At 66.2% G+C, this 55,653-nt stretch carries 53 protein-coding genes, 2 tRNA genes and 1 pseudogene (1 of these 56 cut by a window edge); 22 read left to right on the top strand and 34 right to left on the bottom strand.

What is annotated here, in order from left to right; translation table 11 throughout:
• Positions 1-69 precede the first annotated feature (69 nt).
• From DK254_RS12100 to nirK, 3 genes are all read right to left on the bottom strand, one after another.
• Entirely contained in the window at positions 70-801 is a 732-nt protein-coding gene (locus DK254_RS12100) for a Crp/Fnr family transcriptional regulator (protein ID WP_244160984.1), read from the bottom strand.
• A 70-nt stretch (positions 802-871) separates the two neighbouring features.
• On the bottom strand, positions 872-1,684 hold the full coding sequence (locus tag DK254_RS12095; protein WP_109933896.1) for an SUMF1/EgtB/PvdO family nonheme iron enzyme: 813 nt from the start codon (positions 1,682-1,684) through the stop codon (positions 872-874).
• Positions 1,685-1,732: 48 nt separating this feature from the next.
• Positions 1,733-2,881, bottom strand: coding sequence for a copper-containing nitrite reductase (gene nirK / locus DK254_RS12090; protein WP_109933895.1), 1,149 nt, complete (start codon positions 2,879-2,881; stop codon positions 1,733-1,735).
• Positions 2,882-3,118: 237 nt separating this feature from the next.
• Here nirK and DK254_RS12085 point away from each other — a divergent pair, with 237 nt between their 5' ends.
• Positions 3,119-5,308 carry an outer membrane assembly lipoprotein YfiO gene (locus DK254_RS12085; protein ID WP_109933894.1) on the top strand — a complete coding sequence of 730 codons (2,190 nt, stop codon included), beginning with the start codon at positions 3,119-3,121 and terminating at the stop codon, positions 5,306-5,308.
• Positions 5,309-5,315: 7 nt separating this feature from the next.
• The gene (locus tag DK254_RS12080; RefSeq protein ID WP_109933893.1) at positions 5,316-6,038 is read left to right on the top strand and encodes a DUF3142 domain-containing protein; all 723 of its coding nucleotides are present in this window, start codon (positions 5,316-5,318) and stop codon (positions 6,036-6,038) included.
• A gap of 305 nt (positions 6,039-6,343) precedes the next feature.
• On the opposite strand, the gene yegQ is transcribed toward DK254_RS12080, so the two are convergent.
• Both yegQ and zwf read right to left on the bottom strand, forming a co-directional pair.
• Positions 6,344-7,702, bottom strand: coding sequence for a tRNA 5-hydroxyuridine modification protein YegQ (yegQ, locus tag DK254_RS12075; RefSeq protein ID WP_109933892.1), 1,359 nt, complete (start codon positions 7,700-7,702; stop codon positions 6,344-6,346).
• A 367-nt stretch (positions 7,703-8,069) separates the two neighbouring features.
• Entirely contained in the window at positions 8,070-9,539 is a 1,470-nt protein-coding gene (gene zwf / locus DK254_RS12070; RefSeq protein WP_177412043.1) for a glucose-6-phosphate dehydrogenase, read from the bottom strand.
• A 107-nt stretch (positions 9,540-9,646) separates the two neighbouring features.
• Between zwf and hexR the strand changes: the two genes are divergently transcribed.
• Positions 9,647-10,534 (top strand): transcriptional regulator HexR, encoded by an 888-nt coding sequence (gene hexR, locus DK254_RS12065; RefSeq protein ID WP_089393839.1) that lies wholly within the window; start codon positions 9,647-9,649, stop codon positions 10,532-10,534.
• A 10-nt stretch (positions 10,535-10,544) separates the two neighbouring features.
• Here hexR and DK254_RS12060 read toward each other — a convergent pair whose 3' ends face one another.
• Positions 10,545-11,318, bottom strand: a complete 774-nt coding sequence (locus DK254_RS12060) for an IclR family transcriptional regulator (protein ID WP_089393840.1) — start codon at positions 11,316-11,318, stop codon at positions 10,545-10,547.
• Between the two features lie 146 nt (positions 11,319-11,464).
• On the opposite strand from DK254_RS12060, the gene DK254_RS12055 reads away from it, so the two are divergent.
• From DK254_RS12055 to DK254_RS12035, 5 genes are all read left to right on the top strand, one after another.
• Positions 11,465-12,217: an ABC transporter substrate-binding protein gene (locus DK254_RS12055; protein WP_089393841.1), complete on the top strand. Its 753-nt coding sequence runs from the start codon at positions 11,465-11,467 to the stop codon at positions 12,215-12,217.
• Positions 12,218-12,272: 55 nt separating this feature from the next.
• Positions 12,273-12,929, top strand: a complete 657-nt coding sequence (locus DK254_RS12050) for an amino acid ABC transporter permease (protein ID WP_074978297.1) — start codon at positions 12,273-12,275, stop codon at positions 12,927-12,929.
• Positions 12,926-13,669 carry an amino acid ABC transporter ATP-binding protein gene (locus DK254_RS12045; protein WP_089393842.1) on the top strand — a complete coding sequence of 248 codons (744 nt, stop codon included), beginning with the start codon at positions 12,926-12,928 and terminating at the stop codon, positions 13,667-13,669. Before DK254_RS12050 ends, DK254_RS12045 begins: the two co-directional genes overlap by 4 nt.
• Positions 13,666-14,949: an FAD-binding oxidoreductase gene (locus DK254_RS12040; protein ID WP_109933890.1), complete on the top strand. Its 1,284-nt coding sequence runs from the start codon at positions 13,666-13,668 to the stop codon at positions 14,947-14,949. The genes DK254_RS12045 and DK254_RS12040 overlap by 4 nt, the downstream gene beginning before the upstream one ends.
• A 122-nt stretch (positions 14,950-15,071) precedes the next feature.
• A complete protein-coding gene (locus DK254_RS12035; protein WP_109933889.1) occupies positions 15,072-15,284 on the top strand; it encodes a PA3496 family putative envelope integrity protein in 213 nt (70 codons plus the stop codon).
• Here the strand turns inward: DK254_RS12035 and DK254_RS12030 are convergent.
• On the bottom strand, positions 15,238-16,173 hold the full coding sequence (locus tag DK254_RS12030) for a LysR family transcriptional regulator (protein WP_089393845.1): 936 nt from the start codon (positions 16,171-16,173) through the stop codon (positions 15,238-15,240). The genes DK254_RS12035 and DK254_RS12030 overlap by 47 nt on opposite strands.
• Before the next feature lie 236 nt (positions 16,174-16,409).
• On the opposite strand from DK254_RS12030, the gene DK254_RS12025 reads away from it, so the two are divergent.
• From DK254_RS12025 to DK254_RS12010, 4 genes are all read left to right on the top strand, one after another.
• On the top strand, positions 16,410-17,825 hold the full coding sequence (locus tag DK254_RS12025) for an acetyl-CoA carboxylase biotin carboxylase subunit (protein ID WP_109933888.1): 1,416 nt from the start codon (positions 16,410-16,412) through the stop codon (positions 17,823-17,825).
• Between the two features lie 55 nt (positions 17,826-17,880).
• The gene (oadA, locus tag DK254_RS12020; protein WP_109933887.1) at positions 17,881-19,689 is read left to right on the top strand and encodes a sodium-extruding oxaloacetate decarboxylase subunit alpha; all 1,809 of its coding nucleotides are present in this window, start codon (positions 17,881-17,883) and stop codon (positions 19,687-19,689) included.
• A 188-nt stretch (positions 19,690-19,877) separates the two neighbouring features.
• Positions 19,878-20,501 (top strand): c-type cytochrome, encoded by a 624-nt coding sequence (locus DK254_RS12015; RefSeq protein ID WP_109933886.1) that lies wholly within the window; start codon positions 19,878-19,880, stop codon positions 20,499-20,501.
• Between the two features lie 52 nt (positions 20,502-20,553).
• Positions 20,554-20,895: a zinc ribbon domain-containing protein YjdM gene (locus DK254_RS12010; protein ID WP_177412054.1), complete on the top strand. Its 342-nt coding sequence runs from the start codon at positions 20,554-20,556 to the stop codon at positions 20,893-20,895.
• A 268-nt stretch (positions 20,896-21,163) separates the two neighbouring features.
• On the opposite strand, the gene DK254_RS12005 is transcribed toward DK254_RS12010, so the two are convergent.
• The 6 genes from DK254_RS12005 to DK254_RS11975 form a co-directional block, all read right to left on the bottom strand.
• Positions 21,164-21,682 (bottom strand): nucleoside 2-deoxyribosyltransferase, encoded by a 519-nt coding sequence (locus DK254_RS12005; protein WP_109933885.1) that lies wholly within the window; start codon positions 21,680-21,682, stop codon positions 21,164-21,166.
• 2 nt (positions 21,683-21,684) lie between these two features.
• Positions 21,685-22,770 (bottom strand): calcium:proton antiporter, encoded by a 1,086-nt coding sequence (locus tag DK254_RS12000; protein ID WP_109933884.1) that lies wholly within the window; start codon positions 22,768-22,770, stop codon positions 21,685-21,687.
• A 234-nt stretch (positions 22,771-23,004) separates the two neighbouring features.
• Positions 23,005-23,451: an NfeD family protein gene (locus DK254_RS11995; RefSeq protein ID WP_109933883.1), complete on the bottom strand. Its 447-nt coding sequence runs from the start codon at positions 23,449-23,451 to the stop codon at positions 23,005-23,007.
• A 4-nt stretch (positions 23,452-23,455) separates the two neighbouring features.
• Positions 23,456-24,394 (bottom strand): SPFH domain-containing protein, encoded by a 939-nt coding sequence (locus DK254_RS11990; protein ID WP_089393853.1) that lies wholly within the window; start codon positions 24,392-24,394, stop codon positions 23,456-23,458.
• 124 nt (positions 24,395-24,518) lie between these two features.
• Positions 24,519-26,303, bottom strand: coding sequence for a GspE/PulE family protein (locus DK254_RS11985; protein ID WP_109933882.1), 1,785 nt, complete (start codon positions 26,301-26,303; stop codon positions 24,519-24,521).
• Positions 26,304-26,469: 166 nt separating this feature from the next.
• On the bottom strand, positions 26,470-27,831 hold the full coding sequence (locus DK254_RS11975; RefSeq protein ID WP_109933881.1) for an inorganic triphosphatase: 1,362 nt from the start codon (positions 27,829-27,831) through the stop codon (positions 26,470-26,472).
• Positions 27,832-28,027: 196 nt separating this feature from the next.
• Here DK254_RS11975 and argE point away from each other — a divergent pair, with 196 nt between their 5' ends.
• Positions 28,028-29,167, top strand: coding sequence for an acetylornithine deacetylase (gene argE, locus DK254_RS11970; RefSeq protein ID WP_109933880.1), 1,140 nt, complete (start codon positions 28,028-28,030; stop codon positions 29,165-29,167).
• 120 nt (positions 29,168-29,287) lie between these two features.
• A complete protein-coding gene (gene argA, locus DK254_RS11965; RefSeq protein WP_109933879.1) occupies positions 29,288-30,586 on the top strand; it encodes an amino-acid N-acetyltransferase in 1,299 nt (432 codons plus the stop codon).
• Between the two features lie 338 nt (positions 30,587-30,924).
• Here argA and DK254_RS11960 read toward each other — a convergent pair whose 3' ends face one another.
• Together DK254_RS11960 and gorA are read right to left on the bottom strand one after the other, a co-directional pair.
• Positions 30,925-31,983 carry an IS110 family transposase gene (locus tag DK254_RS11960; protein WP_109933972.1) on the bottom strand — a complete coding sequence of 353 codons (1,059 nt, stop codon included), beginning with the start codon at positions 31,981-31,983 and terminating at the stop codon, positions 30,925-30,927.
• A 352-nt stretch (positions 31,984-32,335) separates the two neighbouring features.
• Positions 32,336-33,691, bottom strand: a complete 1,356-nt coding sequence (gene gorA / locus DK254_RS11955) for a glutathione-disulfide reductase (protein ID WP_109933878.1) — start codon at positions 33,689-33,691, stop codon at positions 32,336-32,338.
• Positions 33,692-33,777: 86 nt separating this feature from the next.
• On the opposite strand from gorA, the gene DK254_RS11950 reads away from it, so the two are divergent.
• Complete coding sequence (locus DK254_RS11950; RefSeq protein ID WP_109933877.1) at positions 33,778-34,209, top strand: VOC family protein; 432 nt, start codon at positions 33,778-33,780, stop codon at positions 34,207-34,209.
• A gap of 190 nt (positions 34,210-34,399) precedes the next feature.
• Here DK254_RS11950 and galU read toward each other — a convergent pair whose 3' ends face one another.
• Positions 34,400-35,239: a UTP--glucose-1-phosphate uridylyltransferase GalU gene (galU, locus tag DK254_RS11945; protein ID WP_009619948.1), complete on the bottom strand. Its 840-nt coding sequence runs from the start codon at positions 35,237-35,239 to the stop codon at positions 34,400-34,402.
• A gap of 398 nt (positions 35,240-35,637) precedes the next feature.
• Between galU and imuA the strand changes: the two genes are divergently transcribed.
• From imuA to DK254_RS11930, 3 genes are read left to right on the top strand one after another with little or no spacing between them, the layout of a single operon-like run.
• On the top strand, positions 35,638-36,255 hold the full coding sequence (gene imuA, locus DK254_RS11940) for a translesion DNA synthesis-associated protein ImuA (RefSeq protein ID WP_109933876.1): 618 nt from the start codon (positions 35,638-35,640) through the stop codon (positions 36,253-36,255).
• Positions 36,256-36,262: 7 nt separating this feature from the next.
• A complete protein-coding gene (locus tag DK254_RS11935; protein WP_109933875.1) occupies positions 36,263-37,678 on the top strand; it encodes a DNA polymerase Y family protein in 1,416 nt (471 codons plus the stop codon).
• The gene (locus DK254_RS11930; protein WP_109933874.1) at positions 37,675-40,758 is read left to right on the top strand and encodes an error-prone DNA polymerase; all 3,084 of its coding nucleotides are present in this window, start codon (positions 37,675-37,677) and stop codon (positions 40,756-40,758) included. Before DK254_RS11935 ends, DK254_RS11930 begins: the two co-directional genes overlap by 4 nt.
• A 4-nt stretch (positions 40,759-40,762) precedes the next feature.
• Here the strand turns inward: DK254_RS11930 and DK254_RS11925 are convergent, their stop codons facing one another.
• Entirely contained in the window at positions 40,763-41,140 is a 378-nt protein-coding gene (locus DK254_RS11925) for a LexA family transcriptional regulator (protein WP_109933873.1), read from the bottom strand.
• A 143-nt stretch (positions 41,141-41,283) separates the two neighbouring features.
• On the opposite strand from DK254_RS11925, the gene DK254_RS11920 reads away from it, so the two are divergent.
• Entirely contained in the window at positions 41,284-41,502 is a 219-nt protein-coding gene (locus DK254_RS11920) for a hypothetical protein (RefSeq protein ID WP_109933872.1), read from the top strand.
• Between the two features lie 217 nt (positions 41,503-41,719).
• Here DK254_RS11920 and DK254_RS11915 read toward each other — a convergent pair whose 3' ends face one another.
• Positions 41,720-41,935, bottom strand: coding sequence for a hypothetical protein (locus tag DK254_RS11915; RefSeq protein WP_009619935.1), 216 nt, complete (start codon positions 41,933-41,935; stop codon positions 41,720-41,722).
• A 194-nt stretch (positions 41,936-42,129) separates the two neighbouring features.
• Positions 42,130-42,216, bottom strand: a tRNA-Leu gene (locus DK254_RS11910).
• Positions 42,217-42,643: 427 nt separating this feature from the next.
• Between DK254_RS11910 and DK254_RS11905 the strand changes: the two genes are divergently transcribed.
• On the top strand, positions 42,644-43,063 hold the full coding sequence (locus tag DK254_RS11905; protein ID WP_109933871.1) for a LytTR family DNA-binding domain-containing protein: 420 nt from the start codon (positions 42,644-42,646) through the stop codon (positions 43,061-43,063).
• A 296-nt stretch (positions 43,064-43,359) separates the two neighbouring features.
• Here the strand turns inward: DK254_RS11905 and DK254_RS11900 are convergent, their stop codons facing one another.
• Positions 43,360-43,794 (bottom strand): hydrogenase, encoded by a 435-nt coding sequence (locus tag DK254_RS11900; protein ID WP_109933870.1) that lies wholly within the window; start codon positions 43,792-43,794, stop codon positions 43,360-43,362.
• Positions 43,795-44,242: 448 nt separating this feature from the next.
• Between DK254_RS11900 and DK254_RS11895 the strand changes: the two genes are divergently transcribed.
• Positions 44,243-44,593, top strand: a complete 351-nt coding sequence (locus DK254_RS11895; protein WP_109933869.1) for a bacteriocin — start codon at positions 44,243-44,245, stop codon at positions 44,591-44,593.
• A 130-nt stretch (positions 44,594-44,723) separates the two neighbouring features.
• Here DK254_RS11895 and DK254_RS11890 read toward each other — a convergent pair whose 3' ends face one another.
• The 6 genes and pseudogenes from DK254_RS11890 to DK254_RS11870 all read right to left on the bottom strand — a co-directional run bounded on the left by DK254_RS11890 (position 44,724) and on the right by DK254_RS11870 (position 46,987).
• Positions 44,724-45,005: a type II toxin-antitoxin system RelE/ParE family toxin gene (locus DK254_RS11890; protein ID WP_109933868.1), complete on the bottom strand. Its 282-nt coding sequence runs from the start codon at positions 45,003-45,005 to the stop codon at positions 44,724-44,726.
• Positions 45,002-45,272: pseudogene (locus tag DK254_RS11885) on the bottom strand (CopG family ribbon-helix-helix protein). The gene DK254_RS11890 and the pseudogene DK254_RS11885 overlap by 4 nt, the downstream one beginning before the upstream one ends.
• 173 nt (positions 45,273-45,445) lie before the next feature.
• Positions 45,446-45,508, bottom strand: a tRNA-Ser gene (locus DK254_RS34160).
• Positions 45,509-45,656: 148 nt separating this feature from the next.
• Positions 45,657-45,917, bottom strand: a complete 261-nt coding sequence (locus DK254_RS11880) for a hypothetical protein (protein ID WP_109931530.1) — start codon at positions 45,915-45,917, stop codon at positions 45,657-45,659.
• 30 nt (positions 45,918-45,947) lie between these two features.
• The gene (locus DK254_RS11875) at positions 45,948-46,457 is read right to left on the bottom strand and encodes a DUF2514 family protein (RefSeq protein ID WP_109931528.1); all 510 of its coding nucleotides are present in this window, start codon (positions 46,455-46,457) and stop codon (positions 45,948-45,950) included.
• Entirely contained in the window at positions 46,454-46,987 is a 534-nt protein-coding gene (locus DK254_RS11870) for a glycoside hydrolase family 19 protein (protein ID WP_109931526.1), read from the bottom strand. The genes DK254_RS11875 and DK254_RS11870 overlap by 4 nt, the downstream gene beginning before the upstream one ends.
• Before the next feature lie 171 nt (positions 46,988-47,158).
• Here DK254_RS11870 and DK254_RS11865 point away from each other — a divergent pair, with 171 nt between their 5' ends.
• Positions 47,159-48,100, top strand: coding sequence for an acyltransferase (locus DK254_RS11865; protein ID WP_109931524.1), 942 nt, complete (start codon positions 47,159-47,161; stop codon positions 48,098-48,100).
• Here the strand turns inward: DK254_RS11865 and DK254_RS33795 are convergent, their stop codons facing one another.
• The 8 genes from DK254_RS33795 to DK254_RS11835 form a co-directional block, all read right to left on the bottom strand.
• Complete coding sequence (locus tag DK254_RS33795; protein WP_146219536.1) at positions 48,101-48,952, bottom strand: hypothetical protein; 852 nt, start codon at positions 48,950-48,952, stop codon at positions 48,101-48,103. It abuts the gene before it with no gap.
• Entirely contained in the window at positions 48,949-49,623 is a 675-nt protein-coding gene (locus DK254_RS11860; RefSeq protein ID WP_218281379.1) for a DUF2793 domain-containing protein, read from the bottom strand. The genes DK254_RS33795 and DK254_RS11860 overlap by 4 nt, the downstream gene beginning before the upstream one ends.
• Positions 49,620-52,688 (bottom strand): phage tail protein, encoded by a 3,069-nt coding sequence (locus tag DK254_RS11855; protein ID WP_109931522.1) that lies wholly within the window; start codon positions 52,686-52,688, stop codon positions 49,620-49,622. The genes DK254_RS11860 and DK254_RS11855 overlap by 4 nt, the downstream gene beginning before the upstream one ends.
• Positions 52,681-53,115 carry a C40 family peptidase gene (locus tag DK254_RS11850; RefSeq protein ID WP_109931520.1) on the bottom strand — a complete coding sequence of 145 codons (435 nt, stop codon included), beginning with the start codon at positions 53,113-53,115 and terminating at the stop codon, positions 52,681-52,683. The genes DK254_RS11855 and DK254_RS11850 overlap by 8 nt, the downstream gene beginning before the upstream one ends.
• Positions 53,112-53,999 (bottom strand): DUF2163 domain-containing protein, encoded by an 888-nt coding sequence (locus DK254_RS11845; protein WP_109931518.1) that lies wholly within the window; start codon positions 53,997-53,999, stop codon positions 53,112-53,114. The genes DK254_RS11850 and DK254_RS11845 overlap by 4 nt, the downstream gene beginning before the upstream one ends.
• 116 nt (positions 54,000-54,115) lie before the next feature.
• Entirely contained in the window at positions 54,116-54,247 is a 132-nt protein-coding gene (locus DK254_RS34760) for a hypothetical protein (protein ID WP_256595767.1), read from the bottom strand.
• Positions 54,248-54,493: 246 nt separating this feature from the next.
• On the bottom strand, positions 54,494-55,369 hold the full coding sequence (locus DK254_RS11840) for a DUF2460 domain-containing protein (RefSeq protein WP_109931516.1): 876 nt from the start codon (positions 55,367-55,369) through the stop codon (positions 54,494-54,496).
• Positions 55,369-55,653, bottom strand: partial view of a phage tail length tape measure family protein gene (locus tag DK254_RS11835; RefSeq protein WP_109931515.1) — the final stretch only. Its footprint extends 2,610 nt past the window's final position; the window shows 285 of its 2,895 coding nt (coding positions 2,611-2,895); the start codon falls outside the window, past its right edge; its stop codon occupies positions 55,369-55,371. The genes DK254_RS11840 and DK254_RS11835 overlap by 1 nt, the downstream gene beginning before the upstream one ends.

Below are 55,653 nucleotides of genomic sequence, written 5' to 3'. Positions count from 1 at the left end.
GCCTCGGGAGTCGGTGTGGGGGCTGGCGCCAGTCTAGGAAGGGCGCGGCCCCGGGCTCCTTGATTGCGGTCAAGCGTCGCAGTGCGCGGGTTCCCGCTCGTCGTCGCCCTCGGCGATGTGCAGCAGTTGCTGCGGGTTGCGCACCAGCAGCTTCTGCCGGCCGCCGCGCACCAGGCCGCGCCCTTCCCAGGCGCTGAGGATGCGCGAGACGGTGTGCAGGGTGGTGCCGGTCATCTCGGCGATGTCCTGGCGGCTGACGGGAAAATCGATGCGCACGCCCTCGGATTCCGCGCGGCCGCTGTTGCGCACCAGGCGCAGCACGGCGTGGGCGACGCGGCGCTCGACCTCCTCGGTGGCCAGCTCGCAGAAGCGCACGTGGGCTTCCTGCAGGCGCACGCCAATGGCCTGCACGGTGTTCAGGGCGAAGCCGGGGTGGCGCGCCAGCAGCGGCTCCCACAGCGCGGTCGGCCAGGCCAGGGCCAGGCTTTCCTGGGTGGCGCTGGCGGTGGCGGGGTAGTCCTCGCGGCCCAGGGCGCGGACGAAGCCGAACAGGTCGCCGGGGTTGACCAGGCGCACCAGCACGCGCTGGCCGTCGCAGGTCACCTGGGTGGCCTTGAGGCGGCCGTGGACCAGCAGGTAGAAGGCCTCGGCCGGTTCGCCCTGCTCGAACACAGTGGCGCCGCAGTGCAGCGGCAGCACGCTGGCCGGGCGAAGGATGTCGTCCTGTTCCTCGCGGGTGCAGTTGGCGAACGGCGGCAGGTTCGCCAGCCAGGCGCGGTTGATCGGTGGCTTGTCGCTCACGGTCAGGATTCCCTGGGGCCCGCCGCAGCATACCTGCATCGTGCTGTGGCGAAACTTGAGTGGGATCAAGTCAAGGCAGCTCTCTGACCAGGCGGAACCCCAGGTTGTCCGGCGGCTGCCCGGCGCTGCAGCCGCCGCCGCGGGCGTCGCGGACGAATTCGTTGATGGCGGCGCGGTGGCGGCCCTCGGCGATGCGGATCGAGCAGGCCTCGACGCGGGTCTTTTCCGTGCCGCCGGCATCCAGGCTGACCCGCGTGTGGCAGCTCTGCGTCCATTCCCAGACGTTGCCCGCAAGGTCCGCCACCCCCAGTTCGTTGAGGCCGTGGCTGCCGCGCGGCTGCGCCCGGGCCGGGCCTTCGCTGGCCGCCGCGGCCTCGAAGCGGTAGCGCGCCAGCCAGCGGCGCGCCGGGTTGCGGCCGTCGTCGTCGATGCGCAGGGCGTCGTCGGCCCAGCGCGAGCCGGCGAAGAATGCCCATTCGGCGTCGCTGGGCAGGCGCCAGCGCTGGCCGGTGCGCTTCGACAGCCAGTCGGCATAGCGCTGCGCATCCAGCAGGCTGGCGCCGGTGAGCGGCAGGTCTTCGCCGGGGGCGGCGACCTGGCTCTCCAGCGCCAGGCAGTCGCCGGCGTCCACGCAGCGGGCGTATTCGACCTGGCTGACCTGGTATTTCATCACCGCGAAGCGTGGCGCCAGGCGTTCGCTACGCAGCGGCGCATCCACCGGGCGGGCGTCGCGCCAGTAGTCGCCGGCGGGGCGGAAGCGGTATTCCCGTGGCGTCAGGCTGACGGTCTCCGGCGCCAGGCTCGGGTCGGTGCGCGGCAGCCATGCGCCCAGGGCGATGGCCACCAGCAGCAGCGGAAGGGCGATGGTCAGCGCCTTGCGCATGGGCGTTCCCTCGTGGCGGGGCCGGCCCTCGCGGGCCGGCCGGTGGCGTCACTTGATGGGGGAGGGCGGTTCGACCTGGCTCATCAGGTCGGAATCCCACTGCCCCTCGACCTGGAAGTGCGCGGTGGCGCCCAGGGCCACGCCTTCGATCAGGTTGTGGTTGAGGTAGGCGTACAGGCCCGGCTGGCGGAAGGTGTACAACGCAGCGCCAGCGGCGCCGCCGGGGATGAACCAGGTCTCCAGGCCTTCCTCCGGCGGGTTGCCGAACTTGCCGGTGGCCCAGACGTGGTCGCCGTGGCCGCCGATCAGGTGCGGGCGGGTGTCGCGGTTGGCCTGGGAGTGGACGATCAGCACGGTCTCGCCGACCTTGGAGGTCAGCGCGTTCTTGCCGGTCAGCGCGCCGACCCGGCCGTTGAACACCACGTGGCTGGGGATCAGCCCCTTCATGGTCTGCATCGTGTCGTTGAAGCTCTCGGTGGGGCTGGCGTAGCGCTTGAACTTGCCGTCCTTGTCGCGCGGGACGTAGAAGTCCTGCTCGCCGACGTAGAACACCTTGTCGTACTTCAGCGGCCGGCCTTCGCGGTCCTTCAGGCCGTCGCGCGGCAGCACCATGATCGCGCCGTTCATGCCGGAGACCACGTGCCAGGGGATCATCATCCCGCCGGGCGCGCAGTGGTAGACGAACACGCCGGGGCGGGTGGCCTTGAAGCGCAGCTTGACCTGCTCGCCGGGGTTGACCACGGTCAGCGAGCCGCCGCCCAGGGCGCCGGTGGCGGCGTGGAAGTCGATGTTGTGGGCCATGCTGTTGCTGGCCGGGTTGACCAGGGTGAGCTCGACGTAGTCGTCCTGGTGCACCACCATCAGCGGCCCGGGCACCGAGCCATTGAAGGTCATGGCGTGGATGTGGGTGTCGTCGTCATCGATGATCAGGTCCTTCTCCTCGATGACCATGCGGAACTCCACCACCCGCGGCTTGCTGCTGGTGCGCTGTTCGTGGGCGTGGACGAAGGGCGGGACGAGCAGCTCGACCTTGCTCCTGGCCAGCTTCGACAGGTCCGGCGCCGGCCCGGTCTGCAGCGGCGCCGACTCCTTGGCGAAGGCCAGACCGCTGCCGAGGACCGAACCGGCGACGCCGAGCGCGACGGCTCCGGCGAGCAGGCTGCGGCGCGAAAAGGGCATTTTTTCCAGGTCAGGCATGGGTACATCTCCTAATGGACGAGATTTCGTTGTCCACAGGGAACTCCCTTGGGCGAAAACCTTCTTTGCGCGGAAGCAAATAGCGGCGCAGCTGGACAATCTGCCGCAGCGCGCTGTCAGGTTTTTCCGTCGACGCCTGTGTGAATGCGGCAAGTGCCGGTGCGCCGAGGTAAGATTCCTGCCCAATGAGCGAATCTCCCGCGCCAAGGCGCGGGCTCCAACGGACAAGGACCTTGCATGCGCCCGCGTGGACTCCCCCTCCTGGCCCTCACCTTCGGCGTGCTTGCCGCGCAGCAGGCCTACGCCAGCAGCGACGATTCCTGCTACCCGAGCTGGAACCTCAAGCGCGACACCCTGGACGTGTGCAACAGCCTGCCGTTCCTGAGCCCCGGCAACGACAGCCGGGTCAACCTGCAGCTGCTGCTGGCCGACGCCGGCCGTGCCAGCCTGCCGGTCAAGGCGCTGTCCGATGACGAGCAGCAGCTGGGCTACGGCCTGGTGCCCTTCCCGCTGATGCGCCTGTTCGACGAGCCCCTGGCCCCGGAGGCCGCGACGGCCGCCGACGCCAAGCCGGCGGCGCCCCTGGCGGAGCTGGCGGTGCGCATCGGCCTGCCGGCGGACGCGGTGCCGGCCGAGGGCGAGCGCTTCGCCAGCGGCGAGGGCAGCCGCTGCCGCAGCAACAACCCGGCCACCGCCCAGGACTTCCTCGCCCAGCTGCTCGCCGCCGACCTGCCGCCGGCCGAGCGGCAGAGCCTGGCGCGGGCGCGCCTGGCCCTGCTGCAGGGCTGCCAGTGGGACGAGGCGCAGCTCGCCGGCCTGTTCCCCGGCGACGTGGACTCCCCCGGCGGGCGCGAGTTCGCCGGCTACCTGCAGGGCATCGCTGCCTTCTACAGCGGCCACTTCCCGGCCGCGCGCAAGAACTTCCAGGCCCTGCGCGACAGCCGCCTGCCCTGGCTGCGCGAGACGGCGCGCTACATGCTCGGCCGCAGCCAGCTCAACCAGGCGCAGCAGAACGCCTTCGACGACATGGGCTACCCCGACCTGCGCAAGGTCGACCAGGCCGCGCTCAAGGTCGCCGAAAGCGACTTCAAGGCCTATCTGCAGGCTTATCCACAGGGCCGCTATGCCACTTCGGCCAAGGGCCTGATGCGCCGCGTGTACTGGCTGATGAACGACCCCGGGCGCCTGGCCGCGGAATACGCCTGGCTGTTCGCCCAGCCGGAGGCGGCCCAGGGCAATGCCGACCAGGCCCAACTGATCGCCGAGGTGGACAACAAGCTGCTGGTCAGCGCGCACCCGGCGGAGGTCAAGAACCCGCGCCTGCTGGCGGTGCTCGACCTGATGCAGATGCGTCACCATGAGGCCGGCGAGGGCCGCGCCCTCGACCTGCCCGGGCTGCAGGCGCAGAAACCGTTGTTCGCCGAGCTGCCGGGGCTGCACGACTACCTGCTGGCGGCCTGGCAGCTGTACGTCGAGGAGCAGCCGGGCAAGGCGGCCGAACAACTGCCCAAGGCCCTGCCGCAGAAGCTCGACTACCTCGCCTTCAGCCAGCAGACCCTGCGCGGCTTCGCCCTGGAGGCCGGCAACGACTGGCTGGGCGCGGAGAAGCTGTGGCTGCAGCTGCTGCCGCTGGCCCACCAGCCGCTGCAGCGCGAGCAGCTGGAACTGGCGCTGGCCTTCAACTACGAGCGCAGCGACCGCCTGGTGAAGGTCTATGCCGAGAACTCGCCGGTGCGCACCCCGGCCATCCGCGAGCTGCTGCTGCGCCACATCGCCGGCCCCGAGCTGCTGCGCCAGCAGGTGAAGTCCGAGACGGCGCCGGCCGAGGAGCGCGACACCGCGCTCTTCACCCTGCTGTACAAGGACCTGCTGCACGGCCGCTACGCCAACTTCGTCAACGACCTCGCGCTGCTGCCGGCCGAGCCCTCGACCAAGCCGCTGAGCGCAAGCCTGGGCTTCGTCTACGGCGGCGGGCAGCCGCTGAGCCTGTTCCAGTGGCCGGGCGGCAAGGGCAGCTCCAGCTACGACTGCCCGGCGCTGCGCGACCTCGCCCTGGCCTTGCAGCAGGAACCGCAGCCGCCGCAGGCGCTGAACTGCTTCGGCGAGTTCATCCTGCGCAACAACCTCGACAGCTTCCCGCTGGACAACCAGCCCGGCGTGCGCGAACTGGGCGGCAGCCCGTCGCTGTTCGAGGGCGAGCCCTACTCGCGCCTGGACGGCTACCTGAAGGTGATCGCCGACGCGCAGGCCGGCAGCGACGACAAGGCCTACGCGCTGTACCGCGCCATCAACTGCTACGCCCCCAGCGGCTACAACGGCTGCGGCAAGCAGGACATCGCCCCGGCGCAGCGCAAGCGCTGGTTCCGCACGTTGAAGACGCAGTACGCCGACACGCCCTGGTCGAAATCGCTGAAGTACTACTGGTAGCGCCGCCATGGGCCTGGCCGCGAAGAGCCTGGCGCTGGGCCTGCTGGCGCTATGGGGCGCCACGGCCAGCGCCGGGGTGGTCGACGCCGCCGACTACGACGCCTTCTGGCTGTGGGGCGGGGTCCAGGCCCAGCCGGTGCTGCGCCAGGCGCGCACCCTCTACGTGCTGCAGGGCCAGGTCAGCGCCCCGCGCGGCGCCCCCGGGCAACCGGCGCGCCTGCACGCCCAGGGCATCGCCATGCCGCGCCTGCGCTCGGGCCAGGTCTGGGTGGTCTACCGCGCCCACAGCCTGCGCTGGAGCGAGGACAGCTACGCGACCCTGCTGGCCCAGTTGCGCCGCTGGCAGCGCGCCGGCAACCCGCTGCTGGGCGTGCAGATCGACTTCGACGCACGCACCCGCTACCTCGACGAATACGTGGCCTTCCTGCGCGACTTCCGCCGGCGCCTGCCGCTGGAGTACCGCCTGAGCATCACCGGCCTGCTGGACTGGAGCAGCAACGCGGAGCCGGCGACCATCAACCAGCTGCGCGACGTGGTGGACGAGGTGGTGGTGCAGACCTACCAGGGGCGGCGGACCATCCCCGACTACGAACGCTACCTGCCCAGGGTGGCGCGCCTGCAGCTGCCGTTCCGCATCGGCCTGGCGCAGTACGGGCAGTGGCAGGCGCCGGGCTACCTGGAGCGCAGCCCGTGGTTCCGGGGGTATGTGGTGTTCTTGCAGAATCCGTGAGTTGGTGGGGTGGGGTTTGGTTGTAGGAGCGAGCTTGCTCGCGAACGGGGTTTGCCGGTTGCAACGGAGCCTTGGATTGACTCCGTTCCCTCTCCCCAGCCCTCTCCCTGAAGGGAGAGGGGGCTAGTCCGTGCCGAGAGAGGGTGTGGTTTCACCTGAAACCTGCGGAGCTGCCGGCTGACTCAGGAATACCCAAGCACGCCGAACGGTCCCCTCTCCCTTCAGGGAGAGGGTTAGGGAGAGGGTGCTCTTCAGGTCAAGCGCCGAGATTACCGGCGAAGTCCCGTTCGCGAGCAAGCTCGCTCCTACGAAAAACCTCCGCAACCACAACTCCCCCCACACCCCGCCTTAGCCGGCCGCTCCAGCAGATCCCGCATCAGCAACCCATAATCCAGCCCCACCTCCTCCGGCACCGGCAGATACACGACGTGCCCATCACCCGGCGCGACCTCGATGACTTCACCACGAACGTTCTCCAGACGTTCCAGCCGCAGCGTACGGTTGCCGGCTGGAGTCATGAGTTCGACGCTGTCACCCACCGCGAAGCGGTTCTTCACCCTTACCTCGGCGAGGTCGCCACGCCGCCCGCCAGTGAACTCCCCGACGAACTGCTGGCGCTCCGCCCGCGAGCTGCCGTACAGGTAATTCTGATACTCGTCATGCACATGGCGGCGCAGGAAGCCCTCGGTGTAGCCGCGGTGGGCCAGGGACTCCAGCTCGTCCATCAGGCCGCGGTCGAAGGGCCGGCCGGCCACGGCGTCGTCGATGGCCTGGCGGTAGGCCTGGGCGGTGCGCGCCACGTAGTAGTGGGACTTGGTGCGGCCCTCGATCTTCAGCGAGTGCACGCCCATCTCGGCCAGGCGCTGCACGTGCTGGATGGCGCGCAGGTCCTTGGAGTTCATGATGTAGGTGCCGTGCTCGTCCTCGTGGGCCTCCATCAATTCGCCGGGGCGGTTGCCTTCCTCCAGCAGGAAGACCGCGTCGGTGGGCGCGCCTTCGCCGAGGGTCGGCTCGCGCACCAGCTGGCCCAGTTCGTCCTCCCGGGCCGGGTGCGCCTGGTACTGCCAGCGGCAGGCGTTGGTGCAGGTGCCCTGGTTGGGATCGCGGCGGTTGATGTAGCCCGACAGCAGGCAGCGCCCGGAGTAGGCCATGCACAGGGCGCCGTGGACGAACACCTCCAGCTCCATGTCCGGGACCTTCTCGCGGATCTCGCCGATCTCCTCCAGCGACAGCTCGCGGGAGAGGATCACCCGGCTCAGCCCCTGGTCGCGCCAGAAGGCCACGCTGGCCCAGTTGACGGCGTTGGCCTGCACCGAGAGGTGGATGTTCGCCTGGGGGAAATGCTGGCGAACCAGCATGATCATGCCGGGATCGGACATGATCAGCGCATCCGGCCCCAGGGCCAGCACCGGCTCCAGGTCGGCCAGGAAGGTCTTCAGCTTGGCGTTGTGCGGGGCGATGTTCACCACCAGGTAGAAGCGCTTGCCCAGGGCATGGGCCTCGGCGATGCCGATGGCCAGGTTGGCCAGGTCGAATTCGTTGTTGCGCACCCGCAGGCTGTAGCGCGGTTGCCCGGCGTAGACGGCATCGGCGCCATAGGCAAAGGCGTGGCGCATGGCTTTCAGGGAGCCGGCGGGGCAGAGCAGTTCGGGGGCTTGGAGCATGGCGGCGGGACGCTTGTGGATAAAACGCCGCACTCTAGCCGGGCCGGGGGCTCGGTGCCCTGAGCGGGGTCAATGTTGCTGGTGGGCGTTTCGTAGGAGCGAGCTTGCTCGCGAATGGGGTTTCCTGGCTGCAGCGGAGCTTTGGATTGACTCCGCTCCCTCTCCCCAGACCTCTCCCTGAAGGGAGAGGGGGCCGTATGGCGTGAAGCGTAATGTCGAAGCTCATTGCAACGCCGAGGCTGCCGGCGAGCGCTGGTATGACGCTTGGCACGGACAGTCCCCTCTCCCTTCAGGGAGAGGGTTAGGGAGAGGGCGCTCTTCAGGTCAAGCGCCGAAATTGCCGGCGAACCCCCATTCGCAAGCAACCTCACTCCAACCACCGCCGCCCCTGCAGCTCCAGCAGCATCTGCGCCTGCTCCGGGCCGTTGCTGCCGGCGGGGTAAGGGCGCGGGCGCTGGTAGTGCTCCTGCCAGCCGGCGATGATCGGGTCGATCCAGCGCCAGGCCGCCTCCACCTCGTCGCGGCGCATGAACAGCGTCGAGTCGCCCTGGATCACGTCCAGCAGCAGGCGCTCGTAGGCGTCCCAGCGGCGCTTGCCGGGGCTGGAGGCCTGGGCCAGGTTGAGGTCCAGCTCGGCCGGCTCCAGGCGCATGCCCTTGCCGGGGGTCTTGGTCATGAGTTGCAGGCTGATGCGTTCCTCCGGCTGCAACCTTATCCACAGGCGGTTGGCCGGGCCGCTGCCGTCGCCGATCAGGGCGTGGGGCACCGGCTTGAACTGGATGACGATCTCCGAGCACTTCTTCGCCATGCGCTTGCCGGTGCGCAGGTAGAAGGGCACGCCGGCCCAGCGCCAGTTGTCGATCTCGGCGCGCAGGGCGACGAAGGTCTCGGTGTCGCTGTCGTTGTCCACGTTCTTCTCGAACCAGTAGGCCGGCACCTCCTGGCCGCCGATCCGCCCGGCGCCGTACTGGCCGCGCACGGTGCGGTCCTGCACGTCGAGGCCGCCGATCGGGCGCAGGGCCTGGAGGATCTTCAGCTTCTCGTCGCGCACCGACTCGGCGTCGAAGTGCACCGGCACCTCCATGGCCACCAGGCACAGCAGCTGCAGCAGGTGGTTCTGCACCATGTCGCGCATGGCCCCGGCGTGGTCGTAGTAGGCGCCGCGGTTCTCCACGCCGAGGGTCTCGTTGACGCTGATCTGCACGTGGTCGACGTAGGCGCTGCGCCACAGCGGCTCGAACAGGGTGTTGGCGAAGCGCAGGGCCAGCAGGTTCTGCACCGTCTCCTTGCCCAGGTAGTGGTCGATGCGGAACACCCGCGACTCGTCGAACACCTGGCCGATGGCCTGGTTGATCGCCCGCGCCGACTCCAGGGAATGGCCCAGCGGCTTCTCCAGCACGATGCGCGTGTTGGGCCCGGCCAGGCCGGCGACCTTGAGGTTCTGCGCGATGGGCGCGAAGAGGTCCGGGGCGGTGGCCAGGTAGTGCACCAGCACGCGCTCGTGGCCGAACTTCAGGCGCTGGCGCAGCCGGCTGAAGTCGGCGCTCTGGGAGGCGTCCATGGCTAGGTAGTCCAGGCGCGTGGCGAAGCTCTGCCAGTCGGCGACGCTGAAGTCGGCCCGCGCCACCTGTGCCCGGCAATGCCGTTCGGCCAGCGCCAGGTAGGCCTCCTGCGAGCGCTGGCTGCGGGCCAGGGCGAGGATGCGGGTGTCGGCCGGCAGGCGCTCCTCGCGGTGCAGGTGGTAGAGCGCCGGCAGCAGCTTGTGCAGGGCCAGGTCGCCGGTGCCGCCGAACACCAGGATGTCGCAGGAAAGGGGAAATGCGGAAGTTTCGGACATCATCGGGTACTGCTCCACCACTTATTGCCTGGGCGTGACCGCCTGACTTGTAGTATAACTACAAGCAGACTACATCCCATCCGCCGATCATAGCCGAGTCCAGCCCAGTGAACCTGTTGCAGCACATTGCCCAGTCGCGTCATCTGCTTCGCAAGTCGGAACTGAAGGTCGCCGATCACGTGATGCAGGACCCCGCCTCGGTCATGCACAGCTCCATGGCCGACCTCGCCCACGGCGTGGGCGTCAGCGAGCCGACCATCGTGCGCTTCTGCCGCGCCATCGGCTGCAGCGGCTTCCAGGACCTGAAGCTGAAACTGGCGCAGAGCCTGGCCGCCGGCGCCAGCTTCGGCCAGTTCGCGATCAACGAGAACGACTCGGTCACCGACTTCAGCCTGAAGATCTTCGACACCACCCTGCATTCGCTGATGGAGGTGCGCGAGAACCTCGACACCCACGCCCTGGAACGCGCCATCGCCGCCATCGCCCACGCCCAGCGCGTGGAGTTCTACGGCTTCGGCGCGTCCGGCGCGGTGGCCGCGGACGCCCAGCACAAGTTCTTCCGCCTGCTGCTGTCGGCGGCGGCCTATTCCGACCCGCACATGCAGGCGATGTCGGCGGTGACCCTGAAGCCCAGCGACGTGGCCATCTGCATCTCGCAGTCCGGCCGCTCCAAGGACCTGCTGGTGACCGCCAACCTGGTCCGCGAGGCCGGCGCCACCCTGATCACCCTGTGCCCCAGCCAGACCCCGCTGGCCGACCTGGCCACGGTGAACCTGGCGGTGGACGTGCACGAGGACACCGACATCTACACCCCGCTGACCTCGCGCATCGCCCACCTGGTGGTGATCGACGTGCTGGCCATGGGCGTGGCCATGGCCCGCGGACCGGACCTGGTCAACCACCTCAAGAGCGTCAAGCGCAGCCTGCGCAGCCTGCGCCTGTCGCCCAAGGTGGTGAAGAGCCACGAGGAGCCGCGCCCGGAAGAGGCGTCCTGAGGCACTTGTCTCAGAGCGCCCGGATCGAGGTGCGGATCGCCCGCGCGCACTCGATCACCGCCGGTGCCAGCTTGCGCTCGGCATCTTCCCGGCTCCAGCGGCTGGTCGGCGCCACCACGTGGACGGCGGCCACCGGTTGGCCGCGGCTGTCGAGGATGGGCGCGGCGATGCTCATGTCGCCCAGGAACATCTCTTCCGCGTTCACCGCATAGCCCTTGCTGCGCGCCGTGCGCACGGTCTCGAGGATCGCCTCGATGTCGGTCAGGGTGTTCTGCGTCAGGCGCTGCGGCTCGCTGCGCTGCAGCATTTCCACGACCGCCCGGTCGTCCAGGCCGCTGAGGTAGGCGCGACCGCAACCGGTGCAGTACATCGGGATGCGGCTGCCGATGGGCATGTGGATGGGAATGAACTTGGGCGCCACGAAGCGCGCCACGTAGACCATGTCCAGGCCGTCGGGCTCGGTGAGGTTGGTGGTTTCCCCGGTGATCTGCGACAGCTCGGCCAGGAAGGGGTTGGCCACGTCCACCAGGGTGTCCGCGGCCAGGTAGTTGTAGCCGATCTCCATGACCTTCGGCGTCAGCTGGAAGCGCCGCGTCTGCTCGTGCTTGCGCAGGTAGCCCAGCGCTTCGAGGGTGTGCACCATGCGCTGCGCCGAACTCTTGTTGATCCCCGCTGCCTCGGCCACTTCCGCCAGGCTCATGGTGCGCCGGCGCGCATCGAAGGCGCGTAGCACCGCCAGGCCCTTCTCCAGCGACTGATTGAACAGCAGGCTCCCTTCAGACATTTTTGTCTTCTCCGTATCGATATTCGATACTTATAAATCTCTTTGCGATTTTTGTAAATTGAATATATCGTCCGAATCGCCTCCTGCCGATTCAGAGGTACCCACACGCACAACCACAACAATGAGCGTCCACTGGGAGACCCACCATGCATCAGAGCATCCGTGCCTTCGTCCTCGCCTGCGCCGCCTCGGTGCTGTTCGCCGGCCCCGCCGCGGCCGAGACCCTCAAGGTCGGCGCCACCTCCACCGGCGTCCCCTTCACCTTCCTCGACATCCAGAGCCAGCGCATCCAGGGGATGATGGTCGACACCGTGGAAGCGGTGGGCAAGGCCGCCGGCTTCGACACGCAGATCCAGCAGACCAACTTCGCCGCGCTGATCCCCTCGCTGACCTCCGGGAAGATCGACCTGATCTCCGCGGCCATGCTCAAGACGCCGCCGCGGGAAAAGGTCGTGCAGTTCTCCGACCCGGTGTTCTCCTATGGCGAGGGCCTGGTGGTGCGCGCCGACGACAGCGGCGCCTATACCCGCATGGACGACTTCAAGGGCGAGGTGGTTGGTGCCCAGGTCGGCACCGTGTTCCTGGACGAGCTGAACAAACGCGGCATCTTCAAGGAAGTGCGCGGCTACGACTCCATCAACGACCTGCTCCGAGACCTGGCCCTGGGCCGCATCAAGGCGGCCTTCGCCGACCAGCCGGTGCTGGCCTACCAACTGGCCAGGGGCGGCCAGTCCAAGGTGCGCCTGGTCCGCGACTACCAGCCGGTGATTCACGGCGACGTCAGCCTGGTGCTGCGCAAGGACGACCCGGCGCTGCTGCAGCGCGTCAACCAGGGCATCGCCAGCATCCGCGCCGATGGCACCCTGCAGCGCATCCGCGCCAAGTGGAACCTCGACTGACCCGTCGCCGCCCGCGCCCGTGGGCGGCGCCTTCGCGCTCTACCAGGTAATCGCCATGTTTCTTCAGAACGCCATGGACTTCCTGCCCATCCTGCTCAAGGGGGCGGTGATCACCCTGCAGGTCACGGCGGCGTCCTTTCTGCTCAGTTCGCTGATCGGCCTGGCCCTGGCGCTGATGATGGTCTCCCGCTACCGCGCCCTGGCGCTGGCCGGCACTACCGTCGTCAACGTCATCCGCGGCCTGCCGATCATCGTCCAGCTGTTCTACATCTATTTCGTCCTGCCGGATTTCGGCGTCCAGCTCAGCGCCTTCCAGGCCGGGGTTATCGGCCTGGGCATCGCCTACTCGGCGTACCAGGCGGAGAACTTCCGCGCCGGCATCCAGGCCATCCACCAGGGCCAGATCGAGGCCGCCGAGTCCCTCGGCATGCGCGGCGCCATGGTGATGCGCCGGGTGGTGCTGCCGCAGGCCTTCCGCATCGCCCTGCCGCCCTACGGCAACACCCTGGTGATGATGCTCAAGGACTCCTCGCTGGTCTCCACCATCACGGTCGCGGAGATGACCCGCGCCGGCCAGCTGATCGCCTCCTCGACCTTCGAGAACATGACCGTCTACACCCTGGTGGCGCTGCTCTACCTGGCCATGAGCCTGCCGCTGTCGTTCGCCCTGCGCCGCCTCGAGGCGCGTATCGGCCGGAGGAGCAAGCGATGATCCGCATCCGTGACCTGCACAAGAGCTACGGCGACGTGGCGGTGCTCGAAGGCATCGACCTGAGCGTCGACAGCGGCGAGGTGGTGTGCCTGATCGGCCCGTCCGGTTCCGGCAAGTCCACACTGCTGCGCTGCATCAACGGCCTGGAGGACTACCAGGGCGGCGAGGTGCTGGTGTCCGGCGCCAAGGTCGACCGGCATGCCGGCAGCATCCATGCCATCCGCACCCAGGTGGCCATGGTGTTCCAGCGCTTCAACCTGTTCCCCCACCGCAACGTGCTGGAGAACGTGATGGAAGGCCCGGTCTACGTGAAGAAAGAGCCGGTTCGCGAGGTGCGCGAGCGGGCCCTGGCGCTGCTCGACAAGGTCGGCCTGGCGCACCGCGTCGAGGCCTACCCCGACGAACTCTCCGGCGGCCAGCAGCAACGCGTGGCCATCGCCCGCGCGCTGGCGATGCAGCCCAAGGCGATTCTCTTCGACGAGCCGACCTCGGCGCTCGACCCCGAACTGGTTGGCGAGGTACTGGGCGTGATGCGCCGCCTGGCCGACGAGGGCATGACCATGATCGTGGTCACCCACGAGATGGGCTTCGCCCGCGAAGTGGCGGACAAGGTGTGCTTCCTGCACAGCGGCCGTATCGTCGAGGAAGGGCCGCCGCAACAGGTGTTGGGGGCGCCGCAGCATCAGCGCACCCGAGACTTCCTCAGGCGCCTGCTGGAACCGTCGGGGGTACAGGCATGAGCGTCGTGCCACGCCACCTGCCGCAGTCCCTGTGGGCAGCCAGCGCCACGCCGGCGCAAGCGACGCCGCCCCTGCAGGGCGAGCTGGAGACGGATGTCGCCATCGTTGGGGCCGGCTTCACCGGCCTTTCCACCGCCCTGCACCTGGCGGAGCTGGGCATCCGCGCCTGCGTGCTGGATGCCGGCGAGCCGGGCTGGGGCGCCTCGGGGCGCAACGGCGGCCAGGTCATCCCGGGGCTGAAGTTCGACCCGGAGCAATTGCTGGCGAAATTCGGTGAGCAGGGGGAATACCTGTGCGAAGTGGCGGGAAACGCCGCCGACGAGGTGTTCAGCCTGATCCAGCGCCACGGTATCGACTGCGATGCCACTCGCAAGGGCTGGATCCAGCCGGCGGCATCCCCGGCGGCATTGCGTGGCATCGAGCAGCGCGCCGAACAATGGCGCCGGCGAGGCGTGCCCGTGGAGCTGCTGGACCGCGAGGCGGTGGCCCGGCGCATCGGCAACGACCATTATCTCGGCGCCTGGGTCGATCCGCGCGCCGGCAGCGTGCAGCCGCTGAGCTACGTGCGCGGCCTGGTGCGCGCCGCGCTGGCCGCCGGGGCGCGGGTGCACGGCCACAGCCCGGTGCTGAGCCTGCAGCGCCAGGCCGGGCGCTGGCAGCTGGCGTTGGCCGGCGGTGCGCGGGTTAGGGCGGAAAAGGTGCTGCTGGCGACCAACGGCTACACCGATGGCCTGTGGCCGGGCCTGCGCCGCACCTTGATCGCGGCGAACAGCTTCATCATCGCTACCCGGCCGCTGTCGCCGCAACTGGCGGCGAGCGTGCTGCCTGGCGGCGAAGTCTGCTCGGATGCCCGGCGCCTGCTGCTCTACTTCAAGCGTGATGCCCAGGGCCGCCTGTTGCTGGGCGGGCGAGGGCCGTTCGGCGAACCCTCCGGCGACGGCGACTGGAGCCATCTGCAGCGATCCCTGGCGCAGCTTTATCCACAGCTGGCCGGGGTGCCCATCGAGTACCGCTGGAGTGGCCGGGTGGCGCTGACCCAGGATTTCCTGCCGCACCTGCACGAACCGGCGCCGGGATTGTCGACGCTGCTGGGCTACAACGGCCGCGGCGTGGCCATGGCCACCACGCTGGGCCGGCATATGGCGCTGCGCCTGGCCGGGCGCGGCGAGCGCTTCCCGCTGCCGCCGGCACCGCTGAAACCGATCCCGCTGCATGGCCTGCAGCGGCTCTACCTGGGGGCGGCCATCACCTGGTACCGCTGCCTGGATGCGTTGTTCTGAGGGATGCCCGGAGGGCGCCGACCGCCCGTCGGCGTCACCGCGGCTTCACTGCCGCGCCCTCAAACTGTCATCCGTCGTCAGCATGCTGGCGTCTCCAGCCCTTCGGCCTTGGGAGATGCGAGATGCCACGCCATATCGACGACACCCAGCACCTGGACAGCAGGACCCGCCGCAAGCTCGAGGACCAGCGCCGCATGCAGTTCCGCCGGGCCATCGAGGAGCGCCTCGAAGCGCAACGCCTGGACCGCGAGATGTCCGATTATCCCGACCTGATCGCCGCCAACTACCTCAATTCTGCGCGGGCGTCGGCGAAAAACGCTCGGCCAGCTGGCTGATCAGCGCGCGCTCCTCGCGGATGAACGCGACGAACGCCTGGGCCACCGGGCTCAGGCGCTTGCCGCGGGCGTGCACCAGGCACCAGCTGCGGTAGAGCGGCAGTTCCTCCACCGGCAGTTCGCGCAGCAGCCCGGCGCGCAGTTCGCGGCTCACCGCGTGGCGCGGCAGCAGGGCCAGGCCGAGGCCGGCCAGCACCCCTTCCCGCGAGCCTTCCAGCGAGGCGAATTCCAGCGTCTGCGGGAAGTGCGCGCGCTTCTGCTGGAAGTGTTCCTCGCAGGCCTTGCGCGTGCCCGAGCCAGGCTCGCGGATCAGCAGCGGCCAGGATTCCAGGTCCTTCAGCGATAGCTTGGCGGCGCTGCACAGCGGGTGCTCGGGCGGCGCCACCGCGACTATCGGGTTGTTCAGGAAGGGCAGGAACTCCAGGGCCATGTCCTGGGGCACCAGGGACATGATCACCAGGTCGTCGCGGTTGTCCGACAGGCGCTTGATCACCTGGGCGCGGTTGACCACCGTGAGGTGCAGGCTGACGTCCGGGTGCTGGGCCTGGAAGGCGGCGAACAGGTGCGGGGTGATGTACTTGGCGCTGGACTCCACCGCCAGGCGCAACTGGCCCTGCAGCGAGCCCTTGAGGTCGGACAGTTGCATGTCCAGCACCTCCAGGCGCTGGAAGATGTCCGTGCTGGCGCGCAGCAGGGCGTCGGCGGCGTCGGTCTGGTAGAGCTTCTTGCCGATGTACTCGAACAACGGCTGGCCGACCAGTTCCTCCAGCTGGCGAATCTGCAGGCTGACCGCCGGCTGGGTCAGCGCCATTTCCTCCGCGGCGCGGCTGTAGGAACGGCTCTCGCACACCGCACGGAATACCTGCAGCTGGCGAAGTGTCATTCGCATCAAGGACTTACGCATTCGGACGGCTCCCGAACGGGGTGGTTGCGTTCGACTATAAGACAAAAGTTATGGCTATCCCAATAAATATTGATTTTGGGTAATCCTCGATCCCGCGTAGGGTAAAAAAACGCCGGAACCCTGCTCCGGCACGTGCCGAGCCGACGCGGATCGAACGCCGCGGCGGATTGCCGATTGGTTCAAGTGCCGGGTCCATCAGTCCCGGTCGAGGGAAACCGCAAGTGATCAAGAAAATCCTGATCGCCAACCGTGGGGAGATCGCTGTCCGCATCGTGCGTGCCTGCGCCGAGATGGGCATCCGTTCGGTGGCCGTCTACTCCGATGCCGACCGTCACGCCCTGCACGTGAAGCGCGCCGACGAGGCGCACAGCATCGGCACCGACCCGCTGGCCGGCTACCTCAACCCGCGCGCGCTGGTGAACCTGGCGGTGGAGACCGGCTGCGACGCCCTGCACCCGGGCTACGGCTTCCTCTCCGAGAACGCGGAGCTTGCGGACATCTGCGCCGAGCGCGGGATCAAGTTCATCGGCCCGTCGGCGGAAGTGATCCGCCGCATGGGCGACAAGACCGAGGCGCGGCGCAGCATGATGGCGGCCGGCGTACCCTGCACCCCGGGTACCGAAGGCAACGTCGCCGACCTCGCCGAAGCGCTGCGCGAAGGCGAGCGCATCGGCTACCCGGTGATGCTCAAGGCCACCTCCGGCGGCGGCGGCCGCGGCATCCGCCGCTGCAACAGCCGCGAGGAGCTGGAGCAGAACTTCCCTCGCGTCATCTCCGAGGCCACCAAGGCCTTCGGCAGCGCGGAAGTCTTCCTCGAGAAGTGCATCGTCAACCCGAAGCACATCGAGGCCCAGGTGCTGGCCGACGCCTTCGGCAACACCGTGCACCTGTTCGAGCGCGACTGCTCGATCCAGCGCCGCAACCAGAAGCTCATCGAGATCGCCCCCAGCCCGCAGCTGACCCCCGAGCAGCGCGCCTACATCGGCGACCTCGCCGTGCGCGCGGCCAAGGCCGTGGGCTACGAGAACGCCGGCACCGTGGAGTTCCTGCTCGCCGATGGCGAGGTGTACTTCATGGAGATGAACACCCGGGTGCAGGTGGAACACACCATCACCGAGGAAATCACCGGCATCGACATCGTCCGCGAGCAGATCCGCATCGCCTCCGGCCTGCCGCTCTCGGTCAAGCAGGAAGACATCCAGTACCGCGGCTATGCCCTGCAGTTCCGCATCAACGCCGAGGACCCGAAGAACAACTTCCTGCCCTCCTTCGGCAAGATCACCCGCTACTACGCCCCCGGCGGCCCCGGCGTGCGCACCGACACGGCGATCTACACCGGCTACACCATCCCGCCGTACTACGACTCCATGTGCCTGAAGCTGATCGTCTGGGCACTGACCTGGGAAGAGGCCCTGGACCGCGGCCTGCGCGCCCTGGACGACATGCGCGTGCAAGGCGTGAAGACCACCGCGCCCTACTACCAGGAAATCCTCAAGGACCCGGAATTCCGCAGCGCCGAGTTCAACACCAGCTTCGTGGAAAGCCACCCGGAGCTGACCCAGTACTCGATCAAGCGCAACCCGTCGCACCTGGCCATCGCCATCGCCACCGCCATCGCCGCCCACGCGGGCCTTTGAGGCTTCAGGCTGCAGGCTACAAGCGGCTGGCTGCAGCGGAGAGGAGAATTACGAGATGAGCAAGAAAATCAGCGTCACCGATACCATCCTGCGCGATGCGCACCAGTCCCTGCTGGCCACCCGTATGCGCACCGAGGACATGCTCCCGATCTGCGACAAGCTCGACAAGGTCGGCTACTGGTCGCTGGAAGTCTGGGGCGGCGCCACCTTCGACGCCTGCGTGCGCTTCCTCAAGGAAGACCCGTGGGAGCGCCTGCGCAAGCTCAAGGCCGCGCTGCCCAACACCCGCCTGCAGATGCTCCTGCGCGGGCAGAACCTGCTGGGCTACCGCCACTACAGCGACGACGTGGTGCGCGCCTTCGTGGCCAAGGCCGCGGTCAACGGCATCGACGTGTTCCGCATCTTCGACGCGATGAACGACGTGCGTAACCTGCGCGTCTCCATCGAGGCGGTGAAGGCTGCCGGCAAGCACGCCCAGGGCACCATCTGCTACACCACCAGCCCGGTGCACACCATCGACGCCTTCGTCGCCCAGGCCAAGGCCATGGCGGCCATGGGCGTGGACTCCATCGCCATCAAGGACATGGCCGGCCTGCTGACCCCCTACGCCACCGGCGACCTGGTCAAGGCCCTGAAGGACGCCCTGCCGCTGGAAGTGGTGGTGCACTCCCACGACACCGCCGGCGTGGCCAGCATGTGCCAGCTCAAGGCCGTGGAGAACGGCGCCGACCGCATCGACACCGCCATCTCCAGCATGGCCTGGGGCACCAGCCACCCGGGCACCGAGTCGATGGTCGCGGCGCTGCGCAACACCCCCTACGACACTGGCCTGGACCTGGAGCTGATCCAGGAGGTCGGCATGTACTTCCACGCCGTGCGCAAGAAGTACCACCAGTTCGAGAGCGAATTCACCGGCGTGGACACCCGCGTGCAGGTCAACCAGGTGCCCGGCGGCATGATCTCCAACCTGGCCAACCAGCTGAAGGAGCAGGGCGCCCTCAACCGCATGGCCGAGGTGCTCGAGGAAATCCCGCGGGTGCGCGAGGACCTGGGCTTCCCGCCCCTGGTCACCCCCACCTCGCAGATCGTCGGTACCCAGGCGTTCTTCAACGTGCTGGCCGGCGAGCGCTACAAGACCATCACCAACGAGGTGAAGCTGTACCTGCAGGGCCGCTACGGCAAGGCCCCGGGCCAGATCAACGAGCAGCTGCGGCGCCAGGCCATCGGCAACGAGGAAGTCATCGACGTGCGCCCGGCCGACCTGATCAAGCCCGAGCTGGACAAGCTGCGCGGCGAGATCGGCGCCCTGGCCCGGTCCGAGGAGGACGTGCTGACCTTCGCCATGTTCCCGGACATCGGCCGCAAGTTCCTCGAGGAACGCGAGGCCGGCGCCCTGAAGCCCGAGGAACTGCTGCCGATCCCCACCGGCAACGGCGTGGCCGCGGCCGGCGGCGAAGGCGTGCCGACCGAGTTCGTGGTCGACGTGCACGGCGAGAGCTACCGCGTGGACATCACCGGCGTCGGCGTGAAGACCGACGGCAAGCGCCACTTCTACCTGTCCATCGACGGCATGCCGGAAGAAGTGGTGTTCGAGCCGCTCAACGAGTTCATCGGCGGCGGCGGCAACAAGCGCAAGCACGCCAGCGCGCCGGGCGACGTCAGCACCACCATGCCGGGCAACATCGTCGACGTGCTGGTGAAGGAAGGCGACAGCGTGAAGGCCGGCCAGGCCGTGCTGATCACCGAGGCCATGAAGATGGAAACCGAGGTGCAGGCGCCCATCGCCGGCACCGTCAAGGCGATCCACGTAGCCAAGGGTGACCGCGTCAACCCGGGCGAGGTGCTGATCGAGATTGAAGGCTGACCGACGGACAGACGGGTCTCAAGGTTCAGTCCCCGGGGGAGCACGATGCTCCCCCTTTTTTATGTCTTTGCGAAAACCATCACCTTCCGGCGCGGCCGGGGCACCGCTTCATTGACCTGCATCCAGGCCCCGCGCCGCGCGCACGCCTATAAACGGCAAGCCGCAGGCCGAGTTCCGGGGAGGAGGCGATGCGTTTCGCGATTGCTCTGCTGTTGACCGTCAGCTGTACCGCCCTGGGCGACGAGGCCGCCCAGGCGCGCTTCGACGCCATCATGGCCGACCCCGCCCTGCGCGAGCAGGCCTACGCCGCCGGCCACGAGCGCATCGTGCTGTGCCGCAACTGCCATGGCGACGATGGCAACAGCCGGCGCGACTACATCCCGAACCTGGCCGCGCAGGCGCCGGGCTACCTGTTTACCGCCTTCGAGCGCTACGCCAGCGGGCAGCGCACCGACTTCGTGATGAACCAGGCCGCGAAGATGCTGAGCCTCGACGAGCGGGTGAACATCGCCGTGTACTACAGCCAGCAGCCGGTGCTGCCGCGCCAGGGCACGGTGGACGATACCCTGCGGGCCAGGGGCGAGGCGCTGTTCGGGCGGGTCTGCGTGGCCTGCCATGGTCCGCAGGGGCTGGGTCAGCAGGGCGTCCCGCGCATCGCCGGGCAGCCGGCGACCTACCTGCAGCGCACGCTGGAGGCCTACCGCGACAAGGACCCGCGCCGCGTCGGCTCGACCATGCTGGCGGTGGCGTCGCAGCTGCAGGCCGGGGATATCGAGGCGTTGGCGGCCTATCTGCAGCAATTGCATCCCTGAAGTGGGCAAAGCCTTATATAATGCGCGGTCTTTTCCACTGTCAGTGATAGCGATCATGAGCCTGCCACCCTGCCCGAAATGCAATTCCGAATACACCTACGAGGACGGCGCGCTGCTGGTCTGCCCGGAATGCGCCCATGAATGGTCGGCCGATGCCGCCGCCGAAGGCGAGGGCGACGCCAAGGTGATCAAGGACGCCGTCGGCAACGTGCTGCAGGACGGCGACACCGTCAGCGTGATCAAGGACCTCAAGGTCAAGGGCTCGTCCCTGGTGGTCAAGGTCGGCACCAAGGTGAAGAACATCCGCCTGGTGGACGGCGACCACGACATCGACTGCAAGATCGACGGCATCGGCGCCATGAAGCTGAAGTCGGAATTCGTCAAGAAGGTCTGAGCCGCTCGGGCTTCTCTTCTTCTTTTGTAGGAGCGGATTCATCCGCGATCGCCGTGCCTGGGCCCGGCCCATCGCGGACGGAGTCCGCTCCTACGTCAATTCCGGGCTCCCGTAGGATGGGTTGAGCGAAGCGATACCCATCACCGTGACCGCATGGGTTTCGCAAGCTCAACCCATCCTACGAAAAGCGCCTCGGCGCAGTCGTGTAGGAGCGGGCCCTGCCCGCGAATCGCGCGCAGGGCGCGCTCCTACATGGGCGCGGTTACGGTCATTCCGCCGGCTGCACATCCTGGCGCAGCAATTCCAGCGCCTCGCGCGGGCCGCCGGAGACGATCTGGGTGGGCACCGCCAGCATCAGGTTCAGCGGCAGGCCGAAGGCTTCCAGGACGTTGCCGTCGCGGTCGCGGCCGGGTTGCTCGCCCAGCCATTCCGGGTACTTGCGGCGCATGCGCTCGGCGTAGCTGCCGGCGTCCGGCAGGTAGCCGTACAGCGGCTTGCCCAGGGCCGCGGCGTAGCCGACCTCGAAGCAGGTGCCGCTGTCCGGTTCGCTGCCGCGGAAGGACGCCAGGTTGGCCAGCACCACGTCGGCCTCGGCGAGCATCCGCAGGTTGGCGCGGTACAGCCAGATCGCCTGCTGGTGCGGCTCCCCGATCTCCTCCGGCAGCCGGTTGTCCAGCGGGAACAGCCCTTCGAACCCGTATTCCGCGCACAGCGCCTTGAGCCGTTCGCCGTACGCGGCGGCGTCGGGGCGGAACACGTCGGGGCCGGCGAGGTAGATCTTCAGCATGCTTACAAACCCATGAGCGACAGCATCAGGAAGGTGGCGAAGAGCACGAAGTGGGTCATGCCCTCGATGGCGTTGGTCTTGCCATCGTGCAGGTTGAACCCGGCCACCACCAGGGTGATGAACATCATCCCGGTCTGCAGCGGGGTCATGGCCATCTGGAACGGCTGGCCCTTGAACAGCGCCAGGGCCTCGATCACCGGCACCGTGAGGATCACCGTGGACAGCGAGGCGCCGAGGGCGATGTTGACCACCGGCTGCATGCGGTTGGCCAGGGCGGCGCGCAGGGCGGTGAGGATCTCGGGGCTGGCGGAGATGGCCGCCACCAGCAGCGCCGGCACGATCGGCGGCACGCCGCTGCCTTCCAGGCTGACGTCCAGGGCCTTGGACATCACCTCGGCCAGGGCGCCGATCAGCACCACGCCGACCACCAGCAGGGCCATGGAGCCGTGGGTGCCGCCGTGCTCCTCGTCGGCCTCGTGGGGCTGCTGCTTGCGCACCGCGTAGTTGTAGCTGAAGAAGTAGCTGTGCTGGCCGGTCTGCATGCGCAGGAACAGGCCGTAGAGCATCAGCATGCAGCCGATGGTGAACAGCGAGTAGAGCTTCCACTGCGCGGCCGGGATCAGCTCGGGGATGACCATGGAGATGCCCACCGCGGTGAGGATCATGGTCACGTAGGTCTTGCCCGAGTCGTCGTTGTAGGCCTGCTCGCCGTGCTTGAGGCCGCCGAGCAACGCGGCCAGGCCGAGGATGCCGTTCATGTCCAGCATGACCGCGGCGTAGATGGTGTCGCGGGCCAGGGTCGGCGAATGGTTGTGGCCCATCATGATGGCCAGGATGACCACCTCCACCAGCACCGCCGCCAGGGTCAGGATCATGGTGCCGTAGGGCTCGCCGACCTTCTCCGCGAGCACCTCGGCATGGTGCGCCACGCGCAGCGAGACGCTGATGATCGAGGCCAGCAGCACGCTGGCGGCCACCCCGGCCACGGCCTTGCCGCCGGCCAGCAGGCTGTGCTCCAGGGCGTAGGCCAGCACGGCCAGGAGCAGGGCGAGGAGGAGGAATTTCTCGTCTTTGAGCAGGCGCAGCATTCGAGGGGGGATGTCCGTTCCGTGGGGTCGAGGCGCCCATCTTAGGCCCTGCCCGGGGCCTTGCCCACCGTCGGCGGGAACGTAGGAGCGGGCCCTGCCCGCGATTCGCGCGCAGGGCGCGCTCCTACAGGTGGAGCCGGAGGTGGGCATGGCGCGTAGGAGCGGATCTTATCCGCGATTCGCGCCGGCTATCGCGGACAAGGTCCGCTCCTACAGGGGCGTGAGGCGTCAGGCTCAGGCCGGCTCCACCAGCAGCACGGCGCCGTCCTGCCCGGTGACCTTCACCTGGGCGCCGGCCGGCAGGTCCGGGCCGCTGACCAGCCACAGGCTGTCGCCGACGCGGATCTTGCCGCGGCCGCCGATGATGGCGTCGTGCAGGGCGAACTGCCGGCCGACCAGCTCGCTGCCGCGGCGGTTCAGGCCGCTGGCGGCTTCGCCGGCGCCCGGGCGGTGCTGGTAGCGCCACCAGAACGCCACGGTGAGCAGCGCCAGGATGCCGAAGGCGAGGAACTGCCAGGTCCAGGCCAGGGCCGGGGCGAAGAAGGCCAGCACGCCGGTGGCCGCCGCGGCGATGCCGATCCACAGCAGGTAGCCGCCGGCGCCGAACACCTCGAGGATCAGCAGCAGGGTGCCGAAGGCCAGCCAGTCCCAGAAGCTCAGGTGTTGCAGGTAGTCCCACATGACCTCAGCCCCGGCCCTTGGCGCCCGGGGCGCCGTCGCCGAAGGTGGCCCTGACGATCTCGCCGATGCCGCCCACCGCGCCTATCACCTGGCTGGCCTCCAGGGGCATCAGCACGATCTTGCTGTTGTTCGAGGCGGCCAGCTGGCCGAGGGCGTCGACGTATTTCTGCGCGACGAAGTAGTTCACCGCCTGCACGTTGCCGCTGGCGATGGCCTCGGAGACCACCTGGGTCGCCCGCGCCTCGGCCTCGGCCTGGCGCTCGCGGGCCTCGGCCTCGAGGAAGGCGGCCTGGCGCTGGCCCTCGGCCTTGAGGATCTGCGCCTGCTTCTCGCCCTCGGCGGTGAGGATTTCCGCGGCGCGCTTGCCCTCGGCGTCAAGGATCTGCGCGCGCTTCAGGCGCTCGGCCTTCATCTGGCTGGCCATGGCTTCCACCAGGTCGGCCGGCGGGCTGATGTCCTTGATCTCGATGCGGGTGACCTTCAGGCCCCAGGGTGCGGTGGCCTCGTCGACGGTGCGAAGCAGGCGCTCGTTGATGGCGTCGCGCTGGCTGAGCATGTGGTCCAGCTCCATGGAGCCGAGCACGGTGCGGATGTTGGTCATCACCAGGTTGCGGATGGCGTTCTCCAGGCCGCTGACCTCGTAGGCCGCCCGGGCCGCGTCGACCACCTGGTAGAAGCACACCGCGTCGATCTGCACGATGGCGTTGTCGGCGCTGATGGCTTCCTGCGGGGGGATGTCCAGCACCCGCTCCATCATGTTGATCTTCTGTCCGACGCGGTCCATCACCGGGACGATGATGTTCAGCCCCGGCTTGAGGGTGCCGGTGTAGCGGCCGAAGCGCTCCACCGTCCACTCGTTGCCCTGGGGGACCACCTTGAAGCCCATGAAGACGATCGCCAGCGCGAGGATGACGAAGAGAATCAGGACACTGCCGGTTTCCATCTGGTGCACTCCTTGGTCGATTGGGACTTCCTGCATGGCGCCCCGGCCCACGAGGGGTGGGGCAGCGGGAAAACCTAACGCTTTCCCGTGTCATCCCGCGAGCCCCATCGGGCTCGGAGATTTCCTATTTCTGTTCGCTCTGCGGCGTCACCCGCAGCACTTCCTCGATGGTGGTCAGGCCCGCGGCGACCTTCTGCGCGCCGGACAGGCGCAGGCTGCGCATGCCTTCCTTGAAGGCGTGGCGGCGCAGCGGGATGAGGTCGGTGTCGGGGGTGATCTGTTCCTTCAGGCTGTCGGTCAGCAGCATGATCTCGTACACCCCGGCGCGGCCACGGTAGCCGGTGTCGCGGCACTCCAGGCAGCCCACCGCCTGCTGCGCGCCGGTGGGCAGCGGGGCGTTCCAGGGCCGCGTCAGGTCCTGCCAGTCGTTTTCCTCCAGCTCCAGCGGTGCCTTGCAGTGCGGGCACAGGGTGCGCACCAGGCGCTGGGCCATGACGCCGAGCACGGTGGCGCGGATCAGGTAGTAGGGCACGCCCAGTTCCAGCAGGCGGGTGATGGCCGTGGGGGCGTCGTTGGTGTGCAGGGTGGAGAGCACCAGGTGCCCGGTCAGCGCCGCCTGGATGGCCATCTCGGCGGTCTCCAGGTCGCGGATCTCGCCGACCATGATGATGTCCGGGTCCTGCCGCAGCAGGGCGCGCACGCCGCTGGCGAAGGTCAGCTCGATGTTGTGCTGTACCTGCATCTGGTTGAACGAGGGCTCGATCATCTCGATCGGGTCCTCGATGGTGCAGACGTTCACCTCGTCCGTGGCCAGCTGCTTGAGCGTGGTGTAGAGGGTGGTGGTCTTGCCCGAGCCGGTGGGGCCGGTGACCAGGATGATGCCGTTGGGCTGGTTGGTCATGCTCTGCCAGCGGCGCAGGTCCTCGGGGGAGAAGCCCAGCTGGTCGAAGCTCTTGAGCAGCACCTCGGGGTCGAAGATCCGCATCACCATCTTCTCGCCGAAGGCGGTGGGCAGGGTCGACAGGCGCAGCTCCACCTCGGCGCCGTCCGGGGTCTTGGTCTTCACCCGGCCGTCCTGGGGCTTGCGCTTCTCGGCGACGTTCATCCGCCCCAGCGACTTCAGGCGGCTGACCACCGCCATGGTGACCTGCGGCGGGAACTGGTAGACGTTGTGCAGCACGCCGTCGATGCGGAAGCGCACCGTGCCCTGCTCGCGCCGCGGCTCGATGTGGATGTCGCTGGCGCGCTGCTGGAAGGCGTACTGGAACAGCCAGTCGACGATGGTGACGATGTGCGCGTCGTTGGCGTCCGGCTCCTGGTCGCTGGCGCCCAGGTTGAGCAACTGTTCGAAGTTGCTCACGCCGCTGATCTTCATGTCCTGGGCGGAGGCGCCGCTGACCGACTTGGCCAGGCGGTAGAACTCGGTGGTGAAGCGCTGGATGTCCAGCGGGTTGCACACCACGCGCTTGATCGGGCGCTTGAGCACGTGGGTCAGGTTGCTTTCCCAGCTGTGCACGAAGGGCTGGGCGCTGGCGATGGTGACGCTGTCCGGCGCCACCGCCACGGCGAGGATCTTGTGGCGCTGGGCGAAGGCGTAGGACATCAGCGGGGTGACCGCGGCGACGTCGATCTTCAGCGGGTCGATGCGCAGGTAGGGCTGGCCGGAATACTCGGCCAGCCAGTGCACCAGGGTGTCGAGGTCCAGGTGGCGGCCGGGGTGGCGCAGGTCCGGCACCTGCTGGGCGGCGAGGAATTCCAGGGGGTGCTGCTGGTTCTTCACCGCGCTGCGGCGGATCGCCAGGCACTGCTCGGCGTCGCTCTGCGCGACGCGGCCCTGGGCGACCAGCTCGTGGAGGACATCGGCCAGGTCGAGCCAGCGATCCTGGGCGGGCGAAGCGAAGACGGACATTGGGGCTCCGGGGCTACAGGCTACAGGCTACAGGCTACAGGCTACAGGCTACAGGCTACAGGCTACAGGCTACAGGCTACAGGCTACAGGCGAAGAGCGTACGGCAGCCCGGCGGCAGGTCAAGCGCTCCGCTCTTGCCTGCAGCCTATGGCCTGCCGCCTGCAGCCTACTTCAAAATCGCCTTCCAGGGCTTGAGGGTCAGCACAGTATGGGCCTGGGCCGCCAGGGCATCCAGGCCCGCACTGTCGCGCTGGTGTAGGACCAGTTCCAGCTTGGCCAGTTCACCGTACAGGCGGTCGGCCTCGGGCAGGTCGAGCACGCCGCGGGCCAGGCGCAGCCAGACCAGCAGGCGCTGCAGGCGCGGCAGCTGCTCGACGAGCAGTTCCGGCTGCTGCTGGGCGCGGGCCAGGGGCAGGCCCTCGGCTTCCTCGGCGAGCAGGCGCGGCAGCCACTTGCCCAGGGCCGCGGCGCCCTGGCGGTTGCCGCGCTCGTTGCGGCCTTCCTGCCAGGCGCGGGCCAGCAGCCAGCGCGAGGCCTGCAGCGAGAACAGGCCCCAGCGAACCTGGCCGAGCTCGGCGCGGAAGGCTTCCGGCGCCTGCTGGCGCACGGCTTCGTCGGCCTCGCCCTGTTCCAGGCGCGGGCGCCAGTCGCCGATCAGCGCGTCCAGCGCGGCGCGCAGCTCGCGGCTGCTGGCGCGCGGCGCGGCCTGGCCGAGGCTGCCGAGCAGGGCGCGCAGGTCCACCAGTTGCTGCAGCCATTCCTGCAGCAGGCGCCAGTGGCCGTTGAAGCGGTACTGCTCGGCCAGGCGCTGGCTGCTGCCCAGCAGCCCCCAGGCGATGGCGGCGAAGGCGCCGTCCAGCGGGGTTTCCGCCAACAGTTTCTGGGTGTCCGGGTGCACCGTGTAGCTGGCCGGGTCGAACAGCCGGTAGCCGCGCTCGGCCTTGCTGATGTCGCAGGGCATCAGCGGCAGGTCGGCGGCAAGCTCCGCGGCCAGTTCCAGCAATGCCGCGGGCTCGCCCTGGCGCAGTTCCAGCTCCAGCTCGCAGATTTCCTCTTCCTGCTCCCCGGCCACCACCTTGCCCAGGTCCAGGGCGGCCTCGATCACCACCCGGGTCTTGCCGCGGCCCCAGGCGATCTCGGCGCGCTGGCGGGTGAAATCGGTGCTGAAGATCGGCGCCAGTTGCGCCTTGTCCAGGTCGGCCAGGGCCGCCGGCCAGCAGCTGTCGTCGAGCTTGCCCAGGTCCAGCTCGGGCTTGTCCAGGTACCAGTCCCACTCGTTGCGCTCGGACAGCCCGGCGACGCTGTGGCCGCGGCTCTTCAGCGTCTGGATGAACTGCTCGCCGTCGCGGCGCAGGCGCAGCGCGACCTTGGCCCGGGCCAGGTCGCGGCCGGGGGTGTCGTAGTACTGGTTGTACAGCTCGCTCTGCTGCCAGCCGGACTTGTTGCGCTTCTTCAGCAGCGGGTGGTCGCGTAGCGCCTCGAGGGTCTCGCGGCTGGCGCGCAGCTTGATTTCGGTTTCTTTCTGCATGGCGGAGTCCGGGTCGGGAGCGCGCTGCGCTCCGGGAAGAAAGGGTGGACGGGCGCGCCGGAGCGGGCGCCGGAGCGTTCGTCGAAGCCCGTTAGTGTACAGGACAGCACCGCGTCGGCGCTGTTCCGGCGAAGGATGGCGGTTCAACTGGCGGCCATCCTGGGCCATGATGGGCACAACGCTTCCGGAGACGCCCATGCCCCTGCCGAGCCTGAAAGACCGTTTCGCCCAGTTGCTCGCCCTGCCGTCGGTGAGCTGTACCCAGGCCGCCCTGGACCAGTCCAACCGCCCGGTGGTGGAGCTGCTGGCCACCTGGCTGGGCGACCTCGGCTTCGCCTGCGAACTGCAGGAGATCGCCCCGGGCAAGTTCAACCTGCTGGCGAGCCTGGGCAGCGGCCCCGGTGGCCTGGTGCTGGCCGGGCACACCGACACAGTGCCCTACGACGCGTCGCTGTGGAAAAGCGACCCGCTGCGCCTGGATGAGCGCGACGGCCGCTGGTACGGCCTGGGCAGCTGCGACATGAAGGGCTTCTTCGCCATCGCCATCGAGGCGCTGCTGCCGCTGCTGGAGAAGCCCCTGCGCCAGCCGCTGCTGATCCTCGCCACCTGCGACGAGGAAAGCTCCATGGCCGGCGCCCGCGCCCTGGCCGAGGCCGGCCGGCCGCTGGGGCGCGCCGCGGTGATCGGCGAGCCCACCGGGCTGCGGCCGATCCGCCTGCACAAGGGGGTGATGATGGAGCGCATCGACATCCTCGGGCAGAGCGGCCACTCCTCCGACCCCAGCCTCGGCCACAGCGCCCTGGAGGCCATGCACGCGGCCATCGGCGAGCTGCTGGCGCTGCGCGCGCAGTGGCAGAAGGAGTTCAACAACCCGCAGTTCGGCGTGCCCCAGCCGACGCTGAACCTGGGCTGCATCCACGGCGGCGACAACCCCAACCGCATCTGCGGCCAGTGCGCCCTGGAGTTCGACCTGCGGCCGCTGCCGGGCATGGACCCGCAAGCCCTGCGCCGGGCCATCGGCGAGCGCCTGCAGCCGGTGGCCGAGCGCTTTTCGGTGCGCCTGGACTACCAGCCGCTGTTCCCCGCCGTGCCACCTTTCGAGCAGGCCGCGGACAGCGAGCTGGTGCGCCTGGCCGAGCGCCTGAGCGGGCATTCGGCGGAAGCGGTAGCCTTTGGCACCGAAGCACCGTATCTTCAGCAGCTCGGTTGCGAGACCCTGGTCCTGGGCCCCGGCGACATCGCCTGCGCCCACCAGCCGGACGAACACCTGGAACTCGCTCGCATCCCGCCGACCGTGGAACTGCTGCGCGGCTTGATCCAGCATTACTGCCTGTAACCGCCCTGAAGAGGAGAACCCCGTCGATGTGCATGCGACGACGATAACCGCCGCTCCCGCCGCTTGCCGGCCAACTGCACTCGACAACCCTTCATCGCCCGCTCACAGGCCACCTGGACAATGCAAGACTACGTCACCTGGTTACGTCACGCTTCTCCCTACATCAACGCCCACCGGGACCGCACCTTCGTGGTCATGCTGCCCGGCGAGGGCGTGGAAGACCCGAACTTCGGCAACATCGTCCACGACCTGGTGCTGCTGCACAGCCTGGGCGTGCGCCTGGTGCTGGTGCACGGCTCGCGCCCGCAGATCGAGGCGCGCCTGGCCGCGCGCGGGCTGGCGCCGCGTTTCCACCGCGACCTGCGGGTGACCGACGCGCCCACCCTGGAATGCGTGATCGATGCCGTGGGCAGCCTGCGCATCGCCATCGAGGCGCGGCTGTCCATGGACATGGCCGCCTCGCCCATGCAGGGCGCGCGCCTGCGCGTGGCCGCGGGCAACCTGGTCACGGCGCGGCCGATCGGCGTGGTCGAGGGCATCGACTACCACCATACCGGCGAGGTGCGGCGCATCGACCGCAAGGGCATCGGCCGCCTGCTCGACGAGCGCTCCATCGTGCTGCTCTCGCCCCTGGGCTATTCGCCCACCGGGGAAATCTTCAACCTCGCCTGCGAGGACGTGGCCATGCGCGCGGCCATCGAGCTGGACGCCGACAAGCTGATCCTGTTCGGCGGCGAGCGCGGCCTGCTCGACGAGGACGGCAAGCTGGTCCGCGAGCTGCGCCCGCAACAGGTGCCGGCGCACCTGCAGCGCCTGGGCAACAGCTACCAGGCGGAACTGCTCGACGCCGCCGCCCAGGCCTGCCGCGCCGGGGTGCGGCGCAGCCACATCGTCAGCTTCACCGAGGACGGCGCGCTGCTCAGCGAGCTGTTCACCCGCGCCGGCAACGGCACCCTGGTGGCCCAGGAGCAGTTCGAGCAACTGCGCGAGGCGGGCATCGAGGACGTCGGCGGCCTGCTGGAACTGATCCGCCCGCTGGAAGAGCAGGGCATCCTGGTGCGCCGTTCGCGCGAGGTGCTGGAGCGCGAGATCGAGCAGTTCAGCATCGTCGAGCGCGAGGGCCTGATCATCGCCTGCGCGGCGCTCTACCCGATCGCCGATTCCGACGCCGCCGAGCTGGCGTGCCTGGCGGTCAACCCGGAGTACCGCCACGGTGGGCGCGGCGACCAGTTGCTGGAACGCATCGAGAAGCGCGCCCGGGCCCTGGGCGTGAAGACCCTCTACGTGCTCACCACCCGCACCGCCCACTGGTTCCGCGAGCGCGGCTTCCAGCCCAGCAGCGTCGAGCGCCTGCCGGCGGCGCGGGCTTCGCTGTACAACTACCAGCGCAATTCGCAGGTGTTCGAGAAGAGCCTGTAGTTCAGCCCCTCTGCCTTTCGTAGGAGCGAGCTTGCTCGCGAATGAAACCCGCTGCGGAATCCGTTCGCGAGCAAGCTCGCTCCTATGTATGGACTCACCCCCACCGTCAACCCGCTTTTGAACAGAGGAACCCGATTGCATCTATGTATTAGGCCTGTTCGAGGAAGCCACGTCGGGCTTCTGGCCAACATTGGGTAAGCCCGCGGAATGCCGATTACAAAGAGGCCTCGAAGGCCAGTAGGAGCGTAGGCATCAATCCGCGACGGTCTGACCAGGGGTCAATGTTCTTCAGCAGGGGTTGGAGCGGCTTGGCGCCCCGGTGGCGGGAACTCGTTGGATCAGTGACTCATCTCAATCTCCTGGCAAGCGTTCGGCTTGCGCTGGTAGGTCTGCTCGCTGCGCAACAGTACCCAGGCGATCCGCAGGTTGCGGTTGGCCAGTCGCACGGCCGCCCCCTTGCGCCCCAGGCGCTGTAGCCAGCGTTGCAGGCGACGGTCGTCCGGGTGCTCGGAATCCGGCCGCAGTTGCTTCAATACCGCATGCGCGCCCACCACCATCAGGCTGCGCACATAGGCGTCGCCACGTTTAGTCATCTTGCCCAGTCGCACCTTCTGCCCGCTGCTGTGCTGGTCGGGCACGATACCGAAGTAGGCGGCGAACTGGCGCGCATTGGCGAAACGTTCCGGTTCGGTCTGCTTGGCCAGCAGCGCCGTGGCAGTGATCGGACCAATGCCACGCACCGTCATCAGCCGTTTCGCTGCCTGGTCCGCATTGGCACACGCTTCCAGACGCTCGGTCAGCGCTGTGATGCGCTCGCCCAGTCGCCTCCACTCGCTCAGCATCTCGTCGATCAGCTCACGCAGCAGATCCGGCAAGGGCTGGCTGGCGTCTTCCAGTACCCGGGGGACACCTTGGCTCAAGGCCGCCTCCCCCTGAGCCAGGGCGATGCCCTGCTCCAGCAGTAGCCCACGTATCTGATTACCCGTGGCCGTACGCCGCCGCACATAGCCACGCCGAATCCGGTGGCAGGCCTGCATCGCCAGCGCCGCGACACTCTTCACCGGCACCGACGCGATGCTGCAATCCCGTCCCGCTCGCAAAATGGCATGGGCATCATTGCGATCATTCTTTGCCCCGCTACGATGCTCGGCCACACGCTGGGCCGGCAGGATACGCACCGGGTTGCCCTGCATCTGCAGCAACCGGGCCCAGGCTTGCGCACCCGGACCGGTTTCCACCAGCACCGTCACGCCCCTCGGCAGCTTCTGCAGGAACACCTGAAACGCTTCACGCGACTTGATCCGCTGCTCGTACACCAACTGGCCCTGGGCATCTTCCCCGGCCACCTGGAATACCTGCTTCGCCAAATCCACGGCGACTGTCGTGCAAGCCGACACATCCACTGCAGACATGGGCTTCGTCGTCGTCGTATGCTTTTTCATGGCCTCACCCTCACTGTCGCTGGCTTCTTAGAATGCCACCGTGGCGCTTCGACGCCTCGGTGAGGGTGAGTCCATCCAATTACACTACCCGCTGGCAACTCTTTTCGTAGGAGCGAGCTTGCTCGCGAACAAACGCGGTGCCATGCGGTTCGCGAGCAAGCTCGCTCCTACGAAGAGCATCTCGGCGCAAGCCGCAAGACAGTCCGCCTAAATGGCAGGAGAAGCCCCACCGTAGGATGGTGTTGAGCGAAGCGATACCCATCGCCACGGCCACATGGGTTTCGCAAGCTCAACCCATCCTACGAGATCAGGCCACCGGCGTACGCAGGGTGACGAACTCCTCGGCCGCCGTCGGGTGGATGCCGATGGTTTCGTCGAACACCCGCTTGGTGGCCCCGGCCTTGAGCGCCACGGCGATGCCCTGGAGGATCTCGCCGGCCTCCGGGCCGACCATGTGGCAGCCCAGCACCTGGTCGCTGTCGGCGTCGACGATCAGCTTCATCAGGGTCTTTTCCTGGGATTCGGTGAGGGTCAGCTTGAGCGCGCGGAAGCGGCTCTCGAACAGCTTGATCCGGTGCCCGGCGGCGCGCGCCTCGTCCTCGGTGAGGCCGACGGTGCCGATGTTCGGCAGGCTGAACACCGCGGTGGGGATCAGCTTGTAGTCCACCGGCCGGTATTCCTCGGGGCGGAACAGCTGGCGGGCCACCGCCATGCCCTCGGCCAGGGCCACCGGGGTCAGCTGCACGCGGCCGATGACGTCGCCGATGGCGCGGATCGACGGCTCGCTGGTGCGGTAGGCCTCGTCGACCTTGACGAAACCCTTGTCGTCCAGCGCCACCTCGACGTTCTCCAGCCCCAGGCCGTCGAGCATCGGCCGGCGGCCGGTGGCGTAGAACACGCAGTCGGCCTCCAGCAGGCGGCCGTCCTTGAGGGTCGCCAGCAGGCTGCCGTCGGCCTGCTTGTCGATGCGCGCGATGTCGGCGTTGAACTGCAGGTCCAGGCCCTTCTTCGTCAGCTCGTCGCGCAGGTGCTCACGCACGCTGCGGTCGAAGCCGCGCAGGAACAGTTCGCGGCGGTACAGCAGGGTGGTCTGCGCGCCCAGGCCGTGGAAGATGGAGGCGAACTCCACTGCGATGTAGCCGCCGCCCACCACCAGCACCCGGCGCGGCAGCTGCGGCAGGAAGAAGGCCTCCTGGGAGGTGATGACGTGTTCCTTGCCGGGGATGTCCGGCACCTGGGGCCAGCCACCGGTGGCGATGAGGATGTTGGCGGCGCGCAGGCGCTGGCCGTCCACTTCCACGGTATGGGCGTCGACCAGGCGCGCGTGGCCTTCGAGCAGGGTCACCCCGCTGTTCACCAGCAGGTTGCGGTAGATGCCGTTGAGGCGGTGGATCTCGCGGTTCTTGTTGGCGATCAGGGTCGGCCAGTCGAAGCGCGCCTCGCCCAGGCTCCAGCCGAAGCCGGCGGCCTGCTCGAAGTCCTCGTGGAAGTGCGCGCCGTACACCAGCAGCTTCTTCGGCACGCAACCGACGTTCACGCAGGTGCCGCCCAGGTAGCGGCTCTCGGCCACCGCCACGCGCGCGCCGAACCCCGCGGCGAACCGCGCGGCACGCACGCCGCCGGAACCCGCACCAATCACGAACAGGTCGAAATCGAAAGCCATCGTCGTTCTCCACTGGCAGATGCCCGGCAGCATACCTCATCGCCGCTGGCCTATCCTGCCAGCAGAGCCCACAGGAGGAAGCCGCCATGCGCCCGTCCCTGACCCACCTGGCCCTGCACGTACCGGACCTGGAGGCCTGCATCGCCTTCTACGAACGCTTCTGCGGCATGCGCGTGATCCACCAGCGCGAGGGCAAGGGCTCGCGCATCGTGTGGATGGCCGAGCCGGGCAAGGAGCACCAGTTCATCTTCGTCATCATGCCCGGCGGCGAGGCCCGCCACCTGGCCAGCGACGACTACAGCCACTTCGGCTTCGCGGTGGACAGCCACGAGAAGGTCGATACCATCGCCGCCGAGGCCGAACGCGCCGGCTGCCTGATCTGGCCGCCGCGCCAGGAGCCCTACCCCGTCGGTTATTACTGTGGCGTTCGTGACCCTGCAGGAAATTACGTGGAGTTCAGCTACGGCCAACCACTGGGGCCGGGCTCGGAAGAAATGCCGATTCCATCGTCGCTGTAGGCGCCGAACCGTAGGGCGCATAACGCCTCCAGCGTTATCCGCCGCCTTCGCAAGGCAACGGCGGATAACCGCGAACGGTTATTCGCCCTACGGCAGCCCCCCGCTCCGAAAGCGTGCGGCCCACGCGAACGGCGGAAACGAAGAAGCCACCCGCAGGTGGCTTCTTCGACGTACCGGGAACGCGCCGGGATTACCAGGCCTTGCCGGTCTTGTAGAGGTTCTCGTAGCAGAAGTTGGTCGCCTCGATGTAGCCCTCGGCGCTACCGCAGTCGAAGCGCTTGCCCTTGAACTTGTAGGCCAGCACGCAGCCGTCCTGGGCCTGCTTCATCAGGGCGTCGGTGATCTGGATCTCGCCACCCTTGCCCGGCTCGGTCTGCTCGATCAGCTCGAAGATGTCCGGGGTCAGGATGTAGCGGCCGATGATCGCCAGGTTCGACGGCGCCTCTTCCGGCTTGGGCTTCTCGACCATGTTGTTCACGCGGTAGATGTCGTCGCGGATCATCTCGCCGGCGATCACGCCGTACTTGTTGGTCTCTTCCGGCGGCACTTCCTGGATGGCCACGATGGAGCAGCGGAACTGGTTGTACAGCTTGACCATCTGCTTCAGGACGCTGTCGCCTTCCAGGTTCAGGCAGAGGTCGTCGGCCAGGACCACGGCGAAGGGCTCGTCGCCGATCAGCGGGCGGCCGGTGAGGATGGCGTGGCCCAGGCCCTTCATCTCGATCTGACGGGTGTAGGAGAAGGTGCACTCGTCGATCAGGCGGCGGATACCGACCAGGTACTTTTCCTTGTCGGTGTTGCGGATCTGGGTTTCCAGCTCGTAGCTGATGTCGAAATGGTCTTCCAGCGAACGCTTGCCGCGGCCGGTGACAATGCCGATCTCCGACAGCCCGGCTTCCAGCGCCTCTTCGACGCCGTACTGGATCAGCGGCTTGTTGACGATCGGCAGCATTTCCTTGGGCATGGCCTTGGTGGCCGGGAGGAAGCGGGTGCCGTAGCCGGCAGCCGGGAACAGACATTTCTTGATCATGGAAGTCCTTCGACATGAACGAGGGTGTGAATGGCGCGCAGTCTAATGAGCCCGCGTGCGGCTTACAATGCCCACGCTGCGCGCCCGCCAGCGGAGGCGCAGGCCCGTCGGCGATGGGCAACGGCTAGTCAGACCGCCGCGGCGCCGGCAAGTTCGGTCGATACTGGCAAAAAGTCAGCACTGGTACCTTCGGCGACCGTCTGTCGGCTCCATCCTACGCACTCTGAAGGGCGCCGACAGAGCCCGTGCTGACCTGGCTCAGTCTTCCGGCGGATCGTCGCGGCGTAGCGAACCGGTCGTATTGACCGGATGGGGGCGAGACCGGATACTGTATTTTCATACAGTATTCGGGATTTCATCTTGCTCTACCTCCCCTCTTCCCATCACAGGTGCCAACCATGGGCGTCGCCGTAGACCTGGGCGCGCTGCTCGACCAGCGACGCGTCTGGAAGGGCCAGGCCGGCACCACGCCCAGCGCGGCCCAGCCCACCGGCCACGCCCGGCTGGACGCCCTGCTGCCGGGCGGTGGCTGGCCAGAGGCGGCGCTGAGCGAGATCCTCCACGCCGCCGAGGGTATCGGCGAGCTGCAGTTGCTCTGGCCGACTCTGGCGCGCCTGAGCGCGGCCGGCGAGCGCGTGGTGCTGGTGGCGCCGCCGCACATCCCCTATCCCCGCGCCTGGCTGGAGGCGGGCGTCGAGTTGCAGCACCTGGCCTGGGTCGAGGCCAGTGGCCGCGATGCGCTCTGGGCGACCGAGCAATGCCTGCGCTCGGGCTGCTGCGGCGCCGTGCTGTGCTGGCCGCAGCAGGCCGACGACCGCGCCCTGCGCCGCCTGCAGGTGGCGGCGGAAAGCGGCCAGACCCTGGCCTTCGCCTTCCGCCCGCTGCGCGAGGCGTACAACCCCTCGCCGGCCGCGCTGCGCCTGGCCGTCGAAACCCGCCCGGCGCAACTGCGGGTGCTCAAGTGCCGTGGCGGCCTGGCCCCGGCCAGCCCCCTGCCGCTGGCCGCCCTGCACTGAGGTCGCCATGCGCTGGGCCTGCATTCTCCTGCCACAGCTGGCCATGGACGCCGCCCTGCGCCAGCGCAGCGATCCCGAGGCGCCTCTCGCCCTGCTAGCCGGCCCGCCACAACGGCGCGTGCTGCAGGCGGTCAACCCGGCGGCCCGCCGGCTCGGCCTGCGCCCCGGCCTGTCGCTGACCGCGGCACGCGCCCTGTGCCGCGACTTCGACTGCGCCGAGTACGACCTGGCCGCCATCCAGCGCAGCCAGGACCTGCTCGCCGCCTGGGCCTACGGCTTCAGCTCCCAGGTCAGCCAGCACTACCCGCGCGCGCTGCTGCTGGAGGTCGCCTCCAGCCTGGCGCTGTTCGGCCCCTGGCCACGCTTCGAGGCCCGCCTGCGCGAGGAACTGCGGGCCCTGGGCTTCAGCCACCGCATCGGCGTGGCGCCCACCCCCGCGGCCGCGCGGGTACTGGTCAACGCCGGTGACGGCCTGGTGGTGGAACACCCGGAAGCCCTGCGCAGCGTCCTCGGGCGCCTGCCCCTGGAGCGTTGCGGGCTGCCCCGGGAAAGCGTGGCCAGCCTGGCGCGCATGGGCCTGCGCAGCCTGCAGCAACTGCTCGCCATGCCTCGCGACGGCCTGGCCCGGCGCTTTCCGGCGGAACTGCTGCGGCAGGTCGACAACCTGCTCGGCCAGCGGTCGCTGGCCCTGGACTTCTACCGGCCACCGGAACGCTTCGAGAGCCGCATCGAGCTGAATTTCGACGTCGAATCGACCCAGGCCCTGCTCTTCCCCCTGCGCCGCCTGACCGGCGACCTCGCCGCCTTCCTCGCCGGGCGCGACAGCGGCGTGCAGCGCTTCGAGCTGTACCTGGAGCACCACGGCCGCGGCGAAACCTGCATGCCGGTCGGCCTGCTCAGCGCCGAGCGCGAGCCGGCCATGCTCTTCGAGCTGAGCCGCGGCCGCCTGGAACAGTTGCAACTGCCCGCCGCGGTACAGGCCGTGCGCCTGCAGGTCGACGACCTGCCGCCCTTCGCCCCCGGGCTGCGCCAGCTGTTCGACGAGCGCCCGCAGCAGACGCAGCCCTGGGAACAGCTGCGCGAACGTCTGCGCGCGCGCCTGGGCGACGATGCCGTGCACGGCCTGGGCGCCCTCGCCGAGCACCGGCCGGAGCAGGCCTGGCAACCCCGGGAAAGCCCGCGCGCCCTCCCCCTGCCGCCCTGCGGGCCGCGCCCCGGCTGGTTGCTGCGGCAGCCACAGGCGCTGCGCGAAAGCCTGCCCCGGGTGCTCGCCGGGCCGGAGCGCATCGAGTCCGGCTGGTGGGATGGCGCGGACATGCGCCGCGACTACTACCGGGTGCAGACCCGCGCCGGCCAGCAGGCCTGGGTCTACCGCGAGGTCGGCAGCGAGGGGCCGTGGCTGATCCACGGCTGGTTCGCATGACCCCGGCCTACGCCGAGCTGCACTGCCTGTCGAACTTCAGCTTCCAGCGCGGTGCCTCCAGCGCCCATGAACTCTTCGAGCGCGCCGCACGCCTGGGCTACCGCGCCCTGGCCATCACCGACGAATGCAGCCTGGCCGGCATCGTCCGCGCCTGGCAGGCGGCGAAGGCATTCGAGCTGGCGCTGATCGTCGGCAGCGAGGTGCGCATCGAGGCCGGCCCCAAGCTGGTCCTGCTGGCCGAGAACCTCGCCGGCTACCAGAACCTCTGCCGGCTCATCACCCACGCCCGGCGCCGCGCCGACAAGGGCAGCTACCGCCTGCTGCGCGAGGACCTGGAAGCCGACCTGGAAGGCCTGCTGGCGATCTGGCTGCCCGACACGGCAGCGGATACGGATGGCGCCTGGCTGCGCGAACGCTTCCCGCAACGCCTCTGGCTGGGCGTCGGGCTGCACCGCGGCGCGGACGACAGTGCCCGCCTGCAGGCCCTGCTGGCCCAGGCCGCCCGCCATGGCATCGCCGCCGTGGCCTGCGGCGACGTGCACATGCACAGCCGCGGCCGCCGGGCCCTGCAGGACTGCATGACGGCCATCCGTCACCACCTGCCGGTCAGCGAGGCCGGCGCCCACCTGTTCCCCAACGGCGAACGCCACTTGCGCCCGCGGGAAGTGCTGGCCGAGCTGTATCCGGCGCAGTTGCTGGAGGAGACGCTGCGGATCGCGGGGCGTTGCAGTTTCGATCTGGGGCAGCTACGCGAGCTCTATCAGTACCCTCGCGAACTCGTGCCCGCAGGACATACACCTACCACCTGGCTGCGTGAGCTGACTGAAAAGGGTCTACTGCGCCGCTGGCCGGAAGGCGGCTGCGGAGCAGAGGTGCGCAAACAGATCGAATACGAACTGGCATTGATCGCCGAGCTCGGCTACGACAACTACTTCCTGACTGTCCACGACATAGTCGCCTTTGCCCGCAGTCGGCACATCCTCTGCCAAGGCCGGGGTTCGGCGGCCAACTCCGCGGTGTGCTTCGCCCTGGGGATCACCGAGCTGAATCCGTCCCAGGGTACCCTGCTGTTCGAACGCTTCATCTCCCGCGAGCGCAACGAGCCGCCGGATATCGACGTCGACTTCGAGCACGAACGCCGCGAGGAGGTCATCCAGTACGTGTTTCGTCACTATGGCCGCTCGCGCGCGGCGCTGACTGCTGTTGTCAGTACCTACCACAGCGCCGGCGCAATTCGCGACATAGCCAAGGCCTTGGGCCTACCGCCCGACCAGGTAAATGCCCTGGCCGACTGCTGCGGGCGCTGGAGCGACGAAGACCCGCCGCAGGATCGCCTGAGCGAAGGTGGTTTCGATCCGGACAGTCCGGTGCTTCGCCGAGTGCTGGCACTGACCCGCGAGCTGATCGGCTTTCCCCGCCACCTGTCGCAGCATCCGGGTGGTTTCGTGATTTCCCAGCATCCCCTGGAAACCCTGGTGCCGGTGGAAAATGCCGCCATGCCCGAACGCACCCTGATCCAATGGGACAAGGACGACCTGGATGCGGTAGGCCTGCTGAAAGTCGACGTGCTTGCCCTGGGCATGCTCAGCGCGTTGCGACGCTGCTTCGACCTGATCGCGGACTATCGCGGCAAGCGCTGGACCCTTGCCGAGCTGCCGCAGGACTGCCCGGAAACCTACGCGATGATCAGCCGTGCAGACACCATCGGGGTGTTCCAGATCGAATCCCGGGCGCAGATGGCCATGTTGCCGCGGCTAAAGCCCGAGAACTTCTACGACCTGGTGATCGAAGTCGCCATCGTCCGCCCAGGGCCGATCCAGGGTGACATGGTGCATCCTTACCTGCGCCGCAGAAACAAGGAAGAACCGGTCGTGTATCCGCACGAAGAACTCATCCCGGTCTTCAAGCGCACGCTCGGTGTCCCGCTGTTCCAAGAGCAGGTCATGCAACTGGCGATCATCGCCGCCAAGTACACCCCGGGTGAGGCCGACGAACTGCGCCGCTGCATGGCCGCCTGGAAGCGTCACGGGGGCCTGGAGCCACATCGCCAGCGGCTGTTCGAACGCATGAGCGCCAAGGGCTATACCGAGGACTACATCAAGCGCATCTTCGAACAGATAAAGGGCTTCGGCAGCTACGGCTTCCCCGAATCCCATGCCGCCAGCTTCGCCCTGCTCACCTATGCCAGCAGTTGGCTGAAGTGCCACGAGCCGGCAGCCTTCGCCTGCGCCCTGGTCAACAGCTGGCCGATGGGTTTCTACAGCCCCGACCAGGTACTGCAGGATGCCCGCCGCCACGGCATCGAGGTGCTGCCGGTGGACGTGCGCCACAGCCACTGGGACTGCAGCCTGGAGGATAAGGGCGAGGCACAGCCGGCAATCCGCCTGGGGCTGCGCATGGTCCGCGGCTTCCGCGAGGATTTGGCCCAACGCATCGTCCAGACCCGCGAGCGACGGGCTTTCGAAAGCGTCGAGGACCTCAGCTACCGGGCCGGCCTGGACGCCGCGGCCCGCGAGCGCCTGGCCGACGCCGGCGCCCTGCGCGGCCTGGCCGGGCATCGCCACCGGGCGCGCTGGGCCGTGGCCGGGGTGGAACCGCAGCTACCGCTGTTCGCCGGTCAAGACGCCATGACGGAGGCCGCGGTGAGCCTGCCGTTGCCCAGCCTGGGCGAGGAAATGCTCACCGACTACGCCAGCCTGGGCACCACCCTAGGCCCGCACCCGCTGCGCCTGCTGCGCGGCCAGTTGAAAGCGTTGCGCTGCCGCAGCTCCCGCGAGCTGCCCGGCCTGGAGCACGGCCGGCCACTCAGCGTCGCCGGGCTGGTGATCGGCCGGCAGCGGCCGCAAACCGCCAGCGGCGTCACCTTCGTCACCCTCGAGGATGAGTTCGGCCTGGTCAACGTCGTGGTCTGGCGCGACGTTGCCGAACGCCAGCGCCGCGTATTCCTGCAAGCGCAGTTGCTGCAGGTGCGCGGCCGGCTGGAAAGCGAGAGCGGCGTGCGCCACGTGATCGCCGAGCAACTGGTCGACCTGACGCCCCTGCTCAGCGGCCTGGACGTGCCCAGCCGCGATTTCCGCTAGTGGCTCAGCTGGCCAGGCGGTGCAGGTTCCAGCGCACCACGCCCCAGATCGCCAGTTCGTCGCCTTCGCCGATGCGGATCGGCGGGTAGCGGTCGTTGGCCGGCAGCAGCGCGTAGGCGCCGTCGATGATGTCCAGGCGGCGGATCAGCGGCTCGCCGTTCACCGCGGCCACCACCACCTCGCCGGAACAGGCCAGGGAAGCGCGGTCCACCACCAGCAGGTCATTGTCGTGGATGCCGGCACCGGTCATACCATCGCCATGTGCGCGGACTATGTAGGTATGGGGCGTGTGCAGCTCGAGCAGGTCATCCAGCGACCGCGGCTGCGCCTGGAGGAACGCCGACGGATCGGCGACGGCAGGATGGAAAGCGGCATGAGACATGGCGGAGCACCCTCGGAATACTGTACATGCATACAGATACCAGAAATAATGCGAACCCGGCAAGCCATCCGCCACTCCATTGATGGCCGCCGGCAACCGCTGCGGCGTGGTCTATCCTTCGTGTGGGGGCGAGGACTTTCAGCATGAATCCTGGCACGTTCGTCACACTCATGATTTTCGGCTGGCTGCTGCTGGCGGGCGTCACGCTCTGGGCCTTCCTGCGCGTGCCCATGCGCAGGGCCCGGCTGCATTCGCGCAGCGAAACCCCGGCCCATCCCCACGAGGCGCCGGCACCCCAGGCGCAGCCGGAGCCGGCCCCGCGCAGGCGTCATGCCGGCTGGCTGGCGTGGAATCATCGCTGAGGCGGCCGCAGGCCGCCGTCATCCAGGCTTTTCGGAAGCTCCATACAGCCCCCTTCCTCAGGTCCCCTCGCCCGACAGGCTCGTCCGGATGAACCCGACGGCCAGCGATGAGCTCGCAGGGGCTGGGCGAGGTGGTGGATCCGCAGCGGACACAGTCGCACAGGAGCAGGACGGCCCTCCCGGCTACACGGGCCGGGCCGCCAGCCGCGCGCCAAACTCAGGCCAGGCGAATGTCCGCCCCGGTGACCTCGTCGCGCAGGGCGCGCAATTCGGCGGCGTCCTGGTTCAGGTGATGAATGGCCTTGAGCAACCGCTGGCGCAGCAGTTCGTCCGGCACTTGCTCCACGGCGCGCATCACTTCGATGGCAGTGGCTTCGTTGTTGCTGGCTACCGAGTCCAGCACCTTGCGGATGTTACGGGCTGCACGTTGCACGTCAGGTCCTCATGACAAAGTGCGAGCACCGTAGGACAACAATATTTCTCAAAGATTTCAGCGAGTTGCATTCTGACCAGCGGTCAGGCGCATCCCCCTTGCGCAAGCCGGCGGACGATGCGGCGGCGAGCGTTGGCAGCGCGGCCGATTGTCACGCTGCCGAGTCGGCAAGTCGGGAATGCAGGGAGGAATTCTGGTGCTCGGAGCGGGACTCGAACCCGCAAGACCGTTAGGCCGGCGCATTTTAAGTGCGCTGTGTCTACCAATTTCACCATCCGAGCCGGGCGGGCATTGCCGAGGCCGGAAGAGTTCGGCCACCGGGCAATGTGGAAGGGCCGAGACTATACCGAGTCGACTCGTTGCGGTAAAGCCGGGGCCGGGCGCCTAAGCACTTGATGGCGCAGCCGATTCCGCCCTCCCCGAGGCTCGCTGCGCACCCTGCGTCCCCTGCACAAGGGACTAGTCGGAATTACCGGCTTTTTGCCATCTCCCATGTCGCATAAGCTGCCCACCCACGGGGCGGAAGGGAAGCCAACCCCGGCTTGGGCCGCATTACCCCGGATGCGGCCGCTTTTTCTTCTGCCACCTCCCGGACAGCGGGACAATGTGAATCCAGTCACATAACTGCCGAAAAACCGGCACAGCGCCATCATCGGTACAAGACTTTGACGTTCAGTGGATCACGAAACGCCAAACAGGAGAGCTCCGATGAGGCAACGTATTGCCACTCGCGTGGGCAGGTCCCTGGTCGTTATCGAAACCAAGGACATCACGCATTTCAGCGCGGAAGAAAAGTATGTGACAGCCTTCACCGCCAAGGGCCGGATCCATTTCGACGCCACCCTGAAGGCCCTGGAAATCGAGTTCGCCGAAGCGTTCATCCGCATCCATCGCAGCCACCTGGTGCGCAGCAGCCTGGTCAGCAACCTGCGCTGGGACGCCTATTCGGCCAGCATCGGCATAGAAGGCACGGAAATCCGCCTGCCCCTGAGCCGCCAGCGCGTCAGCGCGGTTCGTAACCTGTTGCGGGCACGCAGCGGAGCGACCGTGATCGCCACCCTAGACGGGCCGTTGCCGCTTTCCATGCTGGCCACCCAGCAGGCAGCCCCTGCCCTGCGGGTTCCCTGACGAAAGGGCGTATCGCTCGTCCATATGCAATATCAAAGTAACATCACCCATCTATACTGCAGGAAGGCTGACGGACCAGCCCCCATCGGCAGTACGAAGAAGCCTCGCCTCACCCGCGAGGCTTTTTCTTTCCACCGCCCATCGACCACCTGAAACGCCGTGCCGGCCGGGGACATGAGCGGCCCGCATACATGCACACGAGAATGTATGTTTATTTCGCTGTCGTGTAATGGCAATATGCCTGGCCCTCTTGCTGAGGACATGGCCGGCCGAGCAGGGACGCGACGGCCAGCCACTTACCCTTCCCGGCGCGCAGCCCTGCCGCGCAGTCCCCAGAGCAGCAGCACGATGGCGAGCATGATCGCCAGGCCGACGCTGACGAAACCGAAGGTCACCAGCAGTTCCTGCCAGGGCTCTCCGCGATGCCCCGCGGCGGTGACGGGCGACATGGCCGCGGTGCCGAAGACCGCGGCGAGCAGGGTGAAGGCCCAATTGGCATAGGCGCCGTAGAGCAATGCGCAAAAGGCGACACCCTGCCACCGGGACGACAGCGCCACCTCGCCCCAGATAGCCCCCAGCGCCAGCAACAGCAGGCCATTGAGGATGCCCTCCAGGTGGGCCGCCAGGGCCATGCGCGGATTGCTCAGCTGCGCCTCGACCAGTCCGGTGAGCAGGCCGAGCAACAACAGCAGCAGGCCGTGCCAGAGCAACCGCCGATATACACCAGCCATGCCGGGCACCTCCGCGACCGGGTCTCCCCTTCACTCTAGACGGTGCGGGCTAGCGCAGCGGCAGCCAGCCGGGCGCGATGTACTCGGAGGGGAGCAACAGGCAGACGACCAGATAACAGGCGATGACAAGGCAAGCGGCGGCCACTACGAGCCATTCGAAGCGCGACATCTCTCATCCTTGAGCAGCGCAATTTCAGAATGACAGTATGCCATGGCGAACAACGCATGACATCAGAACGCCATCCCCATGACGCATCCAAGCCATCGGCAGGCGGTAAACGAGCAGAGAAGCGCCGGGACCGGTAGAATTTCGCGCCCCTGGGAACCGGAACGGCTCCGGCCGGTCTGAAACCGCCAGCGAATTCACACCACGGGTCGGCATGCGATCCGGACGATCGACCATCCCGGGCGGCAAGCCTGCCGCCCTTCATTCCTCGAGGTTAGCAATATGCGCAAAGCACTCCCCGCCCTGGCCCTGAGCCTGCTGTTCGCCCAAGCCGCCATGGCCGGCGGCGGCACCCAGGCAGCCGTCGGCGGCGGCCTGGGCGGTGCCCTGGGCAACGTCATCGGCCAGCAGATGGGCGGCAGCACCGGTGCCGCGGTCGGCGCCGGTCTCGGTGGCGCCGCGGGTGGCGCAGCCACCGCCAAGAAAGGCCGGAAGACCAAGGCGGCCATCGGTGGCGGCCTGGGCGCGGCCGGCGGCTCGCTCATCGGCAACAAGCTCGGCGGCAGCACCGGCGCGGCCATCGGCGCCGGCCTGGGTGGCGCGGCGGGCGGCGCGCTCGGCGGCAAGAAGTAAGTCCGGCTGCTCCGTGTGAAAAGCCCCGTGGGTTCGCTCCCACGGGGCTTTTCTTTTGCGGATGTCCCGCCCGAAGAACGCTCGCCCCAGCCATGACGCAAATACCTGCGCATAGCGAACTCGGCCGCGATCAATAGCCCGCTTCGCGTTGATGCCGAATGGCGAGAATCACTATGGTCTCGTTATCGATGCGATACCGGGCGACATAGCCGCTATCACCGAACTCGATTGGCCATTCTCTGAAGGAGACGGGCAGGCTCTCGATTATCCGTCCCACCTGCGGGCGATTTCCCAGCGCCTGGGTGGCCTGGACGACCGCCTGAGCAGCCCGCCTGGCCGCATCAGGACTCCTGGAGCGCAAGTATTCCCGAAGGCATTCGAGATCGCGTATCGCGGCCGGAGCGTAGATCACTCACGTGCGGGAGCGAGCCGCTCGTCAACCTCACTCCAAGTGTTCAGCCACTCATTGACCGCTTCGGACGTCACATGCTTGCCGGTGGCCTGATACTCATCCCATGCCACCGCCGTCTCACGATTCAGCGCCTCACGCCTTTCCTCGCGCTCAACATACTGGGCAATCGCCTCACGCATGATCCATGTGTGGTGAACGCTGGCGTATCCCCGCAAGGTTGCGTATGCGCGCCATCATCGCATCGTCGAGCTTCACCGAAGTGGCCATCACGCCCCGAGTAGTCAAAGGTAATACCCGCGATGCTCCGCCCAGCCATGGAGCCTGTCAACCCGCATGCCACCACTGCTCGAAGCAGGCGCCGGCACGAGCAGTACGGGAAATACTTGCCTGGAGGAGAAAAGAAAAAGCCCCGAAGACCTGCGTCTTCGGGGCTTTCATGTTGGAGGCTGAGGTCGGAATCGAACCGGCGTTCACGGATTTGCAATCCGATAGAAAGACTCAGCAATGACGCAATGTGCAACGCATTTGGCGTCCCATTATCATTTCAAAATCACACCTCTGTAACCCGCATGGTTGATAGGGGTGCATCTCCAGTTCTGGAACCAAAATTCCGGCCCTCTCTGCCCGTTCTGGGCGCCCAATCACACCGATCTAGCGATACTCCGCGACGCCCTTCCCAGCCGACCGCCATTCTTCTTGTGGCGAGTTAGACCGGAGCATGACGAATGCTTCAACCTCCTGCCCCTCTTTCGGTTCCGCCGGGGAGATAGCGGCATGGCGACCAGCCGCGTGGCCGGGGAACATGTCGGAGTTCGCCGACACGTGGTATTCCCAAATCCCGAAATTTCCCGCGTTGCCGACCATGCGCTCCAGCTGAAGCCGCGAGAAAGTGCCCTGACGAATGATGAGCATGCCGATCTCCGATAATTGAAGGCCGGCATTCTACCGCAGGCCATCGTAAGCCGCCTCGCAGGCTAGCCCCCGGGCTCTGGACTGGTCAGCAATGTCTGCCAGGCGCCCCGCTCTTTCGTCAGCGCGCTTGAGCACGTCGGCGAGCACTCGGGCGGCAGCGGCAGCTGCCTTGCTTGCTCCGGCAGTGCAGGTATCGCCGCGGGCTTCACTTGCTGCCAGTCTGGCTGCGAGTTGATCGGCGGCGTCCCGCAGGCTGCCAGCAGAAGCACGAGCAGCGGCAGCATCCATTTGAGCTTTGTCGATTGCACGTTGGCCGTCCTCGGCGAGTTTGTTGATGGACTGTTGGCGGGATTGCTCGATAGTGCGCTGTTCGGCCTGGGCCTTGGCGGTAGCCGCGGTGTCGGCGGCCAGGTGCTGGTCCCATCGAGCCTGCCAAGCTGCATCCGTCGTCGTCACGCCGTGGTGCCAGCATCCAATGCCCACGGCGGCGATGATCAGCACCATCAGGAGTTGGCGCCAGTAGCTGAGCAGCCAGGTCATACCAGCACCGCCTTCGCCTTCTCCCAGAGCGCCAGGCGATCAGCCTGACCGTTCAGGCCACCGTTGATCACCCGGGTGATCTGCTCGAACTTGCCGGCGTCGGCCAGCTCGTTCAGGCCATTACTCGACCACCACCAGGCTGCGGACGTGGCTGCCCACTCTGCTTGTTCCAGTAGCTCAGGCTGGTCGAGCAGCGGCAGGCCAAGGGCGCCACCAGCCTTCCGGTAGTTCTCGCGGCCGGTGATCTGGATCAGGCCGCGGCCCTTAAATCTGGCCCCGTCGCCGGGCTGGGTATTGCCCAGGTCCTTGCGGCCCTCGTAGCCCTTCTGCGCCGCGGTAGGTCCCCATATCTCGCGCACGTAGCGCAGCTGGCCTGACTCATGGCCGATCTGGGCCAGGAATGCCGCCTGCCGCACCGGCGAGTCGATCCGGTAGCGCTGCATGGCTCGGTTTAGCGCAGGAACAAAAACGCCAGCTCTCTGGCTGGCGTTGGGGTAGATGCGCAGCAGTTGCTGCTCGGTGAGGGGCATTCGTCTCTCCGTGCCGGATACCGGCCTTTGATTGGAAATGGCTTTTGGCTATTATCAATGTGTCAAGGAGGATACATGCGATACAACCCAGCATTTGATGGATTGCGCGCCATCTCCGCTTTAATCGTATTAGCATTCCATTGCTTAACGCCGAGAATGGACGGCTGATATATTGGGGTTGATCTGTTTTTTGTCCTTAGCGGATTCCTAATAACAACGCTCATAATTGAGAAATCAAGACTAGGCGAGTTCTCATATTTAGAATTCTATAAGCGCAGATTCTTAAGGCTTACGCCTCCACTCGCAATGATGCTTTGCATCTACCTAATTGCTGCTCCTTTTTTATGGGACATTCCATTCATCAACCATTTACGAGACTCGGCAGTCTCAATAACGTATCTGAGCGATTATGCTCGCGCCTATTTCGATATCCCTGACATACTGAGGCACACCTGGTCCCTGGCGGTAGAAGAACATTACTATCTGATCTGGCCTTTATTGCTATTGACAATCGCAAGTGGAAGAGGGTTGCTGCGCACTGCGGTCAACATAATACTACTGGCAATACTGGCCACTCTCTGGAGAAAATACGAACTCTACTACTCAGACAATTCATTCATGAATGTTTATCAGCGATTCGATACGAGACTCAGCGGCCTGCTGATTGGGTCAGCCGCCGCATGCGTATCAATGGCTATTTCTTTTAGCGAGCGAGCAACCAGGCTTGCTGCGATGTTTTCTACTGCATATCTGATCTACGCCATACTTGGACTAAGAAGACTTGATTTCCAAGCACTTTATTCAGACTTAACATACATAGAAATAGCCGCTGCAGTATTAATAATATCAATCCAGCAAAACAGAAAATCAGATACAGCATCAATTCTATCCATTCATCCGCTCCCATACCTAGGGAAGCTTTCATATGGAATCTACCTATACCACTACCCAATATCTTACTACCTAAGAAAACAGCAAGAGATAGACAATATATTCTTAACCACCGCCCTATTATCGATACTGCTCTCAGCAATTTCATATCATTCAATAGAGGCGTACTTCAGGAGGGCTCGGCATGCAGCGACGAAAGAATCAATAGAAAATACAGCTTGATTACGGCGGGGAGTTTTTATAAGGATGTCCACTTGGCAGGCTTGATTGAAGACCATACCTCCAGGCTGCCCATCCAAACAAACGATCAACATCATCAGTCGAAAGTTGCGAATTCCCCATGAGCGAGCATGCAATTTCCACATCAGCCCACGCAGCAGCAGAAAATCCACTACTAGAGAACGCACCGCCTATACCAATAGGGCCAGTACTGATTGTATTGCTCGTCGCACCGGCACCTGTCCATAGGCTCGTTCCAGAAGCGATTAACTGGCCATCCAAATAGGAGTCGACTTGCCGATCCGCCCACCTGAAATAATCAAGGCGCATATACCACGTACCGGCCGAGGCAGCGCCATCTGCGGCATATCCGAAAGAATCCGTATCCAGGCGCCTGCCTCCACCTGCGTGGACGTTTGCTCCACCGACATCAATTCCTATGTACTGTGCTGCTCGAATGCCAGGCGTAGAACCGCCGCGACTGACGCTCGCAATGATCCGATTTATCGCAGAACCATCCGCCGCCGTCTTCTTCACGACCGAAAACATGTACCCGTAAGTGCGGTTCTGGAACAGACCGAACGCAGCAGTGGCCGTTGTCTGCAGGACATCGTTCACGCCGTCGAACAGCACGGTACGGCGCCCATTCAGCCCACCACTGACCGGCGTGGGACGGTTTGCGGCGGTAGTCTGGGAGACATCCCAGGCATTCCCGGAGCGATCGCCCCACACGCTGACAGCACCCGATGCCAGCGTCATGGGGCTGGAATCGTCCAGCCATAGGCGAGGAACAGCGGTCAGCAGCGATGGGTTCCAGCCCTGAGCATACGACATCAAAAGCGATTGCATGCTCATGTCAGGCCTACCCCGCTGATCAGCCATTCGGTTGCAGTCACCTTGACTGCTGTGGCGATCCCATTCGGCGCCAGAGTCCGACTTCCCGTTGCGCCAGATCCGGCCAGGCGCATCGTATCGGTAGTGATCGCAATCGTGATCAGGCCCGCACCGTTCTGATTCAAGAACGTCACCATGTCACCGATGTTGAACGCCACGGAACTGTTCGCCGGGATGGTGAACGTCCGGGCAGTCGTATCAGCGCTGGGGTGCAGAATGTGCTTACCCACATCTCCGAGGACCAGGGTGTAGTTCGCCGATTGTGAGTTCTGTGGCATGTTCCCCGACGATCCCCCGCTTGAGGAAACAGCCCAAGCCGTACCGTTCCACTCATAGGTCACATGCTCATCGAGGACGCGTACGGACAGCCCCTCGCGAGGAGCGACGAACGTCCAAACCCCGAATGCCGTGATCCAGTAGGCCAGGTTGTTCGCCTTCCCAGCCCATGCTCCAGTGGGACTGGCGCCAACGATGTATAGAGCCCCATTTGCCGGACTCCCAGGGGGCGCTGACAAGTCCTTGTCCAGCGCCGCACAACCGATGAGTTGATCGATCATGGCGAACGCCTCGTTGGCGTTCAGATAGTTCGCCTGTCCGTTCGCTAGATCAGGCATGCCGAATTTGACGGTCAAAGTGTCGCCTCCAGGACGTAGCCGCGGCCGACAGTGCCGCTGAGCTGGTAGATGCGGAATGTGATCGAGGACTGAGCCGAACCGAAGTCGGTCGCCTGGTCTGCGGCGCTATAGGTCCAAGCCGGCGATGTCACGGAGATCGTCCGCTTCACCGTGGCTCCAGACATCACATCGATCTCATAGGCCTCGGAAGTCTCACCAATCGGAGCAACGACGCCATTGGTCCACCAGGTGCTGCTCAGCCGGCTGCGGCGGGTGAAAGATCCCGAGAAGTTGCTTGAGGTGTCGCGTGCACCCTTTGCATATACCGGACTCAAGCACTCAAGGTTGACACCCTGGTAGGTGAACGCAGTGTCGTCTGCACTATCAATGCTGGCCCCTTGGGTTACTCCACGATAGAGCGAGGGAACACCGATCGAGCCAATGGCCATATCAATGAAGATGTTGTCGGGATCCGCAAGGAGAACCAGATAGTCGCCAGATTGGTGAAGCCCTGTCGTCCACTCGGTTCCGCGATCCCCCCGAACAAACCCGGACAGTCGATAGCTACCATCGGCCTGCAGCACAGCATCCTGAAACCGAATGATCTCCCACCGGCCGTAGGCCCCATAGGCTGCATAGTTCGCACCCAGCAGCATCTGGTCACGCGTGATCGACTCAAGCTCGCCCGAAAGCATGTCGACCACCAGTGCGCGCTGATCAATGAGCGTGCACGCACTGACAGGCAACGTCCCCCGAGCGAACCCGATCGTCGCTTTCCCGGTGAAACCCTGCAGTTCTGTCCAAGTCTGCCCGTTGTCGACCGACCGGACCATTACACCACCTGGCCAGCCATCGGTGTAGCCACTCATCACCCCCACGAATCCAGGGGTGTTCTGTACGGTCTCGTCGACAACGGGAATGTCGAGTTCAAGCGCCAGCGATTGGCCGCGCAGGGGAACATTGCCACTTGGACCCGGGCCAGGTGCTCCAGCCGCGTTGCTCGAATAGATGGCGGCGTTGCTCAGCTTGGATTTGCAGGTGAGACGGCCATCCGATTCGTAGTTGATCTCGGTCAGACGCAGCTCGAAGGTGCCGAACTTGGCCTGCACGGCAACCACATCAGCCGTTTCAAGCGCCAGATAGGTTGGCGGCAATACCGGGCCGTCAAAGTCATCTCGCTCCAGCCAACGCAAGAACAGTAGTTTCTCGGACATCTGCGCGATCTCGTCATCGCTCAGAACCAGCGGAATGTCACGCTCCTCGGCATTGACCGCCGAGGTGTTCAGGCGCTCGTAGGACTGCGTTGCCGATGCGTATTCGCGGGTGGAACTCAAAGCAGTGATAGTCACCTTCTGCGGCAGTTGAGAGTCCATTTCTCGGCTATATGGAAGGGAGTCACCGATGTCCGCACTATCGTTCGCCGCCAGGTCTTCCCATGGGATCGTCATCACCGAAGACTGCCCACGCGGGACGAACTTGATCTTGTAGCCGGAGGGGACGACATCGAACGGATATGCACCTTGCAGCGGTTCGATCACAGACCTTATGGTGCCCCCCGGAACCCTATAGCCCCGTACGTCCTGGGTGAGCAGCGAAACATTGATGTCGCTCGGCTGAATCAACTCGGAAAGCGCGACCTCGCTGGCAATGACGTCACCAAGATTTTGGTATCCGTAGTCGAATTTCACTGACCGGATGAAGGAGATGATCGAACTGCCAAACACCAGAGTCAGCACACCATCCGAAGCTGCTCCCCATATCTGATTGGTGGAGAAACTATGCGAGAGGACTTCATCCTGTACGAAGTTGCCCGAAGAATCGCGCAGAAACGTCCGCACGCTCGGGCCAATAGTTGCGCCATCACCGGAGTCGATCAACCACATGACCTCTCCACCGGCCTCGACAATCGGCGTCGCCCCCTTATCCGGGTGGTAGATGTAGTTGCCGATCCAGCGGGTGTAAGGAACCCCGGGAGAAAGCTGAACCTCGTGCGTCGAGGTCAAGACGCCATCCGAGTAGATCTCGTAATAGCTTGACAGGTCTGCTCGGCGGCGGAAGACGTAGAGCAGATCGTCCACCACATAGGCACCAAAGCCGATATAGCTCTCCCCTGCATATGGCGTCAGCAGGGCGGTCTGGAGCCCGTTGGTATGCGCGCCGTATACTGAAACGTAGGTATAGGCATTGTTGTAGTGGTACGACCACGCCCATTTTCCATCGTGTCCAATGGGGTAGTTGAACGAGGACAGGGCAGGATTGACGTATTTCCCCGCAACCGACTGCGCCGAGACGAATTGACCATCTGCCAGCCGATATTTGAACTCGAAGTACCCTCCCACATCGCCGAGGTCTGGACGCGGATCACTAGGGTTTGCAGCGAAGGTCACCACTCCGCCCCCTGCGCTTACAACTGTAGCCGTATCGTTCAGCGCAATTCGCCCCTGGGCGGTCTCCAGGTATTCACGGAGCCCCTGGCCGTCAACCTCGGCAATCACCTCTACCTTGAACTGCGCCGCCTGCAGAGTATTTCCGTAGTCCGCCAGGGCAAAATCATCGAACACGATGTAGGAATAGCCCCTGAACGCCGGCGCATTCCCCACGCCTACGTCAGCCTCATAGCGCGGATCTGGCAATTGGTCATCGGTGCCGCGGTAGAGCCTCCAGCCCTTCGCTGCCTGGTTCGAGGCAATGATGGTTTCCAGGTCATCACTGCCGGCGTTGTAGATGAGCTTGTCGGCGCACCAGATTCGGCGGATACCAGCAATCTCGCCTTGGCAGAGCATGAGCGCGAAGGTGGCGAAGTACGAATAGGTCTTGGTGACCGTCGACGCCCCGCCCTTCCCGCCCGATTTCTTTTTCTTGACGACTTCCTTGAGCTGGTTTTTCTCCATCCAGACAATCTGGCTACCGGATAGGCCGACGGTGCCGTAGACGCGAGGAATGTCGCCGCCATACTCGCTGCCTTGGAAGGTTCGATTGGAGAGCTTCCCAACCTCGATAGTGGTCTTCTGCTGTTGAGAAAGACCAACAAGGAGTGCACCAACTACCCCGACGCCGATGCCTATCGTTAGGGGATCAGACATCAGTCACCTCGGAAAATCTGTAGGCACGTACAACACGTCCGAACCAGCGCGAATCCAGGCGGTGGACGCAGACCTTGCCGTGCTGCTCGCTGGCATGGATGACGTAGGGATGGCCGCGGTACTCGCCGGCATGGATCGCGATGTGTTGGGGCTGCTTGGTCATGCGCATCAGAAGGACGTCGCCAGCCTGTGCGTCGGAAACGGCGATACGCTGCAGGGATGGCTGGGCATCCATCTGGCGCTCAAGCTCCCCGTCGAAGGGCGTGCGCGGATAGCCCTGGGCATCACGATGGGGAATGCCCAACGATTGGCAGACGACGACGTAGAGGCCTGCGCAGTCGAGCCCCAGGCCAACGATACGGCCCTGGTGCCGAAACGGCGTCCCCTCGGCTTCCAGGGCGGCGGAAACGATTTCGTCGCGAGTCATGCGCCCCTCCCCACTGCTCCAGATTGGGAGGCGGTCGGCATATCGGGCTGGCCACCGAAGTTCGGGCCGTTGCCGTACTTGCCCACGCAATCTTCGGTGCGGCGCTTGCGGCAGCCGGGAATCATCACGTAGGCATCCCCGGGCGCGATGGCATAGGGGAACGGCTCGTGCGTGGTGATGACGCCAGCCAAGGTCGACGACTTGATCTGCTGGGGCTTCAATCCAGCGTTGAGCCCAGTGGTGAACATCACCTGTCCGGCGGTGAACCAGTCATCTGCCTCTGCCCTGGATGCGTCGGTGAAGGCGTACTGGCTGGTCACCCCGGTGACGCTGCCGCTGACCTTGTAATCGTTGATATCCGGGCCGTCCGGGTTGGAGCGAGGGCCGGTACAGCGGCTACGGGTAGATGCGATGATCCGGCCATCCAGCGTCTGGTCGAACAGGGTGTAGGGGCATTGAGCGGTGAACACCGCACCGACCGACTGATTCAGGGCATCCACGATGCTCATCATCTCGGCCTTGTAGGCGTCATCGGTGAGCGTGGTCTTGCCGAGGATCATGACGCCAAGCGGCTCTTCGTCCTCGATGGGCGCCTTCCAGGAGGTGGCGAAGATGTAGCAGCGAGCGTTGTCGAAGACACCAGTGGCCAGCTGCTCCCGGGTGATTCCCTGGTTCAGGATGCCGGTCAGGTCCACGCTCGACGGCGACATGCTGTCGGTCGCATCCAGCCCGCTGAACTCGTAGCCCGACTCGGTCGAATAGACCGTTCCGTTGCTCATCACCAGGTCAGTCGGATAGGCAGCCAGGCGAACAAGAGTGCCGTTCTCGGCCACGATGCGGGCGCAGTAAACCCTCGTCTTCCAGTCTGCGACGTGTGGTTTCATGGATGATCTCTGGGAGGGTCAGCGAGCAGCGAGAACGAGGGCAACGCCGGAGAGGATGAGGAAAGCGGTAATGCCGAGGGAAATCAGGATGCCGGCGATATTGGCTGCGCGCGGCGTCATCTGGAAATCGCCCCAATTGCGGTGATTAGCTCTGGCAACCTCGCGATCAGAACCAGGGCGCCAATGGCGAGCGCGGCATGCCACAGGTTCTTGCGGAACTCGGCCGGTTTGATGTTCACGGATTCCATGAAAGCTCCTAGGAATTTGAGGGTGAACCTCTTATCCTTCATCTACGTTCTGCTCCTTGTCCTTCCAAGGGGTGGAAATAAAAAGCCCCGGACGTTGCGAGCGCTCGGGGCTTTTGCTTTTTAGTAGTCCGAATAGGGAGCCAATCGAATTGGCGTTTCCCTAGCCGTGTAATAGGCCAATTATCCGACCACCCACCGTTCTGACCTAGCGCCACTCCGGCTATGCCAGATTCAAAGCTTCGTAACTTATGGGTTCAGCAACTCAACAAGGGTAAGACCCGAAGCTTGCCCAACATCTGCGCTCAGTGCCTGGACGTTGAAGTTGGAGTCGAAGGCAACGGGAATGTCGAACTCACAGCCCCCCGTCACGATGTCGGTTCCGGTATTGAGCGGGCGTGTCTGGACCGTGCCGCCGCTGGTGTAATCGCTGAAGCTGGTGGAGTTGATCGCAACGGTGATGGATGTTCCGGAGCGTGCGGTGATGATGCCGCGGCGCCCGTTTATCTGCGTCATGCCAGCCACGCCGGAGATCACTACCGACTCACCGACGGCGAAGCTGTTGGCTACCGTGATGACCGTGGTAGCGCCCTTCGTGATGCCAGTGATGGTGCCCGTCTTGTTCGCCGCCAGCGTCACCCGGCCGGTCGTGTAATCGATGGTGGTTCCATTGGGGTAGGCCAGGCCGGCAACGGCGATGACGGCCTTCCCGGACACCGGCTTGAAGATCGTGCGGCGCGGCCGGCCGATGCTGGCCAGGCCGGGCTTGTCCCGGCCGTATTCCTTCACCAGTTGGTAGACGCCATCACTCACCACATCCAGCACGCAGTCCAGCGAGGTATAGGCGGATTGCCCATCGAGCGCCGTGGTGTAATCCGCCCAGGCCTTCACCCGGAAACCCGCGAATCCACCCCAGGTCCGGTAGTACAGGCTGGCCACTTCCTGAGCCAGCTCCTTGTTGTACTTTACGTACTCGATGTCGAAGGTGCGGTATGGCTTGCCATTCTTCAACGAGACAAACCGCGAGCCGCCGGCCGTGGTGGTGACGCTGGTGAAGAAGCTGTCCTCTGCCTCGGCGCCGATTCGGAAGCAGGTGTCCAGGCGCTCCTCGATGAACTCGCCCATCAGCTATACCTCCCGGCCGCATCGACTGCACGAGCGATCTGGCGCGCCGCTTTGGCAGTGCTGGCCTGCTGTTCGCGCGAGCTTCCGCCACCTTGCTGGTAGAAGTTGATGACGGTACTGCGATTGTCATTGTTCGCGGCGATCATCGCGGCACTCGCCTTGCCAATAGATGTGTCCAGCTTGCCGGCGCGCAAGGCCTCTAGGTTGTCAATACCAATCCTGGAGGTCGCTGCGGCGTCGAAAACAAACTCCTTGCCATGGACCACACCTGCAACATCGTTCAC

This window comes from Pseudomonas sp. RW407 (assembly GCF_003176655.1).
In the GTDB taxonomy this organism is placed as follows: domain Bacteria; phylum Pseudomonadota; class Gammaproteobacteria; order Pseudomonadales; family Pseudomonadaceae; genus Pseudomonas; species Pseudomonas delhiensis.
The sequence above is the reverse complement of the archived record's forward strand: the minus strand, read 5'-3'. Positions and strand labels throughout refer to the sequence as shown.

Excerpts from the sequence above, each read along its gene's own strand:
- DK254_RS12005 (WP_109933885.1), bottom strand. The coding sequence starts at position 21,682 with ATGCTGAAGATCTACCTCGCCGGCCCCGACGTGTTCCGCCCCGACGCC.
- DK254_RS11850 (WP_109931520.1), bottom strand. The coding sequence starts at position 53,115 with ATGACTCGCGACGAAATCGTTTCCGCCGCCCTGGAAGCCGAGGGGACG.
- DK254_RS11920 (WP_109933872.1), top strand. The coding sequence starts at position 41,284 with ATGAATCCTGGCACGTTCGTCACACTCATGATTTTCGGCTGGCTGCTG.
- DK254_RS11985 (WP_109933882.1), bottom strand. The coding sequence starts at position 26,303 with ATGTCCGTCTTCGCTTCGCCCGCCCAGGATCGCTGGCTCGACCTGGCC.
- yegQ (WP_109933892.1), bottom strand. The coding sequence starts at position 7,702 with ATGCTCCAAGCCCCCGAACTGCTCTGCCCCGCCGGCTCCCTGAAAGCC.
- galU (WP_009619948.1), bottom strand. The coding sequence starts at position 35,239 with ATGATCAAGAAATGTCTGTTCCCGGCTGCCGGCTACGGCACCCGCTTC.
- DK254_RS11840 (WP_109931516.1), bottom strand. The coding sequence starts at position 55,369 with ATGGGCGAGTTCATCGAGGAGCGCCTGGACACCTGCTTCCGAATCGGC.
- DK254_RS11935 (WP_109933875.1), top strand. The coding sequence starts at position 36,263 with ATGCGCTGGGCCTGCATTCTCCTGCCACAGCTGGCCATGGACGCCGCC.
- DK254_RS11895 (WP_109933869.1), top strand. The coding sequence starts at position 44,243 with ATGCGCAAAGCACTCCCCGCCCTGGCCCTGAGCCTGCTGTTCGCCCAA.
- DK254_RS12050 (WP_074978297.1), top strand. The coding sequence starts at position 12,273 with ATGTTTCTTCAGAACGCCATGGACTTCCTGCCCATCCTGCTCAAGGGG.
- DK254_RS12030 (WP_089393845.1), bottom strand. The coding sequence starts at position 16,173 with ATGCGAATGACACTTCGCCAGCTGCAGGTATTCCGTGCGGTGTGCGAG.
- DK254_RS12015 (WP_109933886.1), top strand. The coding sequence starts at position 19,878 with ATGCGTTTCGCGATTGCTCTGCTGTTGACCGTCAGCTGTACCGCCCTG.
- DK254_RS11875 (WP_109931528.1), bottom strand. The coding sequence starts at position 46,457 with ATGACCTGGCTGCTCAGCTACTGGCGCCAACTCCTGATGGTGCTGATC.
- DK254_RS11990 (WP_089393853.1), bottom strand. The coding sequence starts at position 24,394 with ATGGAAACCGGCAGTGTCCTGATTCTCTTCGTCATCCTCGCGCTGGCG.
- DK254_RS11880 (WP_109931530.1), bottom strand. The coding sequence starts at position 45,917 with ATGCTCATCATTCGTCAGGGCACTTTCTCGCGGCTTCAGCTGGAGCGC.
- DK254_RS11905 (WP_109933871.1), top strand. The coding sequence starts at position 42,644 with ATGAGGCAACGTATTGCCACTCGCGTGGGCAGGTCCCTGGTCGTTATC.
- DK254_RS11930 (WP_109933874.1), top strand. The coding sequence starts at position 37,675 with ATGACCCCGGCCTACGCCGAGCTGCACTGCCTGTCGAACTTCAGCTTC.
- gorA (WP_109933878.1), bottom strand. The coding sequence starts at position 33,691 with ATGGCTTTCGATTTCGACCTGTTCGTGATTGGTGCGGGTTCCGGCGGC.
- DK254_RS11975 (WP_109933881.1), bottom strand. The coding sequence starts at position 27,831 with ATGCAGAAAGAAACCGAAATCAAGCTGCGCGCCAGCCGCGAGACCCTC.
- argA (WP_109933879.1), top strand. The coding sequence starts at position 29,288 with ATGCAAGACTACGTCACCTGGTTACGTCACGCTTCTCCCTACATCAAC.
- DK254_RS12035 (WP_109933889.1), top strand. The coding sequence starts at position 15,072 with ATGCCACGCCATATCGACGACACCCAGCACCTGGACAGCAGGACCCGC.
- DK254_RS11870 (WP_109931526.1), bottom strand. The coding sequence starts at position 46,987 with ATGCCCCTCACCGAGCAGCAACTGCTGCGCATCTACCCCAACGCCAGC.
- DK254_RS12000 (WP_109933884.1), bottom strand. The coding sequence starts at position 22,770 with ATGCTGCGCCTGCTCAAAGACGAGAAATTCCTCCTCCTCGCCCTGCTC.
- nirK (WP_109933895.1), bottom strand. The coding sequence starts at position 2,881 with ATGCCTGACCTGGAAAAAATGCCCTTTTCGCGCCGCAGCCTGCTCGCC.
- oadA (WP_109933887.1), top strand. The coding sequence starts at position 17,881 with ATGAGCAAGAAAATCAGCGTCACCGATACCATCCTGCGCGATGCGCAC.
- DK254_RS11995 (WP_109933883.1), bottom strand. The coding sequence starts at position 23,451 with ATGTGGGACTACCTGCAACACCTGAGCTTCTGGGACTGGCTGGCCTTC.
- DK254_RS12040 (WP_109933890.1), top strand. The coding sequence starts at position 13,666 with ATGAGCGTCGTGCCACGCCACCTGCCGCAGTCCCTGTGGGCAGCCAGC.
- DK254_RS34760 (WP_256595767.1), bottom strand. The coding sequence starts at position 54,247 with ATGGAATCCGTGAACATCAAACCGGCCGAGTTCCGCAAGAACCTGTGG.
- DK254_RS12085 (WP_109933894.1), top strand. The coding sequence starts at position 3,119 with ATGCGCCCGCGTGGACTCCCCCTCCTGGCCCTCACCTTCGGCGTGCTT.
- DK254_RS12080 (WP_109933893.1), top strand. The coding sequence starts at position 5,316 with ATGGGCCTGGCCGCGAAGAGCCTGGCGCTGGGCCTGCTGGCGCTATGG.
- zwf (WP_177412043.1), bottom strand. The coding sequence starts at position 9,539 with ATGTCCGAAACTTCCGCATTTCCCCTTTCCTGCGACATCCTGGTGTTC.
- DK254_RS11900 (WP_109933870.1), bottom strand. The coding sequence starts at position 43,794 with ATGGCTGGTGTATATCGGCGGTTGCTCTGGCACGGCCTGCTGCTGTTG.
- argE (WP_109933880.1), top strand. The coding sequence starts at position 28,028 with ATGCCCCTGCCGAGCCTGAAAGACCGTTTCGCCCAGTTGCTCGCCCTG.
- DK254_RS11855 (WP_109931522.1), bottom strand. The coding sequence starts at position 52,688 with ATGTCTGATCCCCTAACGATAGGCATCGGCGTCGGGGTAGTTGGTGCA.
- DK254_RS33795 (WP_146219536.1), bottom strand. The coding sequence starts at position 48,952 with ATGAGCATGCAATCGCTTTTGATGTCGTATGCTCAGGGCTGGAACCCA.
- DK254_RS12095 (WP_109933896.1), bottom strand. The coding sequence starts at position 1,684 with ATGCGCAAGGCGCTGACCATCGCCCTTCCGCTGCTGCTGGTGGCCATC.
- DK254_RS11845 (WP_109931518.1), bottom strand. The coding sequence starts at position 53,999 with ATGAAACCACACGTCGCAGACTGGAAGACGAGGGTTTACTGCGCCCGC.
- DK254_RS12060 (WP_089393840.1), bottom strand. The coding sequence starts at position 11,318 with ATGTCTGAAGGGAGCCTGCTGTTCAATCAGTCGCTGGAGAAGGGCCTG.
- DK254_RS11925 (WP_109933873.1), bottom strand. The coding sequence starts at position 41,140 with ATGTCTCATGCCGCTTTCCATCCTGCCGTCGCCGATCCGTCGGCGTTC.
- imuA (WP_109933876.1), top strand. The coding sequence starts at position 35,638 with ATGGGCGTCGCCGTAGACCTGGGCGCGCTGCTCGACCAGCGACGCGTC.
- DK254_RS12045 (WP_089393842.1), top strand. The coding sequence starts at position 12,926 with ATGATCCGCATCCGTGACCTGCACAAGAGCTACGGCGACGTGGCGGTG.
- DK254_RS11950 (WP_109933877.1), top strand. The coding sequence starts at position 33,778 with ATGCGCCCGTCCCTGACCCACCTGGCCCTGCACGTACCGGACCTGGAG.
- DK254_RS12055 (WP_089393841.1), top strand. The coding sequence starts at position 11,465 with ATGCATCAGAGCATCCGTGCCTTCGTCCTCGCCTGCGCCGCCTCGGTG.